General features: G+C 66.4%; 31 protein-coding genes and 2 pseudogenes. 20 read left to right on the forward strand and 13 right to left on the reverse strand.

The window, feature by feature from the left end; translation table 11 throughout:
* Positions 1-260 (forward strand): annotated as a pseudogene (locus Q322_RS24560) (IS4 family transposase); the annotation flags it as partial.
* A 53-nt stretch (positions 261-313) separates the two neighbouring features.
* On the opposite strand, the pseudogene Q322_RS20970 reads toward Q322_RS24560, so the two are convergent.
* The 3 genes and pseudogenes from Q322_RS20970 to Q322_RS22490 form a co-directional block, all read right to left on the reverse strand.
* Positions 314-967 (reverse strand): annotated as a pseudogene (locus Q322_RS20970) (HAD family hydrolase).
* A gap of 81 nt (positions 968-1,048) precedes the next feature.
* Entirely contained in the window at positions 1,049-1,570 is a 522-nt protein-coding gene (locus Q322_RS22485) for an FAD-binding protein (protein ID WP_245593243.1), read from the reverse strand.
* A gap of 183 nt (positions 1,571-1,753) precedes the next feature.
* Complete coding sequence (locus Q322_RS22490) at positions 1,754-2,860, reverse strand: FAD-binding dehydrogenase (protein ID WP_084147968.1); 1,107 nt, start codon at positions 2,858-2,860, stop codon at positions 1,754-1,756.
* A 147-nt stretch (positions 2,861-3,007) separates the two neighbouring features.
* Here Q322_RS22490 and Q322_RS21780 point away from each other — a divergent pair, with 147 nt between their 5' ends.
* The 6 genes from Q322_RS21780 (at position 3,008) to Q322_RS0112140 (ending at position 11,218) form a co-directional block, all read left to right on the forward strand.
* Positions 3,008-3,367 (forward strand): hypothetical protein, encoded by a 360-nt coding sequence (locus tag Q322_RS21780; protein ID WP_029478175.1) that lies wholly within the window; start codon positions 3,008-3,010, stop codon positions 3,365-3,367.
* Positions 3,368-3,596: 229 nt separating this feature from the next.
* A complete protein-coding gene (locus tag Q322_RS0112120) occupies positions 3,597-5,018 on the forward strand; it encodes a xanthine dehydrogenase small subunit (RefSeq protein ID WP_029478176.1) in 1,422 nt (473 codons plus the stop codon).
* A gap of 63 nt (positions 5,019-5,081) precedes the next feature.
* A complete protein-coding gene (gene xdhB / locus Q322_RS0112125) occupies positions 5,082-7,439 on the forward strand; it encodes a xanthine dehydrogenase molybdopterin binding subunit (RefSeq protein ID WP_029478177.1) in 2,358 nt (785 codons plus the stop codon).
* A 93-nt stretch (positions 7,440-7,532) separates the two neighbouring features.
* Positions 7,533-8,375, forward strand: a complete 843-nt coding sequence (gene xdhC / locus Q322_RS0112130) for a xanthine dehydrogenase accessory protein XdhC (RefSeq protein WP_034418486.1) — start codon at positions 7,533-7,535, stop codon at positions 8,373-8,375.
* Positions 8,372-9,724, forward strand: a complete 1,353-nt coding sequence (gene guaD / locus Q322_RS0112135; protein WP_034418488.1) for a guanine deaminase — start codon at positions 8,372-8,374, stop codon at positions 9,722-9,724. The genes xdhC and guaD overlap by 4 nt, the downstream gene beginning before the upstream one ends.
* Positions 9,725-9,808: 84 nt before the next feature.
* Positions 9,809-11,218, forward strand: a complete 1,410-nt coding sequence (locus Q322_RS0112140) for an NCS2 family permease (protein WP_029478180.1) — start codon at positions 9,809-9,811, stop codon at positions 11,216-11,218.
* A 319-nt stretch (positions 11,219-11,537) separates the two neighbouring features.
* Here Q322_RS0112140 and Q322_RS0112150 read toward each other — a convergent pair whose 3' ends face one another.
* Entirely contained in the window at positions 11,538-12,590 is a 1,053-nt protein-coding gene (locus Q322_RS0112150; RefSeq protein WP_051668495.1) for an LLM class flavin-dependent oxidoreductase, read from the reverse strand.
* A gap of 365 nt (positions 12,591-12,955) precedes the next feature.
* On the opposite strand from Q322_RS0112150, the gene Q322_RS0112155 reads away from it, so the two are divergent.
* Positions 12,956-15,085, forward strand: coding sequence for a molybdopterin-dependent oxidoreductase (locus Q322_RS0112155; protein WP_029478183.1), 2,130 nt, complete (start codon positions 12,956-12,958; stop codon positions 15,083-15,085).
* A gap of 283 nt (positions 15,086-15,368) precedes the next feature.
* Here the strand turns inward: Q322_RS0112155 and Q322_RS0112160 are convergent, their stop codons facing one another.
* From Q322_RS0112160 to Q322_RS0112170, 3 genes are all read right to left on the reverse strand, one after another.
* Complete coding sequence (locus Q322_RS0112160) at positions 15,369-16,877, reverse strand: CoA-acylating methylmalonate-semialdehyde dehydrogenase (RefSeq protein ID WP_029478184.1); 1,509 nt, start codon at positions 16,875-16,877, stop codon at positions 15,369-15,371.
* 179 nt (positions 16,878-17,056) lie between these two features.
* Positions 17,057-18,433: an aminotransferase class III-fold pyridoxal phosphate-dependent enzyme gene (locus Q322_RS0112165; RefSeq protein ID WP_051668496.1), complete on the reverse strand. Its 1,377-nt coding sequence runs from the start codon at positions 18,431-18,433 to the stop codon at positions 17,057-17,059.
* Between the two features lie 98 nt (positions 18,434-18,531).
* The gene (locus Q322_RS0112170) at positions 18,532-19,242 is read right to left on the reverse strand and encodes a PucR family transcriptional regulator (protein WP_029478186.1); all 711 of its coding nucleotides are present in this window, start codon (positions 19,240-19,242) and stop codon (positions 18,532-18,534) included.
* Positions 19,243-19,337: 95 nt separating this feature from the next.
* Here Q322_RS0112170 and Q322_RS0112175 point away from each other — a divergent pair, with 95 nt between their 5' ends.
* Genes Q322_RS0112175 through Q322_RS0112195 form a run of 5 tightly spaced genes read left to right on the forward strand, consistent with a single transcriptional unit; the run spans position 19,338 to position 24,898 of the window.
* Positions 19,338-20,534 carry a trans-sulfuration enzyme family protein gene (locus Q322_RS0112175; protein ID WP_029478187.1) on the forward strand — a complete coding sequence of 399 codons (1,197 nt, stop codon included), beginning with the start codon at positions 19,338-19,340 and terminating at the stop codon, positions 20,532-20,534.
* Positions 20,535-20,572: 38 nt separating this feature from the next.
* Complete coding sequence (locus Q322_RS0112180; protein WP_029478188.1) at positions 20,573-21,352, forward strand: LamB/YcsF family protein; 780 nt, start codon at positions 20,573-20,575, stop codon at positions 21,350-21,352.
* On the forward strand, positions 21,353-22,930 hold the full coding sequence (gene pxpB / locus Q322_RS0112185) for a 5-oxoprolinase subunit PxpB (RefSeq protein ID WP_029478189.1): 1,578 nt from the start codon (positions 21,353-21,355) through the stop codon (positions 22,928-22,930).
* Positions 22,931-22,967: 37 nt separating this feature from the next.
* Complete coding sequence (locus Q322_RS0112190) at positions 22,968-23,783, forward strand: SDR family NAD(P)-dependent oxidoreductase (protein ID WP_029478190.1); 816 nt, start codon at positions 22,968-22,970, stop codon at positions 23,781-23,783.
* Entirely contained in the window at positions 23,780-24,898 is a 1,119-nt protein-coding gene (locus Q322_RS0112195; RefSeq protein WP_029478191.1) for an NAD(P)/FAD-dependent oxidoreductase, read from the forward strand. Before Q322_RS0112190 ends, Q322_RS0112195 begins: the two co-directional genes overlap by 4 nt.
* A 12-nt stretch (positions 24,899-24,910) precedes the next feature.
* On the opposite strand, the gene Q322_RS0112200 is transcribed toward Q322_RS0112195, so the two are convergent.
* A complete protein-coding gene (locus Q322_RS0112200; protein ID WP_029478192.1) occupies positions 24,911-25,453 on the reverse strand; it encodes a hypothetical protein in 543 nt (180 codons plus the stop codon).
* A 125-nt stretch (positions 25,454-25,578) separates the two neighbouring features.
* On the opposite strand from Q322_RS0112200, the gene Q322_RS22495 reads away from it, so the two are divergent.
* Positions 25,579-26,646: an IS4 family transposase gene (locus Q322_RS22495; protein WP_084147970.1), complete on the forward strand. Its 1,068-nt coding sequence runs from the start codon at positions 25,579-25,581 to the stop codon at positions 26,644-26,646.
* On the opposite strand, the gene Q322_RS23385 is transcribed toward Q322_RS22495, so the two are convergent.
* Together Q322_RS23385 and Q322_RS0112215 are read right to left on the reverse strand one after the other, a co-directional pair.
* On the reverse strand, positions 26,560-27,162 hold the full coding sequence (locus Q322_RS23385) for a permease prefix domain 1-containing protein (protein ID WP_029478194.1): 603 nt from the start codon (positions 27,160-27,162) through the stop codon (positions 26,560-26,562). The genes Q322_RS22495 and Q322_RS23385 overlap by 87 nt on opposite strands.
* Complete coding sequence (locus Q322_RS0112215; protein ID WP_029478195.1) at positions 27,159-27,515, reverse strand: PadR family transcriptional regulator; 357 nt, start codon at positions 27,513-27,515, stop codon at positions 27,159-27,161. Before Q322_RS0112215 ends, Q322_RS23385 begins: the two co-directional genes overlap by 4 nt.
* A gap of 144 nt (positions 27,516-27,659) precedes the next feature.
* On the opposite strand from Q322_RS0112215, the gene Q322_RS0112220 reads away from it, so the two are divergent.
* The 5 genes from Q322_RS0112220 (at position 27,660) to Q322_RS0112240 (ending at position 35,805) form a co-directional block, all read left to right on the forward strand.
* Positions 27,660-28,253: a TetR/AcrR family transcriptional regulator gene (locus Q322_RS0112220; protein WP_029478196.1), complete on the forward strand. Its 594-nt coding sequence runs from the start codon at positions 27,660-27,662 to the stop codon at positions 28,251-28,253.
* A 163-nt stretch (positions 28,254-28,416) separates the two neighbouring features.
* Complete coding sequence (locus Q322_RS0112225) at positions 28,417-30,003, forward strand: TolC family protein (protein ID WP_156953028.1); 1,587 nt, start codon at positions 28,417-28,419, stop codon at positions 30,001-30,003.
* A complete protein-coding gene (locus Q322_RS0112230) occupies positions 30,000-31,076 on the forward strand; it encodes a TolC family protein (protein ID WP_051668497.1) in 1,077 nt (358 codons plus the stop codon). The genes Q322_RS0112225 and Q322_RS0112230 overlap by 4 nt, the downstream gene beginning before the upstream one ends.
* 14 nt (positions 31,077-31,090) lie before the next feature.
* Positions 31,091-32,389, forward strand: coding sequence for an efflux RND transporter periplasmic adaptor subunit (locus Q322_RS0112235; RefSeq protein ID WP_245593244.1), 1,299 nt, complete (start codon positions 31,091-31,093; stop codon positions 32,387-32,389).
* A complete protein-coding gene (locus Q322_RS0112240) occupies positions 32,386-35,805 on the forward strand; it encodes an efflux RND transporter permease subunit (protein WP_029478200.1) in 3,420 nt (1,139 codons plus the stop codon). Before Q322_RS0112235 ends, Q322_RS0112240 begins: the two co-directional genes overlap by 4 nt.
* A gap of 60 nt (positions 35,806-35,865) precedes the next feature.
* Here the strand turns inward: Q322_RS0112240 and Q322_RS0112245 are convergent, their stop codons facing one another.
* Genes Q322_RS0112245 through Q322_RS0112255 form a run of 3 tightly spaced genes read right to left on the reverse strand, consistent with a single transcriptional unit; the run spans position 35,866 to position 39,424 of the window.
* Positions 35,866-36,576: an ABC transporter ATP-binding protein gene (locus Q322_RS0112245; RefSeq protein ID WP_029478201.1), complete on the reverse strand. Its 711-nt coding sequence runs from the start codon at positions 36,574-36,576 to the stop codon at positions 35,866-35,868.
* A complete protein-coding gene (locus Q322_RS0112250; RefSeq protein WP_029478202.1) occupies positions 36,573-38,378 on the reverse strand; it encodes a branched-chain amino acid ABC transporter ATP-binding protein/permease in 1,806 nt (601 codons plus the stop codon). Before Q322_RS0112250 ends, Q322_RS0112245 begins: the two co-directional genes overlap by 4 nt.
* Positions 38,375-39,424: a branched-chain amino acid ABC transporter permease gene (locus tag Q322_RS0112255; protein ID WP_029478203.1), complete on the reverse strand. Its 1,050-nt coding sequence runs from the start codon at positions 39,422-39,424 to the stop codon at positions 38,375-38,377. Before Q322_RS0112255 ends, Q322_RS0112250 begins: the two co-directional genes overlap by 4 nt.
* Positions 39,425-39,624: 200 nt before the next feature.
* Between Q322_RS0112255 and Q322_RS0112260 the strand changes: the two genes are divergently transcribed.
* Complete coding sequence (locus tag Q322_RS0112260; RefSeq protein ID WP_245593245.1) at positions 39,625-40,263, forward strand: NAD(P)-dependent oxidoreductase; 639 nt, start codon at positions 39,625-39,627, stop codon at positions 40,261-40,263.
* Positions 40,264-40,820 lie beyond the last annotated feature (557 nt).

A 40,820-nucleotide genomic window follows, 5' to 3' on the forward strand; every position in this document is an offset into this window, starting at 1 on the left:
CTACGGTGGCACTGGAGAACCACTGGAATGCCTCATCCTTTGCGCTGAGCCTGGGACGGGCAGAGGTTTTGCTGGAGGCCAACGGCCTCCAGCAACGTCCCGCCACTTCACGAGTGTTTTCCTATGAGGACATCAAACGACGGGCCTACAACCGACTCCTGGCCTGGCGAATTTTGAGCAATCTGGGTCTTCAGTCGCGATTTACTGAATTAGAAAAACACCCGTCTAGGCCGCTGGATTTGGGGGTTAAGGCAGCCTGAATCCGGCTAAAAGTGTCCGAACCATTGATGGGCCGTCCAGCCTCAGCTCAACCCTAACCCAGCGGCAACTCGTCCAGGTGGGCCAGCCAGTCCAGCGGATCGTTATAAATCTTGATGGCCCCGTCCAGCCGCTCATCGCCGCCGCAGCGCAGGGCCACGGTATCCACGCCGCTGCTGCCCGCACTTTCGATGTCGTAGGGCGTGTCGCCCAGCATCAGGACCTCACCGGCCTTGCGGCCCAGCTTCTTCAGCGCCGCCTTCACGATGTCCGGGGCGGGCTTGGAGTCCTCCACATCCGAGGCGGTCGTGCGCTGCGGCACCAGATCGGCCACGTCCGCGCGCATCAGCAGGGCCTCCACCACCTCCGCGTCGCCCGAGGTCCCGATGATCAGATCCAGACCGCGCCGCCGCAGTTCCTCCACCAGCTTGCGCACGCCCGGCTGCGCGCGGACGGTGGGCAGCTCGCCGCGCTGAAAGTGATCCTTCTAGGCGCGGGAGAGCTGCTCGTACTGTTCGCCCTCCGGCTGCACCCCGGTCAGGCGCGGCACCAGTTGATCGCCGCCCATGCCGATCAGGGGCCGCACGTCAGCAAAAGATACCGAAAACCCGCCGTCTGAAAAAGCGTGAACCCAGGCACGAGCGTGGGCGTCGTTGCTGTCCACCAGCGTGCCGTCCAGATCGAGGATGATGGCGTGGTAAGGGGTCATGGCCGCCAGGGTAACGGCGGCGCGGGGGCGGCAGATGGGCGGCGCTTGGCCGGGGCTTTATGGCGAGGTCTGGCCCGGCCTTCAATCCAGCGCCGCCGCCGCGCAGCGCCCCGCCACCCGTCCGCTGAACAGGCAGCCGCCTAGAAAGGTGCCTTCCAGCGAGCGGTAGCCGTGCATCCCGCCGCCGTCGAAACCCGCGACCTCCCCTGCCGCGTACAGCCCCGGCATCGGCTGACCGTCTGGCCGGAGCACGCGCGCCTGCAAATCGGTTTCCAGGCCGCCCAGCGTTTTGCGGGTGAGGATGTTCAGCCTGACGGCGATCAGCGGCCCCGCAGCCGGGTCCAGCAGCGGCGCGGGCTTGACGATGCGGATCAATCTCTCGTTGATCAGGGCACGCGCGCCGCGCACCATCGCCAGTTGCGGGTCCTTGCCGAACACGTTGGCCATCTGGAGGTCCCGGTCCGCCACCTCCCGCGCCACCGTCCCGAACTCCACCGCGTCATGGCCAGTCAGCTCGTTCATGCCGCGCACCAGGTCAGGCAGGCTGTCCCGCACGACAAAATCCGCGCCCTGGTCCATAAATGCCTGTACCGAGGGCGACACCTTTTTGCCCAGCCGCCCGGCCACCTTGCGCCAGTCGCGGTCCGTCAGATCGAGGTTCTGTTCACTGCCTTTTAGGATGACGGAATACGGAGTCAGTAGGCTCTCAGATTTGAGACGTGGTGGACACGCAAAAACGCCCGGTGAGGGCGATTGGGGCAGGCTAGCCGGGATACGGTGAGCCGTCTAAATCTTCTTGCTTGCCCCTGAAAGAGTGAACTCCTTCTTGATGATCGCCCGGTTCAGCACGAACCAGGTGTACGGGTAACCGTGCGTGGTGATGTGTTGCAGCGTGCCCAGGGTATCGAAGCCGGGGTAGTTGGGGTAGGGCAGGCGGGTGCCGTCCGGCGCGAGCCACAGGCTGCTGGGGCCAGGCAGGATACGGATGCCGTGCATGGGCCAGACCGGGTTCCAGTTGCGAATGCCCTCGGTGTAGTGCCACATGCGGTCCCGGTTGATCAGGTGCGCGCCCGCCGCCTCGGCCATCTGTTGCGCCGCGCCGTCCACATGCTTCGGCACGCCGGAAATCATGACCTCGGGCGCGGGGCCGAGGCGCTGTGTGGGCCAGTTCTTCCGCACCAGTTCCTGATTGCCGCCGATGCCGCCGGCAGTGAGAATGACGGCCCCCGCGTTCAGATCAAAGCCGTCCACCACCACCCTTGAACTCTGCTCGCCGCGCAACACGTCCGACACTTCCAGCACGTCGCCGTGAACGCCATGCACCACGCCGCCTGAGATATTCAGGCCACGGACGCGGTGGCGGAACTTGAAGGCGATGCGCCCCGCCGCCACATGCTCCCGCACCCGGCGCTCGAACGGTTCCACCACCCCTGGCCCGGTGCCCCAGGTGATGTGAAAACGCGGCACGCTGTTGCCGGGGCCAGATGCGCCCTGCCCGCCGCGCTCGGCCCAGCCCACGCCGGGAAAGAAGCGCACGCCCTGCGACGCCAGCCAGCCGTACTTTTCCCCAGCGGCAAAGTCCACGTAGGCTTCGGCCCATTTGCGGGGCCAGTAATCCTCCGGGCGGTCAAATCCTGCGGTACTCTGCCAGTCGCGCCAGGCCAGCTCATGGCTGTCACGGATGCCTAAACGCCGTTGCTCAGGCGTATTGATCGCGAAAAGCCCCCCGAAGGACCAGAACGCCTGCCCGCCCAGGTTCTGCTCGCCCTCCTGGTCCAGCAGCAGCACGCGCTTTCCCGCGTCGGCGGCCTCGGCGGCGGCCACCAGCCCGGCCAGGCCCGCGCCGATCACGATGATGTCGGTGTATTGGGTCGTCACGCTTTGAGTGGTCATGGGGTCTCCTCCAGGCCGGTGGTCCGCCTGACGGTGAAAAATTGAGATGGGCCATTGTGCCGCACCGCCGCACCCGTTTGAAGCGAGGCTCAACGCTTTTTGAGACAACCCGGAGGGGAACAGCCGCCGCGCCCGCTAAGGTCAGGCATGGCATACCAGGCAAAATTGAAGGGCGGGCAGACCGTCGTGCTGGAGAATCAGGGCGACCAGACTGTGATTCGCGTCAGCAGCGGCGGCCAGCGCCAGAGCAGCAGCGCCACCACAGGCGCGTGGAAGGAGTCCCCCACCCTGTTTCAGACGGATGACGGCGCGGTGGTGGAGGTTCACACCGGAGACGGTTCAGTCTATTTCCAGCTTGGGCAGGGGCAGTTGCATTCGCTGGATCAGGCCCCCCCGCTGGAAGGGGCCAGACACCTGGAGCTGGAGGATGTGGCAGATGGCACCGGCCAGAGCGAGATGAAACCGATGACGCCCATGAAACCCCTCAAACCGATGCAGCCGATGTGACGGTCCTTTCACTGTCTTTTTAGACCGGGTCCAGCCCTGTGCCAGGGGTCTTGGCAAACCAGATACTTAGGCGTAGAATCAAATCACATCAAACTAGGTTGCTGTTCTGCATGGATAACCAGCGACCCGCCCTGTTCATCACCGGCGTGAACCATGCACCTGATTTCCTATGGAAATCTGGGTGCAATGGAACGCCGGTTTTGTCGTGTTACGAGGAAAGGAGGAGGGCATGGAAAGTCTGACGGTCACGGTGAATGGTCAACCCAGAGAACTCCAGGGCGTGCGGCCCCACACCACGCTGCTGAACTGGCTGCGGGACGGCGGCCTGACCGGCTGCAAGGAAGGCTGCGCCGAGGGCGAGTGCGGGGCCTGCGCGGTGCTGGTCTCGCGCCCCGACGGGCAGGGCGGCACGCGGCTGGAAAGCGTCAACGCCTGCCTGGTGATGCTTGCGGCCATGAACGGCCAGGAGGTCATCACCGCCGAGGGCATCGGCTCCCCTGACCACCTGCACCCTGTTCAGGGAGAAATGGCGGTGCGGGGCGGCTCGCAGTGCGGGTACTGCACCCCCGGCTTCGTGGTCAGCATGGCCGCCGAGTACTACCGGCCCGAGCGCCAGGACGGCGAACACCACGCGCCCAATGGTTTTGACATCCACTCGCTGAGCGGCAACCTGTGCCGCTGCACCGGCTACCGCCCCATTCAGGACGCCGCGCACGCGCTGGGCACGCCGCCCGAAGGCGACACGATGGCCGCGCTGCGGACCCGCCCGGCCCCCGCCGCGCCGCCCACGCACCTGTCCACCCCCGACGGCGACTTTCACCGCCCCGCCGACTTGCCGGAGGCGCTGGAGCTGCTGGCCGAACACCCCGACGCCACCCTGCTGGCGGGCGGCACCGACTGGGGCGTGGAAGTCAATATCCGTCACGCGCGGGCCGGGGTCACGATTGCGGTGGACGGGCTGGCCGAACTGCGCGAGCTGGAGTGGCACGAGGATCACGTCCGCATCGGCGCGGGCCTGAATCTGTCGGACATTGAGCGCCGCCTGAACGGGCATATTCCGTTGATGGCCGAGTGGTTCCCGCAGTTCGCCAGCCGCCTGATCCGCAACAGCGCCACGCTGGGCGGCAACATCGGCACCGCCTCCCCCATCGGCGACAGCCCACCCACGCTGCTGGCGCTGGACGCCTCGCTGCTGCTGGCCTCGCGGGGGGGCGAGCGTGAGGTGCCGCTCTCGGAGTTCTTCAGGGGCTACCGCCAGACTGAGTTGCGGGACGGTGAGCTGATTCGCGCGGTCAAAATTCCGCTGCCCCTCGCGCCCGTCAGCGGCTTTTACAAGTACGCCAAGCGGCGCTTCGACGACATTTCCAGCGTGGCCGTGGGCATCGCCCTGGAACTAGACGGCAACAACGTGAGGCGCATCCGCATCGGACTGGGCGGCGTGGCCGCCACGCCTCTGCGCGCTCTGAAGGCAGAGGAAGCCCTGACCGGCAAGCCCTGGACCGAACGCAACGTCCGCGAGGCCGCCCGCCTGATGGGCCAGGAAGGCACGCCGCTGAGCGATCACCGCGCCAGCGCCAAGTACCGCGCCGCCATGCTGGAACAGGCGCTGCTGAAGTTCTTTTACGAGAAACAGGAAGTGGTCCGTGGGTAATTCTGATTGGTTCAGACCTCTCTGCGACATCCAACGCCCAGACCCTTCACCGGAGGTGACCCCATGACCAGCCTGCATGAACGCCCGCTTGGCGGCGCAGTCGGTGACGCCGTGCCGCACGAGAGTGCCTCGGCGCACGTCACTGGACACGCGCTGTACACCGATGACCTGAGGGTGCGCCTGTCAGGGTTGCTTCACGCCTGGCCGGTGCAGGCCCCGCACGCCCACGCCCGCGTGACGCGCCTGGACTGTTCGCAGGCCCTCAACGTGGGCGGCGTGGTGCGTGTGCTGACCGCCGATGACGTTCCTGGCGCGAACGACGCGGGGGTCAAGGGCGACGAACCCCTCTTCCCCACCGAGGTCATGTACCACGGACATGCGGTGGCCTGGGTGCTGGGCGACAGCATCGATGCGGCGCGGCTGGGGGCGCAGGCGGTGGAAGTCGAGTACGAACAGCTTCCTTCGCTGATCAGCATTCACGACGCCATCGCCGCCGACTCCTTCCAGGGCGCGCAGTCCACCCTGCGGCGCGGGGATATCGCGCTGGGCTTTGAGGGCGCGGCCCACACCTTCGAGGGCGAGTTCGAGTTTGGCGGCCAGGAACACTTCTATCTGGAAACCAACGCCGCGCTGGCCTACGTCGATGAGGGCGGGCAGATCTTCATCCAGTCCAGCACCCAGCACCCCAGCGAGACGCAGGAAATCACGGCGCATGTGCTGGGCCTGGAGGCCGCGCAGGTCACGGTGCAGTGCCTGCGGATGGGCGGCGGCTTCGGCGGCAAGGAGATGCAGCCGCACGGGTACGCCGCCATCGCCGCGCTGGGCAGCGTCCTGACGGGCCGCCCGGTCCGGTTGCGCCTGAACCGCACCCAGGACATGACCATGACCGGCAAGAGGCATCCCTTTCACGCCCGCTGGAGAGTGGCCTTCGACGAGGGCGGCACATTGCGCGCCCTGCAAGCCACTTTAACCAGCGACGGCGGCTGGAGCCTGGACCTGTCCGAGCCCGTGATGGCGCGGGCGCTGTGCCACATCGACAACGCGTATTACATCCCGCATGTGGAGGTGCAGGGGCGGATCGCCCGGACCAATAAGACCTCCCAGACCGCCTTCCGGGGTTTCGGCGGGCCACAGGGCATGCTGGTGATCGAGGACATCCTGGGCCGCTGCGCGCCGCTGCTGGGCACCGAAGCGCACGACCTGCGCCGCCTGAACTTCTACCAGCCCGGCGAGGCCACCCCCTACGGTCAGCCGGTGCGCCACGCCGAACGCCTCGAAGACCTGTGGGCACAGTTGCTGGTCAGCGGCGACTTTGGGGCCAGGCAGCAAGAGGTCCGCACCTTCAACGACGCGCACCCGCACACCAAGCGCGGCCTGGCGATCACGCCCGTAAAATTCGGCATCTCCTTCAACTTCACCGCCTACAACCAGGCGGGGGCACTGGTCCACGTCTACAAGGACGGCAGCGTGCTGATCAACCACGGCGGCACCGAGATGGGCCAGGGCCTGCACACCAAGATGATCCAGGTGGCCGCCACCGCGCTGGGCGTGCCGGTAGGCTGGGTGCGCCTGGCCCCCACCCGCACCGACAAGGTGCCCAACACCAGCGCCACCGCCGCCAGCAGCGGGGCGGACCTCAACGGCGGCGCGATCAAGAACGCCTGCGAGCAGATCAAGGAACGGCTGTCGGATGTCGCTGCTGGCGCGCTGGGCGTGCACCCGAACGACGTGCGCTTCGAGCAGGGTCTGGTCTATCCGCTGGGCCACCCCGACAAGGGCATGGACTTCAAGCAACTGGTCAAGGACGCCTACTACCTCCGCACGCACTTGTGGGCGGCAGGCTTTTACCGCACACCGGGCCTGCACTGGGACCGCGTGGCAATGCAGGGCGAACCTTTCAAGTACTTCGCGTATGGCGCGGCCATCACAGAGGTGGAGGTGGACGGCTTTTCCGGCCTGTACCGCACGCGCCGGGTGGACATCTTGCAGGACGTGGGCGACAGCCTCTCGCCGCTGATCGACATCGGGCAGGTAGAGGGCGGCTACGTGCAGGGCGCGGGCTGGCTGACGCTGGAAGAGCTGCGCTGGGACGAGTCCGATGGCCCCAACCGGGGTCGCCTGTCCACCCAGGCTGCCAGCACCTACAAACTGCCCAGCTTCAGCGAGATGCCGGAGGTGTTCAACGTGGCATTGATGGAACGTGCCACCGAGGACGGCGTGGTGTACGGCAGCAAGGCCGTGGGTGAACCGCCGTTGATGCTGGGCATCAGCGCCCGCGAAGCACTGCGCCAGGCGGCTGCCGCCTTCGGTCCCGCTGGACGGGCGCAGGAACTCGCCTCTCCGGCCACACCCGAAGCCGTCTTCTGGGCGCTGGAAGAGGCGCGGCAGGCCCAGGGCGAGCCGGTGGCGGCGGATGACTGAGCCGTTGATGGTGGCTCCCCCTCCCCAGCCCTCTGCCACGGGGAGGGAGGGCGTTGAAGGCCCTGTTGCAGTCCTCTCCCGCCACCCAGTCTCATGAACTGGCTCTCTGCCGTTCAACACCTCACCGAGACTTCCACGCCCGGCGTGCTGGTCACCGTCGCCGCCGTGCGGGGCCATGCGCCGCGCGAGGCGGGGGCCAAGATGGTGGTCAGCGCGGACGCGAGCTGGGACAGCGTGGGTGGCGGCAACCTGGAGGCCACCGCCGCCGAGCGGGCGCGGGCCATGTTAAACGTGTCGGCCACCACGCCAGAACTGCTGACCCTGCGCCTGACCGATGGGGCCAGCAACGAACACGGACGCCAGTGCTGCGGCGGCGAGGTCACGCTGCTGCTGGAACCCCTCCAGACAGTACGCCCGCACATCGCCATCTTCGGCGTCGGGCATGTGGGGCTGGAGCTGGGGCGCATCCTGTCGCGGCTGCCGCTGAACCTGCATCTGGTGGATTCGCGCGCGGCGCAACTGACCTCGGAACGGCTGGCCCCGCTGATGGACGGCGCGGCGCGGGTGGAAGTTCACCACTCCCCCATCCCTGAAATGACGCTGCACGAGCTTTCGCCGGGCGCTCACATCCTGATCCTGACGCATGACCACGCCGAGGACGCCGCCCTGTGCGACGCGGCGCTGAGGCGGCCCGATCTGGGTTTTATCGGGCTGATCGGCTCCAGCGTCAAGTGGCTCCGCTTTCAGGACCAACTGCGGCGCGAGGGGCACGGCGACGTGGACCTGGCGCGCATCACCACCCCCATCGGCCTGCCGGGCATGGCGGGCAAGACGCCTGCCGTGATCGCCCTCAGCGTGGCCGCGCAACTCGTGCAGCGGCTGGAAGCCGATCAGGCCGCCGCCCTCCCCGCTCCCCTGATTCAGAGGCAACCATGACCCCCACCCTGTACCGCGCCGCCTTCATGCACACGCCCTCCAGCCCCTTCACGGACGCCGACGCCCTGCACGTCGAGGAGGACGGCGGACTGCTGGTAAACGGCGGCGTGATCGTCCAGAGCGGTGATTTTGCCGGGCTGCGCGCCGCACACCCGGAAGCAGCAGTCCACGATCTGCACGGCGGGGTGTTGCTGCCGGGTTTTATCGACACCCACGTTCATTACCCACAGGTCCGCGTGATCGGCGGGCTGGGCCGCCCGCTGCTGGACTGGCTGGAACACGTCACCCTGCCCGAGGAGGCGCGGCTGGCTGACCCGGCCTACGCCCGCGCCGTCGCAAAGGATTTCCTGCACGGCCTGCGCTGCAACGGCACCACCACCGCGCTGGTCTTCGGCTCGCACTTTAAAGGGGCGATGGACCTGTTCTTTGAGGAAGCCGCGCAGACGGGCCTGCGAACGGTGGCGGGGCTGGTGGTCAGTGACCGCATGTTGCGCCCCGAACTGCACACCACCCCCGATCTGGCCTACAGCGAGGGCCGGGCGCTGATCGAGCGCTGGCACGGTGTGGGCCGCGCGCGTTACGCCGTCACGCCGCGGTTTAGCCTGTCGGCCAGCGAGGGCATTCTGGACGCCTGCGCCGCGCTGGTCAGCGAGTACCCGGACGTGCATTTCACCTCCCACATCAACGAAAACGTGCGCGAGGTCCAGACCGTCAGGGAACTGTTTCCGGGCCGCCTGGACTACCTGGACACCTATGACCGTGCCGGGCTGCTGGGACGGCGCAGCGTGCTGGCTCACAACATCCACACCACCGACCGCGAGCTGGGCCAGATGGCCGCGCACCACTGCACCGCCGCGCATTGCCCGTGCAGCAACTCGGCGCTGGGCAGCGGCCCCTTTCCCCTGAAGCGCCACTTAGCGGCGGGCGTGCATGTCGCCCTGGGCACCGACGTGGGCGGCGGCACCGGCTTCTCGCTGCTCAAGGAGGGCTTGCAGGCGTACTTCATGCAGCAGCTTCTGGGCGAGGACGGCCTGCCCCTCACGCCCGCGCACCTGCTGTACCTGTGTACGCGGGCCGGGGCCGAGGCGCTGGACATGCACGGTCAGATCGGGGATTTCAGCGCGGGCAAGGCGTTTGATGCCGTGTGGCTGTGTCCGCCGCAGGGCAGCACATTAGAGGCCATTCTGGACCACGCCAGCAGCCCTTCCGAGACCCTGGCCGCGCTGTTCGCGGGCGGCACGCAGGCCGATGTGGCGCAGGTCTGGGTGGGCGGGGGCGAGGTCTACGCCCGGCCCGGCCTCAGCAGTTCCGAATCCGTTCCAAAACAATCGCCTGTCCTGGCGTCGTAACGCTGGTCTGTCCCCTCCCGATTCACTGAAAACATCTTCACGCACAGCTCTTGAGGCAATGCCACAACGAGCCAAGGAGAACCCATGTCTGATCCTGCCGCTCCCCGCCCCACCACCCTCGCCCCGCTGTCGGGTCTGGACCGCTATTTCGGCCTGACGGCCCAGAACTCCAACGTCAAGCAGGAGATGCGCGCGGGCCTGACCACCTTCCTGACCATGAGTTACATCCTGTTCGTCAACCCGCAGGTGCTGTCCACAGCCATTGATGTCCCCAACGCCTTCGTGCAACTGCTGATGACCACCGCCATCGCGGCGGCTTTTGGCTCGCTGGCGATGGGGCTGGTGGCCAGGTATCCCTTCGCCCAGGCACCGGGCATGGGCCTGAATGCGTTTTTTGCCTTCACGGTGGTCCAGGGCATGGGCATCGCGTGGCAAACGGCGCTAGGCGCGGTGTTCATCAGCGGCGTGCTGTTCGTGGTCCTCAGCGTGCTGGGGGCGCGGCAGGCCATCGTGCAGGCCATTCCCAATTCGCTGAAATACGCCATCACCGGGGGCATCGGGGCGTTTCTGGCGTTCCTGGGCCTCAAGAACGCGGGCATCGTGATCGCCAACCCGGCCACGCTGGTGGGCATGGGTTCGCTGGCCTCGCCCACCGTGTGGCTGGCCAGTCTCGGCGTGATCCTGACCGCCGCGCTGATGGCCCGCCGGGTCACCGGGGCCATCCTGTACGGCATCCTGGCCACCACCCTGCTGGGCATCGTGACCGGGGCCGCCGTGTACGCGGGCGGGCCGGAGGGTGCGCTGCGCTCGTTTCCCGGCTTCGACGGCCCCTTCCTGGGCATCTTCGGCACGCCGGTGTGGCCGGGCGCGCTGGTGGGTCAGATGGACATTGCAGGTGCGCTGGGACTGGGCCTGCTGAGCGTGGTCTTCACCTTCTTCTTCGTGGACTTCTTCGACGCCACCGGCACCCTGACCGGACTGTCGCAGCGCGCAGGCTTTATTGACGCGCAGGGCAACATGCCGCGCGCCCGCCGCCTGTTCTCGATGGACGGCCTGGCCGCCATGTTCGGCGCGTTCATGGGCACCTCCACCACCACCGCCTATGTGGAGTCCGCCGCCGGCATCGGTGAGGGTGGACGCACCGGATTGACCGCCGTGACGGTGGCGGTGCTGTTCCTGCTGAGCATGTTCCTGTGGCCGCTGGCCGCCGCCATTCCCGGCGCGGCCACCGCCCCCGCGCTGATCCTGGTGGGCGCGCTGATGATGGACGGCGTGCGCCACATCGACTGGGATGACATCGCCGACAGCCTTCCGGCCTTTCTGACCATCATCACCATGCCGCTGACCTTTTCCATCGCCAACGGCGTCAGCCTGGGCGTGATCAGCTACTGCGCCATCAAGCTGCTGAGCGGCAGGGCCAGACAGGTCAGCCCCATCCTGTACGGGGTCGCGGCCCTGCTGCTGGCCCGCTACATCTGGCTGACCGAGGGCTAGGGGTTCAGAAAGTCCAACATCACACACACTCGCCGATAAGCGGGGCCGGGGATGCACCGTGGTCCCGCCCTCTCTTGCCGTATTCGCGGGCGTTTCAGGGCGGGCATCTGGAACATGCCATCGGACCGGATCATCAGCGCAGCCAACTGGGCTGTCTTGGAAAGGAGATAGAGCCGCGCCGCAGAGGCGTAGAACATTGATCCGAATGACAGCATCAGAGAAAAGACAACTGGAAGCTTCCGTTCCCCCAGATGCTCGGCAAAATTCACCCACTCGGTTCGGTCAACAGCAAGCCGCTCTTTTGACAAATGCTCTCAATTCAAGACCGCCCACCCGCCACCGCCTGCCCCCCGTGGACCAGCGGCGCGACCTGCGTTCCCAGCCGTTCTATGCCGCGCAGCATTTCGGCGTGGGGCAGCAGCACATTGGTCATCTGGAAGGTCAGGCGCGACACGCCGCCCAGCACACTGTCGATGTACCGCACCTTCTCGGCCACCGCCTGCGGATCGCCGATCAGATAGGGGCCAGTTGGCCCACAGGCCGCGTCGAACTGCTCGCGCGTGGGGGGCTGCCACCCGCGCTCCCGCCCGATGGTGGTAAACAGGCGTTGATAGCCCGGCCAGAAGGCGTCGGCGGCGGCCCCGTTCGTTTCACCCACGAAGCCGAAGGCATGGACGCCCACCTGGAGCTGCTCCGGGGCAAAACCGGCCCGCGCCCCCGCCTGACGGTACAGGTCCACCAGGGGCCGGAACTGCCGGAAATCGCCGCCGATCACGGCCACCATGAGGGGTAGCCCCAGCATCCCGGCCCGGACAAACGATTGCGGCGTGCCGCCCACGCCCAGCCAGATCGGCAGCTTTTGCTGTAGGGGGCGTGGGTAGATGCCCTGCCCGGTCAGCGCAGCGCGGTGTTGCCCGGACCAGTGGACGTGCGTTTCATCCCGAATTTTCAGCAGCAGCTCCAGCTTCTCGGCAAACAGCGAGTCGTAGTCGTGAAGGTCCAGGCCGAACAGCGGATACGCCTCCACGAACGATCCCCGGCCCACCACCAGTTCCGCCCGCCCGCGCGACAGCAGGTCCAGCGTGGCGAAATCCTGGAAGACCCGCACCGGATCGTCGGCGCTCAGGACCGTCACGGCGCTGGTCAGGCGAATACGCTGCGTGCGGGCCGCCGCCGCCGCCAGAATCAGCGTGGGCGCAGAGTCCAGATACTCCGGACGGTGGTGTTCGCCGATGCCGAAGACGTCGATTCCAGCGCGGTCCGCCGCCTCGATCTCTTCCAGCAGGTGGCTCAGCCGGTCTGCGGGCGGAAGCATCTCGCCGGTCTGGGGGTCCGCAACCACGGCGGCAAAGCTGTCGATTCCTATTTGCATGGGCGTTCTCCCTGGGCGGTCTGGCGGATCACCTCTGTCAAAATCTACTCTGTTTTTCAAAGTGATTTGTATTATGAACAGTATTGCTCCGCGCCCGCTCGTCACGGTGTTGTCGTTGGCCCCTGTCCACCGCCCGTTCCCGGCTGGCCTTCGACATCGGCGGCACTCCGTATGGGCCGCGCTGAGGCTGAACAGGCGGCTCCATCTGGCTGATCAGGAGTTAAACGCGCCAGCGGGAAACAGCGGTGGGGCCGGAGTTGGATTCCCGGCCTACCCACCGCTCCCTTCTGGGCGGGGCCGCCCTCCGTCCGCACACGCCCCATGTGCCAGACTGGCGGCACTTTATAACCTCTGGAGGTTCGCCCATGACCCACCCCACCCCTGCCCATGCCGCCGCCCCCCTGCCTGCCGACGGCGTGTATTTCCGCGCCTGCAACCTGTGCGAGGCCATCTGCGGCCTGCAAATCACCGTGCAGGGCGGCAAGGTGACCGATCTGCGCGGCGATCCCCTTGACCCGCTGAGCCAGGGCCACATCTGCCCCAAGGGAACGGCCTTGCCCGACCTGCACGCGGACCCGGACCGCCTCAAACGGCCCATACGGCGCGACGGCGACACCTGGGTTGAGATGGACTGGGACGAGGCGCTGGATTACGTGGCGGTGCGGCTGGGGGCGATACGCGAGAAATACGGCGCGGACGCAGTCGCCACCTTTCAGGGCAATCCCAGCGTTCACAACAGCGGCACGCTGCTCTCGGCGGGCGGACTGGTGCGGGCCATCGGCAGCCGCAACCGTTTCACGGCCACCAGCATCGACCAGTTGCCCCACCACTTTGCGGGCGCGGAGATGTTTGGGCACCCCTTTTTACTGCCCATTCCCGACATCGACCGCACCGATTTTATGCTGATGATGGGCGCAAACCCCCTGGCCAGCAACGGCAGCATCATGACCGCGCCGGACGTGCGGGGCCGCCTGAGGGCCATCCGCGAGCGCGGTGGGCGCGTGGTGCTGCTGGACCCCCGCCGCACCGAGAGCGCCGATCATGCCACCGATTTCCATTTCATCCGCCCCGGCACCGATGCTTACCTGCTGCTGGCGCTGCTGAACGTGATTTTTGCCGAGGGGCTGGAAAGGCTGGGACATCTGGCCGAATTCAGCGATGGATTGGAGGCCGTACAGGACGCGGCCCAGTCCTTCGCGCCGGAGCGGGTAGCAGGCTTGACCGGAGTCAGCGCCGACACCATCCGCACGCTGGCCCGCGACTTTGCCGCCGCCGAACGCGCCGTGGCCTACGGGCGCATCGGCCTGAGCATTCAAGAGTTCGGCGGGCTGTCTCAGTGGCTGGTCAACGTCCTGAACGCCGTGACCGGCCACCTGGATTCAGAGGGCGGCGCGATGTTCACCCGGCCCGCCTATGACCTGCTTCAGCGGGCGAGGAAGGGCGCGGTCTACCACGGGCGCTTCATGTCCCGCGTACGTGGCCTGCCTGAATTTGACGGCGAGCTGCCCAACGTGACCATGACTGAGGAAATGACAGTCCCCGGCGACGGCCAGATTCGTGCCCTGGTCACGGTGGCGGGCAACCCGGTGCTGTCCACCGCAGACGGCGCGGCGCTGGACACGGCGCTGGACGGGCTGGAATTCATGGTCAGCATCGACCCGTACCTGAACGAGACCACCCGCCACGCCCACGTCATCCTGCCCCCTGCCTTCGGGCTGGAAGTGGCCCACTACGACGTGACCTTTCACCTGCTGGCGGTGCAGAACACGGCGCGGTACTCGCTGCCCGTCTTCCCGATTGCCGACGATCAGCGCTTTGATTACCAGATTTTCATGGGCCTGACCGAGCGACTGACGGGCAAGGCGGGCAGCACACCGGAGGAAAAGCTGAATATGGGCTTGCAGGCTGGCCCATACAGCACCAGTCTGGACGAGCTGAAGGCCCATCCGCACGGCGTGGATTACGGCCCGCTGCAACCGTGTTTTCCTGAACGCCTGCTGACCGCTGAGGGCCGCGTCAACCTCGCCCCCGCGCCGATGCTGGCAGACCTGCCACGGCTGGAGACGGCGCTGGAAGTCACGCCGCCCCCGCTGGTGCTGATCGGGCGGCGGCAGCTTCGCAGCAACAATTCGTGGATGCACAACACGCCCCGCCTGATGCGCGGGCCGGGGCGCTGCACATTGCAACTCAACCCCGCCGACGCCGCCGGATTCGCGGACGGGCAGGATGTGGAAGTTCGTTCCCGCGTGGGCGCGGTAACCGTGCCGCTGGAACTGACCGATACGCTGATGCCCGGCGTGGCCTGTCTGCCGCACGGCTTCGGCCACTCGCGGGCGGGCGTGCGCCTGAGCGTGGCAACGGAACACGCCGGGGTCAGCCTGAATGACCTGACCGATTCCCGTCGGGTAGACGCCCTGACGGGGAATGCGGCGGTGAACGGCACGCCGATCACGCTGCACGCGGCGGCCGATGTTGCGGAAAGCGCGGCGGACTGAAGGGACCCCCTCATACGGATTCCGCTTAATTCCTTACCACTCCGGGAAAGCGCCGGAGTGTTAATCCATACGCGAAACCCGTATTTTTTTCTACTCGCTCCGTTCGGATTTCACCGTTTTTGCAAACGATTCAATCGGAATCCGTATCACCCGCCGCTGGCGCGGCACCCTCTCCCCTGCGGAGAGGGTCGAAAGATGACAGATTCCACGGTTCCGCCCTCGCCAGGGCAGGCAACAGAAAGCCCCTCTCCGTGGGGAAAGGGGTTGGGGGTAAGGGGTCTCGTCACCGGGTCTGTGGGAACCCCAGATCCACCTTGCTTCCCGCCGGATCGGGCCAGCGCGAGGTGATCACCTTGCTGCGGGTAAAGAACTTGATGCCTTCCGGGCCGTACATGTGCGTGTCGCCGAACAGGCTGGCCTTCCAGCCGCCGAAGCTGTAGTACGCGACGGGAACAGGCACAGGAACATTGACACCCACCATTCCAACTTCCACATCGAACTGGAACTGGCGGGCCGCACCGCCGTCGCGGGTGAAGATGGCGGTGCCGTTGCCGTACTCGTTGTCGTTGATGAGTTTCAGGCCTTCCGCGTAGCTGTCGGCCCGCACCACGCACAGCACCGGGCCGAAGATTTCATCGTCGTAGGCGTCCATACCGGGTTTCACGTCGTCCAGCAGCGAGACGCCAAGGAAGAAGCCATCGTTGTCAAACTTGGCGTCACGCCCGTCCACCACGACTTTTGCGCCCTGCTCCTGTGCGGACGCGATGTATCCGGCCACCCTGTCCCGGTGTTCGCGGGTAATCAGCGGCCCCATCTCGTTGCCTTCCACGTCGCCGGGGCCGATCTTGAGGGCAGGGAGGCGCTCCTGAATGGCGTCGATCAGCTTATCGCCCGAGTCCCCCACCGCCACCACCACGCTGATCGCCATACAGCGCTCGCCCGCCGAGCCGTAAGCGGCAGACACGGCAGCGTCGGCGGCCATGCCGATATCGGCATCGGGCAGCACCAGCATGTGGTTTTTCGCGCCGCCCAGCGCCTGCACGCGTTTGCCAGCGGCGGTTCCCTTCTCGTAGATGTACCTGGCAATCGGCGTGGATCCCACGAAACTGACGGCGGCAATTCCGGGGTGTTCCAGAATGGCGTCCACCGCCTCCTTGTCGCCGTGGACGACGCTCAGCACGCCGTCGGGCAGCCCGGCCTCCTTGAGCAGTTCGGCCATGAAGTTGGCGGCAGAGGGGTCTTTCTCGCTGGGTTTAAGAATAAAGGCGTTGCCGCAGGCCAGCGCGTTGCCCAGCATCCACAGCGGCACCATCGCCGGAAAGTTGAACGGCGTGATGCCCGCCACCACGCCCAGCGGTTGCTGGATGCTGTACACGTCCACTCCCATGCTGACCTGTTCGGAGTAGCCGCCGCGCAGCAGATTGGGAATGCCGCAGGCGTATTCCACGTTCTCCAGTCCGCGCGCGATCTCGCCCAGCGCGTCACTGTGCACCTTGCCGTGTTCGCGGGTGATGATGCGGGCCAGGTCATCCCGCCGCGCCGAGAGCAGCTCCCGGAACCTGAACATCACGCCGGAGCGCACGCTGAGAGAACTGGAACGCCACTTCTGGGCGGCGGCGGTGGCAACCCCCACCACGGCGTCAATTTCAGCGGCGCTGGCGAGCGGCACCTGCGCCTGAACCTGCCCGGTGGCCGGGTTGTAAACGGGAGCGGTGCGGCCCGACTTTCCCTCGGCGGGAGCGTTGCTCAGCCAGTGGGTGAGGGTCTGGGTTTTTTCGGTTACTGCGGTCATGGGTGTACCTCCGTGTCATTCAGGGAACGCTGAGCGGGCGTCTGCGGTTTACCTCCTCCCCAACCCTCCCCTAGAAAGAGGGAGGGAGCCGAACGATCAGGCGCTTTTGTCCTTTCCAGCCCCTCTTTATGGGGGGCCGCCGCGTAGCGGCTGGGGGGGGGTGAGCAAAGCGAACCTTTCTAGTCCGCTGCCACCCCGCCCGCAATCGCCGCGTCTACCAGCGCCAGCGCCTCCTCATACACGTCTAGCCCGGCGTCCAATTCCTCCTTCGTGATCAACAGCGGTGGGCAGACCCACACGAAATTGAAGCGGCTGTAGGCGTACACCTGCTTGCTTCGCAGGTGCGCGGCCAGTTGGCCCATCTCCGGCGAGGTGCCACCAAAAGGGGCCAGCGGTTCCTTCGTCGCCTTGTCCTTTACCAGCTCCAGCACGCTGAACAGGCCCTTGTAACGCACGTCGCCCACGCAGGCGTACCTCGCTTTCATGGCCTCCAGCCGCCCCCCCAGGTACGCGCCCAGCTCCAGCGCGTTCTCGAACAGGCCCTCGTCCTCGTAGATCGCCAGGTTTTCCACGGCGGCGGCGCAGCAGACCGGGTGGCCGCTGTAGGTCAGGCCGCCCCACAGCATGTGAGTGTCGAAGTAATCGGCAATCGGCTGGCTGACGATGCACGCGCCCAGCGGCATGTAGCCGCTGGTGAGGCCCTTGGCGCAGGTCACGATGTCGGGTTTGATGCCGTAGTGCTGCGTCGCCAGCCACTTGCCGGTGCGCCCGAAGCCGCTCATCACTTCATCGGTAATGAGAAGGATACCGTACCTGTCGCACAACGCCCGCAGTTTGGGGTAATAGTCGTCGGGCGGCACCAGCAGGCCATTGCTGCCCGTGATGCCCTCCACCAGAATGGCGGCGATGCTGTCCGGCCCCTCCATCTGAATGATTTCGTCAATGTGGGACACGCATTCGCGGCCACACGAATCTGGCGTCTTGCCGAAGGGGCAGCGGTAGCAGTAAGGGTCAAAGGCGCGTACCACGCCCGGCACCCCCGGCTCCACCGGCCAGCGGCGCGGGTCACCGGAGGCGGTCATGCTGCCCATCGTCGCGCCGTGGTAGCTGCGATACCGGGTGATGATCTTGTCGCGGCCCGTGACCAGGCGGGCAATTTTGATGGCGTTCTCGTTGGCCTCGCTGCCGCCCAGCGTGAAGAAGGTCTTGGCCAGCCCGGTGACCTCGGCCAGCTTCTGCCCCAACTCGCCGCGCGGTTCAGTGGCAAAGGACGGCCCGGCAAAGCACATGGTGTCCACCTGTTTCTTGATGGCCTCCAGCATGCGCGGGTGCTGGTGGCCGACGTTCAGGTTGATCAGTTGGCTGGAAAAATCGAGCCAGGTGTGGCCGTCGCCGTCGTAAAAGTGGCTGCCCTTCCCGCCAGTCATCACGGGGGGCAGCGGCCCACCCTGCACGGACCACGAGAACATGGTGTAGTCGCGGTTCTGCTGCGCGATGTCGTGGGCAGACGCGACGGTTCCAGAGCTGACGGCGGGGCGCTCTTCGGTGCTGGTCATGGACGAACCTCCGGGCGAGAGAATTGAAGCAGGATGCTGCCTGCTATTGTCCTCCTTTCAGCGCGCCGGACTCAAGAGACAGGGTGTCCAAAACGCGCTCAGCTCTCCGACTCCGAACCCCTGGACAGTTCCAGCGCCAGCAGCAGGCCCAGTTGCCGCCGGGGATCGTCCAGATCGCCCAGCATGGCGCGGAGCTGTTCCAGGCGGTAATACACCGTCTGACGGCGCACGCCCAGACCACGGGCGGATTCGGCGACATTGAAATTGCAAGCCAGCAATGCGCTCAGGGTGTTTAGCAGGGTCTGGCGCGGGCGCGGCGGCAGGGCCAGCACCGTCCCCAGGTGCGAGGCCACGAAGTCGGCGGCGCGGCCCGTCTCGTTCAGGGCGTCGGTCAGGGGGGCCAGCGAGGGCGGGCTGACGGCGGCGGGCGGCCTGAGAATCCGGGCGTGGGCCGCGCGGGTCAGCTCCGCGAAGTTCACCTCCTGGCGGAAGACGATCAGCGGAAAGCCAGACTCGCGGGCCGCGTCCAGCGTCGCCGGGGGCAATTCGCGCACCTCGCGGACCAGCTCCAGCGCCAGTCCGTGCGCCCCGCCGCCCACCAGCGAGCGGAGATACGCCCCCCCGTCTCCCCCGGCCAGCGGCGTCCCCGTGCTGAGCAGCAGTTCGCCGCCGCTGAGAAAGCGGGCGGCGTCGCTGATCTCGGAGACGTGAACCCAGGTGATCGGCTGCCCCAGTCGGGCGTGGCCGCTCCTGACCTCCGCACCCGCAAAGGCCGGGAGGGTCAGCAACTCGGCCAGGGTGGGCAGCATGGCCCCCAGCTTAGCCGCAGCCCAGTCCTGATGGGAGTCCTGGCCCGTCCGCCTCTAACGAACGCCCGTTAGGCAGCCTGGCCTAAGATGAAGGCATGTCCGACTCAGACCCACGCGGCTTTCGCACGCGCGCCGTCCACGCGGGGCAGGGGATTGACCCGGCCACGGGCGCGCACGCCACGCCGATCTATGCCACCAGCACCTTTGCTTACGGCAGCGCCGCACGCGGTCAACGGTTGTTCGCAGGCGAGGAGAGCGGCTATTTCTACTCGCGCGTGACCAATCCCACCGTGCGCGCCTTCGAGGAAAAACTGGCCGATCTGGAGGGCGCACAGGACGCGGTGGCCTTCGCCAGCGGCATGGGCGCGGTGTCGGCCATCGCCCTGACCCTGCTGAAGCCGGGCGACGAGGTGGTGTTTCTGGCCCCACTTTACGGCGGCACCGAAGGTTTTTTGCTGGAGGTGGCCGCCAAATTCGGCGTGACCGTTCACGAGGCCCACGACGAGGCCGATCTGGAGGGCAAGCTGACCCCAAAGACGCGGCTGGTCTGGCTGGAAACGCCCACCAATCCGCGTCTGGGCATACTGGATCTGGCGCGGGTGGCGCGGGCCGCAAAGGCGGTGGGGGCGCTGACGGTGGCCGACAGCACCTTCAGCACGCCGTACCTGACCCGGCCCCTGGAACACGGCTTTGATCTGGTGATGCACAGCGCCACCAAGTACCTGGGCGGGCATGGCGACGCGATCGGCGGCGTCGTGGCCGGTCCGGCGGACGTGCTGGCCGAGCTGCGCGGCGTCGGGCTGCGGCATGTGGGCGCGTCACTGGGGCCGTTCGAGGGCTACCTGTTCCTGCGCGGCATGAAAACCCTGCCGCTGCGAATGGACGCCCACTGCGCCGGAGCGGCTGCGCTGGCGGACGCCTTGCAGGGTCATCCAGCGACCCAGGCGCTGTATTACCCCGGTTTGAAAGACCACCCCGGCCATGAGGTTGCCGCCAGGCAGATGCGCGCCTTCGGCGGTCTGGTCAGCCTGGACCTGGGCAGCATGGGGGCCGCCATGACCTTTCTGGACAGCCTGAAACTGTTTACGCAGGCGGTCAGCCTGGGCGACGTGGAGAGCCTGACCTGCCACCCCGCCAGCACCACCCACGCGCTGCTGGGCGAGGAAACGCTGCTGCGTCAGGGGGTGACGCCTGGCCTGGTGCGCCTGAGCGTGGGCATCGAGGACCCGGACGATCTGGTGCAGGACATGCTGGCGGCGCTGGAAACAGTCCGGGTGGGCGAACCGGCATAAATGAGCCGCCTCCCGGACTTTTCCGCTAGCCTGACCGCATGACCCGCAGCACCATTGACCTTAACGCCGACGCGGGCGAGTCCTACGGGGCCTGGACGCTGGGCGACGACGCCAACCTTTTTCCCCTGCTGAGCAGCGTGAATGTCGCCTGCGGCTTCCACGCGGGCGATCCATTGACCATGCAGCGCACGGTGGCGCTGGCGGCAAAGCACGGCCTGGGCATCGGCGCGCATCCCAGCTATCCCGATCTGCCGGGCTTCGGGCGGCGGATCATGGAGGCCGCTCCCGATCAGGTCTACGCCGACACGCTGTATCAGATCTCGGCGCTGGCGGGGATGGCCGGTGCGGCGGGAACGCGGCTGCAACACGTCAAGGCGCACGGCGCACTCTCCACCCGCGCCTGGACGCACGCTCCGACGGCTGAGGCGATTGCCCAGGCCACCCACGATTTCGATCCAGCGTTGCCGTTGATGGTCCTGCCCGCCACGCTGCTGGAGGTAGAGGCACGCAGACTCGGCGTTCCGGTGGTGCTGGAAACCTTCCCCGAACGCGCGTATTTGCAGGGTGGCCGCCTGGCCCCGCGCTCCATGCCCGGCTCCAGCATCCACGATCCCGCCGAGGCCGCCCGCCGCGCGCTGATGATGGCGACGCAGGGGCGGGTTGAAGCGATTGACGGGGGCTTTTTTGAATTCGAGGTGGATTCGCTGTGCATCCACGGCGACAATCCCAACGCCGTGCAAATTGCCCGCGCGGTGCGTGAGGCGCTGGAGGCGGCAGGTGTGAAAGTGCGCTCATTTGCCCACCCAGAGTCTTTCTGAATGCAGCGGCCCGCCCACGCCACCGGCCTTTATGTCCAGTTCTCGCAGGAGCTTGATCTGCGCCAGAACGCCCGCCTGCACGCCTTTCACCGGGCGCTCCGGGCTGACTGGCTGACGGGCGTCACGGACCTCGGCCCCGCCTATGTCAATCTGTTTGTCGAGTACGACGAGGCGCTGGTGTCCGGCGCGGCGGTGCGCGAATGGGTGGCGCGGCACCTGGCAAGTTTCGACGACTCTGCGGGCGCTGAGGGCAGGCTGATCGAACTCCCGGTGCGCTACGACGGCCCCGACTTGCCCGATGTGGCCGCGCGCACGGGCCTAAGCGAGGCCGGGGTAATCGGCCTGCATTCGGGGTCCGATTATCACGTTTACGCGGTGGGCTTCACCCCCGGATTCCCCTTTCTGGGCGAGGTTCCCGAACCCCTTCGCCTGCCCCGCCGCTCCACCCCGCGCCCGGACGTCCCGTTTAACGCTGTTGCCGTCGCCAATGCCCAGACCTGCGTGTATCCGCTGCCGTCGCCAGGAGGTTGGAATTTGCTGGGCACGGCGCTGGACACCATCTATGACCCCAACCGCGCCGCGCCGTTCTTGATTGCGCCAGGGGACCGGGTGCGCTTCCGGCCCACGGAGGGTGAGACGCCGCCCCTTCCCGCCGTGCGCGAGACGTGGCCCGCCGAAGCCCGCCTGCCGGCCTTGCGGGTGGAAAGGCCCGGCCTGCTGGACCTGCTGATGGACGGCGGGCGGCTGGGGCAGGCGCATGTCGGGCTGGCCCGCAGCGGCCCGCTGGATACACGTTCGGCCCACTTCGCCAACGGGCTGGTGGGCAACGCGCCCGACGCGCCGCTGCTGGAACTCACGCTAAAGGGTCCGGTTCTGACCGCCCTGCGCGACGTAGTGGTGGGCGTGGCCGGATTTGGAATGCGCCCAGTGGGCCAGCCGATGCAACGGGGGTTCCGGCTGCGGGCAGGTGAGACGTTGCGCTTTAGCTCTGGCCAGACGGGCGCAAGGGCGTATCTGGCGGTGGCGGGCGGCTTTGCGGGTACGCCGTTCCTGGGCAGCAGCAGCACGGACCTGATTGGCCGGGTGGGGCGGCCCCTGCGGGCAGGCGACGTGCTGGGACTGGCCCGCGTGCAAAACGCCCTCCCCGGTTTCGCCAGTCTGCCGCTGAGTCTGCCCGCGCACATCACCCTGCGCCTGCTGCCGGGGCCACAAGCCTCGCGCGAAGCCCTGGAAGCGCTGGGCAGCGGCCCCTTCCGCGTGGCTGGCAGTGACCGCATGGGCCTGCGCCTGAGCGGCACCCACAGCAGCCAGCAGGTGCCGGGCGGTCAGGTCATCAGCGAGGCCACCCCGCCCGGCGCGGTGCAGGTCACGCCCGCCGGGGAGCCGATCCTCCTGCTGGCAGACCGGGGAAGGATCGGCGGCTACCACAAACCGGCAGTGGTCCACCCCCAGGATTTGCCGCTGGCGGCACAGTTGCGGCCCGGTCAGCTCGTTTCATTGCAACCTGATCTGTCCGGCACGCCGGAAGACTGGGCGCGTCGCTGGACTATGTCGGCTGATCTTGACTGCACAAACTGACTCTCAAACCCACTCAAACGCCCACAGGAGAAAAAGCATGACCAACCCCCAGCGTTTTACAAACAAGACCGTCCTCATCACCGGCGCGGGCGGCGGCATCGGGCGGGCGGTGGCCCTGCGCTTCGCTGCCGAGGGCGCAAAGGTGGCCGTCAACGACATCAAAACCGACATGGTGCAGGCGGTGGTGGACGAGATCACGGCGGCGGGCGGCGCTGCCCTGGCGGTGAGCGCCGACGTGTCCGACGCCGCGCAGGTGGACGCCATGTTCGCCCGTGTGGAGGCCGAATCCGGTTACGTAGACGTGCTGTACAACAACGCCGCTTTAATCGACACCACCCGGCACTTTCTGGAGGCGGACGAGGCATGGTGGGACCGCATCCAGAAGGTCAACCTGAAAAGTGTGTTTCTGTGTTCCCACCGGGCGGCCCGCATCATGGCGCGGCGGCGCAGGGGCGTGATTCTGACCACCTCTTCCGGCGGGGCCACACGCGCCCACCGGGGCAACGTGGCCTACGACGCCACGAAAGGCGGCATCGAGGCCATGACCCGCTCGATGGCGCTGGACCTCGCGCCCTATGGCGTGCGCGTGTGCGGCGTGGTGCCCGGTTTCATCAACACCTATGGCCTGACCGACAAGGAATTGCGCGAGCGCGAGAAGATCGTGCCGCTGGGCCGCTACGGCGTGGCCGAGGACATGACCGGGGCGGCGCTGTTCCTGGCCTCCGACGACGCCTCGTACATTACCGGGCAATTCATCAGCGTGGACGGCGGCGTGCTGGTGCAGCAGCGCAGCGCCAACGTGGACACCTATCCGGTGGCGGGGTTTCCCGTGATCGAGGCGGACCTGAAATGACGCAAACCGCCGACATCATCGTGATCGGGGCCGGGATCATCGGTGCGGCGAGTGCCTACCGGCTGGCGGGGCGCGGCCTGAATGTGGTGGTGCTGGACAGGGACCGCCCCGCCAGCGGCTCCACGGGCCGGAGCGTGGCCGGGGTGCGGGCGCAGTTCCACAACGAGACCAACATTTTGCTGTCGCGCGAGAGCATCGCCGAATACGCCGCCATGCCGCAGTCGGGGTACTGCGCCGAGGGCTACCTGATGCTGATTCCCGAATCTGGCTGGGCCGCACACCGGGAGGCGGTGACCCTGCAACAGAGCCTGGGCATCCCCTCCGTTGTCCTGACACCTACCGAGGCGCAGCGGTACGCCGATTTCGACAGCGCTGGCCTGGGCGGGTGCAGCTACTGTCCCACCGACGGCAAGGTGGATGCCCACAGCCTCAACCACGAATACGTGCGCCTGGCGCGGGAAGCCGGGGCGCGGGTGGTGGTAGATACGCCCGTGACCGCCATCGAGAAAAGGGGCGAGGTCTGGCGGGTGAACACGCCTGGCGGCACATTCGAGGCCCCGCAACTCCTGAACGCTGCCGGGGCATGGTCCGGCGAGGTGGGGAGGCTGGCGGGTCTACAAATCCCCGTTCAGCCCGCCCGCCGCATGGTCTTCAGCACCGGGCCGCTGAATCTGCCCCGCCCCGTCCCCATGACCTTTGACCTGACCAGCGGCGTCTACCTGCGCTCGGAGGGTCAGCGCCTGATCTTCGGGCGGGCCGATCCCAGCGACACCGGCTGGAAGGAGGGCCTCAACTGGGACTGGCTGGAACCCACCCTGACCCTGGCGCTGGAGCGCTGGCCGTGGCTAGAAACGGCCTCTTTGGACCGCAAGGCCAGTTGGTGGGGCTACTACGAACTCACCCCGGACGGCTTTCCGGTGGTGGGCCGCATGCCGGGCGTGGGCGGCTGGCTCAACGCCTGCGGCTTTTCCGGCCACGGCGTGATGCAGGCCGCCGCCACGGGCCGCGTGATGGCGCAGATCGCCGTGGGCGAGACACCCTTTATTGATGTCTCGCCGCTGAGCATTGAGCGTTTTGCCGGGTCAGAGGTCAGGCGGCTGGATTTGCAGGTGTGACACTCGGCTGGCTCAGGGCTGCCTCGTGACCGTCTTAGGTGAAACGACGGTGTAGGCGTCCGGCCCAAAATGCCCACTGAGCTTGAGGATGAGCGCAGGAGTGAGGTGCTGCGCGTCCCATTTCTGAGTCTTGAACATACCTCGGTAAGGATCGAGGGCGAGTTGGAAATCATCGATGCTGGAGAAAAACTTGAAATTGCCATCGTCGTTGTACGATCTAAATTCGACCCGCCCTGGCCTTGCCTGATTGATATTGCTTGTCAAAATGATGTTGCCGCTGTTCAGGAATTCGCCTCCTTGAGTCTTGGTGGACCAATATCCAAAAGTAGGAGTGATGAGGGCATAGATGCCGCCTGACTCGAATATGCCAGTGAATGCGATCTTTTCGGTGGCCCTATCTGGATTCAGGGAATTCAGAATGGCTCCAGCATTGAGCTGCGGTCCAGAAAATCGGAGCGTGTATGAGTACAGGTCGTCGAGTACCCGCCAGTCGTTAGTTTCAATGGCAATGCGAGTTTGCCCAGCGTAGATGGTGGGATTGTTCCAGCCACTCACACGGAGGTCAGCACCTGTGTTGAGGAGGCCACCGATCAGGCTGTCCGTTCGTAGGAACGTCTTCTCTAGGGTACAAAAGTCGGGAGTAGACAGGAAAAGTCGGCTCCAGTACGGTGTTTTCTGCAATGAAAGACACCCAGAGCCGACGCCCCCAGGATAACCTGTTTGACCTTCTGCACCCACACTTCGGTCTTGATCCCCGCAGGCTGGCCGTCCTCAGCGCACTGATCCTCGCCCTCATTGAGGCTCGAACCGTCGTCCTGTGGCAACTGCTGCCGATCATTCATCTGGATGGCAGCGAAAATACCGTCTACAAGAGGCTGAAACGCTTTCTTCAATTTGAGCTGGATCAGCTCTTGATCGCTCGCTTCGTCTTGTCCTTTCTCCAGGATCAGAAGCAGTTGCTTCTGATCCTGGATCGCACGAATTGGAAATGGGGCAAGCAACACCTCAATATTCTGATTTTGAGCGTCTCCTGGCGCACGTTTGCGCTTCCTATCGCGTGGGTGTTGCTGCCGCATGGTGGCAACAGCAACACGGCCACCCGAATTGCATTGGTCAAAAGTGTTCTTCCGCTTCTGGACGGCAAAAAGCTGTCCTTGCTGGCAGACCGTGAATTCATCGGGCAGGATTGGTTTCAGACTTTGAAGCGCTTCAAGATTGCGCCGTGTATCCGCTTGAAAGCGGATACGAGGGTGGGTGGCATGGAAGTGTGGGCCATCTTCAAAAAGCTTGAACTTGGCGAATACCGCTGCTGGCATCAACGCATGAAGATTTACGGCGTGAAATTGCGCGTGCTGGCTTGCAAAAACCATAAGGGTGACACGCTGTATCTGGCGTATCACGGACGGGCAGAGCAGGCGATTAAGCGCTATGCCCTCAGGTGGGGGTGCGAAACGATGCATCAGGCGATGAAATCCAGAGGATTTCATTTGGAAGATAGCCGTGTGACCGACACTGGGCGGATGACTACCCTGTTCGGTGTGGTGGTTCTGGCCTTTGTGTGGTGCTGCCTGATTGGAGAGCAGGAGGAGAGCCGCGAACCGACAGAAAAGTTGGCGCACGGCTATCCGCCCAAGAGCCTGTTCCGTCGAGGCTTAGATGCGTTACAGCGGGCATTGCGGGATTTGGGGTTTGGAAAAAGAACGTCTGGGCCGAGCTTTATCCAGCTTCTTGCTGCTTTTGTACCCTAGAGAAAGGAACGTCTTCCCGTCCTGAATCAAAGTGGTCCCCGGCCACTGGGCGGTACTGAGCGGGAAGCTTGCCCTCGGCGCACCCGGAACGGTGACGGTGGCCTCGCTCGCCGGGCCGCTGATCTTGCCGCCCGCCTTCTGAACCGCTTCCTTCAACTGCTGGAAATCCAGATAGCTGGACGCCCCGGCATTCTCTGTATGTCCGTAAATGCTCCGCACCTGCGCCAGCCCCTGCGGCAGCGCCGAGAAGAGGGCGGTGGCCAGCAGCGCGCTCAGCACGCCCGCCTTGCCCAGCGCCGGAACCGTATGTACGTCCAGCATGCCCGCGCGAACCTGCACGGGTGCGCCGAGTTCGCGCAGCGTCTGACGCTCGGCCTCCTGCGGGTTCAGGCCCGCCAGCCGGAATTCCTGGCAGCGTTCGGCAATGTGGCCTTCCAACTCGGCCTGCAACTCGCGCCGCGCCCGGCCCCACAAGCCGCGCGTGGCCTGCCGCACGTACCGTTCTGTCCCTTTCACTTCATGCCTCCGGCCCGGGTCCACAGCCTGCCCAACTGCTGCGTGAAGGTCTCGAATTCGGCGCGGCGGACGGCCAGCTCGCGTCCGCCACTCTCAGTCAGAGTGTAGGCCTTGACTGGGCTGCCGCTGCGTGGGCCACTTCTGAATTCGCCCTGCACGAAACCCGCCTTCTCCAGCCGGTGCAGCGCCGGGTACAGGCTGCCCACCTTCAGGTCAAAATAGCCGTCGGTGGCGTCCTGGGCCAGTTTGCTGATCTCCAGGCCGTACTTGGGCGGTCCCTGGATGATGCTCAGCAGGATCAGGTCGAGGTGACCGCGCAGCAGATTGGCGTCGGGCGGGGTGGGTGGGGGCATAAACATGGGTGGACCTCCTATGTATTGGATTCCTCTATCGCGTTCCTATACATTGCTCCGGGAAGGTCTGGAATGTCAAGTCCCGTGCCTATGCGTAACCCTCTTCACGGTGCCGCCCCGAGTTCGTATAGTACAAACTCACTTATGGCCCGTCCCCGCACCATTACCGACGAACAGATCGTGGAGGCGGCCCGCGAGGTTTTTCTGGAACAGGGCTTCGCTGCCACCACCGCCGAGATCGCGCGCCGCGCTGGAATCTCGGAGGGCACGCTGTTCAAGCGCTACGCCAGCAAGGAGGACCTGTTCGAGGCGGCGGTGGGCCTGCACGATTACGCCCACTGGCGCGCGGCCCTGCTGGCACGGCTGGGCCACGGCGAGGTCCGGCTGAATCTGGAACTGGCCTTTATGGAATTTCTGAAGGAGGCCGCCGCCATCATTCCCAACCTGATGACGGTCCTGTCACGCGGGCACGATCCCGAGCACAACCGCATCCTGGAGCGGCTGGGCAACCCGGTGCGCCAGGACGCGGAGGTGCTGGCCCGCTACCTGCGCGCCGAACTGGGCCTGGGCCGGGTGCGCCCGCTGGACGCCGAGGTCACGGCCCTGACCATCCTGGGCGCACTGACCACCTACGTCCATCAGGAACACATGATGATTCAGACCGGGCGCGAACCGATGGACGCCGGGCGCTTCGTGCGCGGGCTGCTGGACCTGCTGTGGCCGGGGCTGGCCCCGTGATTGGCCCCGTGACCGCCGCGCGCCAAAGTTCCGGATCGCCCTCACCTTTGCAAGATGACCTGAACGGCGCCGAGGGTGTACCATCTTGCCCGAAAGTAAGTGGTCACTCTACAAACTCCCTTTCGACGCTGACGCACTTCTCCCTTCTTCCGAGGTTCATTCCATGACGCAACGTTTCCCCACGCTTTTTCTCTCGGCGCTGCTGGGCCTGGGGCTACTGGGCCAGGGCCACGCGCAGACCGCGCCGCCCGCGCCCACACCGCCCGCCCTGCAACAGACCTCCGCCGCCCCGGCCCAATTTCAGACCGCGCCACTGACGTTAAGTGATGTGCTGGCGCTGCTGCGGCAGTCGCCGGGCTGGCAGTCGGCGGACCTGAGCTACCGCGCCGCACAGCTTGCGCTTGCCAGCGCCCGCACCCGCGCGGGCCTGTCATTAACTGTGGGAGCCGACAGCAACCTGAGCCGGGTGCCCTGGGACACCGGCGAGTGGAAGGGCAGCGCCACCGTGAACATCGGGGCGTCCCTGAACGTGCTGCCGTGGTCCCCCGCGCGGGAGGCGGTCCGCAGCGCCGAGCGAGCGCTGGCGGCGGCGGCGGTGGACCTCCGCAACAGCCGCGCCACGCTGACCATCCAGGCCGCGCAGGCCTTTGCCGGGGCGCGCAGCGCCGTGACCGGGGTGGCCCTGGCCGACGCGCAACTGGCCCTGAGTACCCGGCTGCGGGCGGTAGCCGACGAGCAGCGCGCCCAGAACCTGATTACAGAAGAAGCGGTGCTGGAGCGGCAATCGGCGCTGGAATCGGCGGGGGCGGCGCGGGACAGGGCGGCGCGCGGCGTGAATCTGGCGGCGGCGCAACTGACCCGCGTACTGGGGCAGCCGCTGACCCTACCCACGGATCTGGGCGGTTTCGGCCCACTGCCCAACCTGACTCCCTCGGGGGATCTGAACACGCTGCTGTCGCGCGCCCTGAGCGCCCGCCCGGAAATCGCCAGGGCCGAGGTCTCGCTGGCCGACGCGCAGGCTGCTCTGGCCACCGCGCAGCGCAACGCCCGCCTGCCGGATCTGAGCGCCAGCGTGCGCGCCGGGCAGCTCAGCGACGGCCAGGGCGGCTCCGGCAAGATCGTCAGCGCCAGCCTGAACTCTGGAACCGGCGTGCTGGGCGTGCAGGCCAGCCTTCCCCTGAAGGACACCGGCGAGATTCCCAGTGGGATCAGCCTGTCCCTGAGCGGCAGCTACACCCTGCTGGGCGGCGCGGCAGCCGGGGAACTGGCGCAGGCGGGTCAGGGGGTGCGACAGGCGGAACTGGGCCTGAGCAGCGCGCGGCAGGGCGTGGACCTCGATGTCCGCACCCGCCTGTCGGACTATCAGGATCAGGTGGGCGGGCTGACCAGCCTGGGGACCGCGCTGACCCGTGCCCAGACCGCCCTGGCGAGCGCCCGCGCCCGCGTGGACGCCGGACTGGCCACACCGCTGGACGTCGATCAGGCCGCGCTGGGCGTGACGCAGGCGCAGAACGCCGTGGACGCGCAACAGGCGGCGGTAGAACTGGCCGCGCTGCAACTGCTCCAGGCCACCGGCGAGCTGGACCCAGTGTTGCTGGGTCAGCTTCCGGCCCTGCCCGCACCGCTCTCCCCCACTCCTGTCCAAACTCCCGTCGGGGCACCGGCCCCCCCTGCTTCCACCCCCGAACCCACCCCACCCACCCCTGAATCCACCCCTGAACCCACCACCGTCCCCGGAGGCCAGCCATGACCACCCCCCACACCACTTCCCAGACCACCCGCATCCTGACCGTTCTCCTGGCCCTGGGGCTGGGGCTGGGGCTGGGGCACGCTGCCGCGCAGGACACAGGCAAACTGACCCTGGCCAGCGCCGTGTCCCGCGCCCTGGCGGGGGGGCCGGACGTGACCACTGCCCGCGCCAACCTGCAAAAAGCGCAGGCCAACCTGCGGGCGGTGCGCGCCGATCCCACCAGCATCATCACCACGCTGACGCAGGCCGAGCAGGACAACGCGGCGGCGGCGGTCACGCTGGACGGCACCAAGCTGAACGTGGCCCAGACCGTGATCTCGCAGTATCTCGCCGCCTCCGAGGCGAACGGACGGATTGATCTGAACAGCGCACAGGTGGCGCTGGACAAACGCAATCTGCAAATCGCGCAGGCACGTCTGGCCGCAAAAGTCGCCACCCAGTTGGATGTGAACCGCACTTCCACCAGCCTGAACAGCAACACCCAGGAACTGGCCGACGCGCAGGCGCAGTTGCCGGTGCTGAAGTCACAACTGGCCCGCACCCTGGGCCTGCCCACAGGAACGGCGCTGACCCTGGCCGATCCGCCCGCGCCGCCCAAAATGGACGCCAGCCTCGCCACCTTGCAGGCCGGGCTGGACAAGCGCCTGCCCTCGCTGAGTCAGGCGACCAACGGCCTGAGCCTTGCGGCCTTGCAGGTCAAACTGGCCGACAACGACTACACGCCCGCCCGCACCCTGGAAGACGCCCGCACCGCTCAGGCCAACGCCCGGCGCAGCCTGGACGACGCGGTGAAGGCCGCCGGAATTGGTGTGCGCGACGCCTACCGCGCGGTGCAGAACGCCCAGGAAGGGGTAGACATCGCCCGCCAGCAGCGCAGCAATGCCCAGACCACCCTGAGCCAGGCCCGCGCCCGCCTGAAGGCCGGGACCGCCGCCGCCGTGGAAGTCCAGCAGGCCGAGGTCCAGGCCCAGCAGGCCGACTTTGCCGTGACCCAGGCGCAGGGCGGCCTGTGGAAGGCGCTCGCGGCGCTGGGGGCGGCCTCCGGTGTGGACGTGACCGGACTGGCAAAATGAGCTGGACTGGAAAGATGAGCTGGACCAGAAACATGACACGCCTGATTCCTGTGGTGGCCCTGACCGCGCTGCTGGTGGGCTGTTCGCGGCCCGGACAGGACGCCAAACCTGCGGGCAACGACCTGAACACCGCTCCTGCCAAGACCACGGTCCTGCGGGTGCAGGTGGTCACCGCCAGGCAGGGCACCCTGACCGTGCAGCGCAGTTCCAGCGCCATCATCGCGGCCCAGAAGGACTCGCAGGTCGCCACCCAGAGCGGCGGCACGGTCACGCGCGTGCTGGTGGGCGAGGGCGAGCAGGTGGGCGCAGGGGCGGTGGTGGTGCAGCTCGACGACACCCAGCAGCGGCAGGCGCTGGAAAACGCGAAGTTGCAGGTCCAGCAGGCCCAGATCAACTTGCAGCAGACCCGGAACACAGCCGCCAACGCGGGCGCGTCGCTGACCTCCGCCGTGTCCTCCGCCGAGGCGACGCTGGCCCAGGCGCGGCAGAACGCCGGAAGCGCCGAGACGCTGTATGGGCTGGGTGGCATCAGCCTGGCGGACCTTCAGGCGGCGCGGGCCACGCTGGCACAGGCGCAGTCGGGGCTGTCGGCGGCCAGAAACAATCTGGCACAGAACGGGCGCAGCGCGCAGGGCAGCGTGCCCCTGCAACAGGTGGCCCTGGAAACCGCCCAGGCAGGCGTGGGGCAGGCCGAGGAAAACCTGGCGCGCACAGGGGTCAGGGCACCCTTTGCCGGGATCGTGGCCAGCATCGCCGCAAAGGCGGGCGAATTCGCCGGACAGGGCGCCCCGGTCTTCCGGCTGGTGGACCCCGGCAGCATTCGCGCCAAGTTCAGCGTTCCCAGCAGCGACGCCTTCGCCCTGGCCGACGGGACCAGACTGAACCTGGGCTACGGCGGCGTCAATTACGTGGCCGTGGTGCAGGGCAGCCCCGGCATTGCGGGCGCGGACCGGCTGGTGCCCATCACCGCTCGCGTGCAGGGCGGCGAAAACCTGCCGGTGGGCGCGGCGGCCCAGGTGCGTTACCGTGCCGAGCTGGGCAGCGGCGTGCTGATCCCCAGCAGCGCGGTGCAGGTGGACGGCGGAGAGAACGCCGTGTACGTGGCGGCGGATGGCAGGGCCGAACGCCGGGTGGTCACAGTGATCGCCGAGTCCGGCGGCAAACTGGCCGTCAGCGGCGTGGACCCCGGCCAGTCGGTGATCGACCCGCTGCCCGGCAGCCTTCAGGACGGCGCGGCCATTGCCGTGGATTCCGGGGCGACGTCTGAACCCGGTGGGGCGGACGCCGCTGAACCCGTGGAGAGTGCGCCGTGAGCACCCACGAGTCCGGGGAGCTGAACGCCGTGCGCGGCACGCTGCCCGACGGCACGCCCGAGCCGCTGATCAATCCCTTCGTGCGCTTCAGCGTCCGCAACTACGTCTTTTCCATCGGCATTTTTGTGCTGGTGGCGCTGCTGGGGCTGGTCTCGGTGTTCCGGCTGGGCGTGGAACTGCTGCCCAATTTCGAGGTGCCGGTGCTGGCGGTCAGCACGTCCTACCCCGGCGCGAACCCCGATCAGGTGGACCGCGAGGTCAGCCGCCGCATCGAGGACGCGGTCAGCACCCTGGCCGGGGTGGTGGACATCAACACCACGTCCGTGAGCAACCAGTCGGCGGTGGTGATCACCTTTGCCGACAGCACCGACATCGACTCGGCGGCCAACAGTGTGTCGCAGGCGGTGGCGGCCATCCGGGGAGCGCTGCCGAACGGAGCGAACGCCCCGGTGGTGCAGAAGTTCGACCCCAATGCCACCCCGATCCTGTCGCTGGCCCTGCTGGGCGGCAGCGCCAAACCCGACGACGTGACCTCGTTTGCCGAGGACACGCTGGTGCCCCGATTGGAACGCGTCGAGGGCGTGGCGGACGTGAACCTGTCGGGCGGCCCGGAGCGCAAGATCCAGGTGCTGCTCGATCCGGCCCGCCTCCAGAGTTACAACCTGACGCCCGCGCGCATCACCGGGGCCATCGGCGGCTCGGCGCTGGATCTGCCCGCCGGGACCGTCACGCAGGGCGGCAGCACCACAGGATTTAGCACCCGCAACACCCCGCGCAGCGCCGCCGACGTGGGCCGCATCATCGTCGATCCGGCCACCGGACTGCGGGTGGCTGACGTGGCCAGCGTGCGCGACGGCAGCGCCTCGGCCACCTCGTTCGCGCGGGTCAACGGTCAACCCGCCGTGCTGCTCTCGGTCCGCAAGGCGTCCGGGACCAACTCGGTGGCCGTGACCGACAACGTGCTGGCCGCCATGAAGGCCCAGCGGCTGCCTGCCGGCTATAGCCTGAAGCTGGCCAGCGACACCACCCGCGAGACGCGCGCCACCGTCTCGGACACCTTCAAGGAATTTCTGATCGCGGTGGCCGCCGTGGGCCTGATCTGCCTGCTGTTCCTGGGCCGCCTGAACACAGTGTTTTCTGTGATCCTGGCCATTCCCATCTCGATCAGCGCCGCGCCCCTGCTGTTTGGGCTGCTGGGCTTCACCTTCAACATCATCTCGTTGCTGGCGATCATCGTGGCCATCGGCATTGTGGTGGACGATTCCATCGTGGTGGCCGAGAACGTGCAGCGCTACCGCGACATGGGCTATGGCCAGGTCCGCAGCGTGCTGCTGGGAGCCAGCGAGGTCTTCTCGGCAGTGACCGCCGCGTCGTTCTCGCTGCTGGCGGTCCTGATCCCGCTGAGCTTCTTTCCCGGCATCCTGGGCCAGTTCTTCAGTCAGTTCGGGCTGGGCATCGCCGCTGCGATCACACTGTCGTGGCTGGAAAGCCTGCTGTTCCTGACCGTGCGCCTGGCGTACACCGCCGAGGCCAGGAGCGTGACCTGGGCGGACCTGCCCGGCATCTTCGCCCGCCTGCCGGGGCTGTTCCGGCGTTCGCTGGTGGGCGTGAAGACCCTGCCCGGCCTGCTGGGCCTGGCACTGGGCGGCGCGATTGGTGCCGTGGCGCTGTCCCGTGCGGGCCTGCCCCTGCCAGTCACGCTGGCCCTGGCTGCACTGCTGGCCCCCGCCGTGTGGACGCTGATCCGCTACCTGCTGACCGTGCTGTACGCCGTGCTGGAAGCACTGACCGGCACACTGCACGGCATGACCATCAAGGCGGTCATGGGCGTCGCCCGCGCCTATGCCCGCAGCCTGGGCAGCGCCCTCAAGCGCCCCTGGATCGTGATGGCGGTGGCCCTGGCCTTTCTGTCCAGCGCCGTGCTGGTGGGGCCACGGCTGGGCTTTGCCTTCACGCCCAATTCGGACGGCGGGCTACTGAAGGTGGACCTGACCCTGCCGGTGGGCACCGATCTGAGCACCACCAACGCCGTCACCCGGCAGATCGAGGCCCAACTGCTGGCCAAGCAGGACGTGCGCCTGGTGCAGACCGCCGTAGGCAGCGGCAGCCTGACCGGCGGCAACAGCGCCAACGCGGCTAGCCTGACCGTCACCCTGGTGCCCAAGGAGGAGCGCGCGGGCATCGACAGCGTGAGCGCCGAGTACCGTCAGGAGCTGGAACCCCTGGTGGCGGGCCGGCCTGGCGCGGAACTGACCGTGGCAGCGCAGCAGGGCGGCCCGGGCGGCAGCGCCGACATCACGCTGGCGCTGACGGCCCCCAACCAGGCTCTCCTGCTGGAGCGTAACCGTGAAGTGGCGCGCCTGCTGCGGGCTGATCCCAACATTCGCTCCCTGAAAAGCAGCCTGAGCGCCACCACCCAGGAACGGACCTTTATCCCCGACGCTACCCGCCTGTCCGGCACCGGCCTGAGCGCCAGCGACGTGGCCCAGGCCCTGCGGACCTACAACGACGGCAGCACCGCAGGCAGCGTGCGAGACGGCGATCAGAGCGTGGACATCGTGGTGCGCCTGAATCCCTCACTGATCCGCGACGAGCAGAGCCTGCTCTCCCAGACAGTCTATTCGCCCGCGCTGGCTGCCAACTTGCCCCTCAGCGGGCTGGGCACCTTCCAGGTGGCGCAGGCTCCGGCCACCCTGAGCCGACTGAACAAGGCCTATACCTCCACGCTGGACATCAATCTGATCCAGGGCGGCCCCAATCCGTTCGCGTATCAGGCCGAGCTGGAAAAGCGGGTGGGCGACGCTGGCCTCCTGAAAGACGGCGTGACCCTGGGCAACGCCAGCGCTTTTGGCAGCGCGGGGCTGACCAAGGATCTGGTGTTCTTCGGCCCGATCATCCTGATCACCTCGATTCTGCTGACCTATCTGGTGCTGGGCAGCCAGTTCAATTCGTTCCGCTATCCCATCTACCTGCTGCTGCCGGTGCCCATTGCCGTGGTGGGCGCGCTGTGGACGCTGGGGCTGTTCGGCGTGAATCTGGACGTGATCACGGTGCTGGGCATGGTGATCCTGCTGGGGCTGTCCACCAAGAATTCCATCCTGTACCTGGAATTTGTGACCGAACGCGCCCGCAGCCTGCCGCTGCGCGAGGCGCTGATCGAGGCCGCCGAGCTGCGCTTCCGCCCCATTCTCATGACCACCCTGACTGTACTGGTGATCAGTATTCCGCTGATCCTGGGCCAGGGCGACGGCGCAGAGTTCCGCCGGGGCCTAGGCATCGTGATCCTGGGCGGCGTGGTGACCTCCACCCTGCTGACCTTCTACGTGGTGCCCACAGTCTTCTGGCAGTTCGAGCGCCGCCGCCTGAAGCCCGACGCGCCCGCACCGGTGGGCGGCACGCTGGCACCGGGCGACTGAGCGCCGACTCGTAAAGCGAAAGCCCCCTCCATTGACCGGAGGAGGCTTTCGGTTGGATGCCTAGCCGCCCAGATAACTCGCGGTCAGCTCCGGGTTCTGCGCCAGTTCGCGCGCCGGGCCGCTCAGCTTGACCTCGCCGGTTTCCAGCACGTAGCCGCTGTCGCTGATCGCCAGACTGGCCCGCGCGTTCTGCTCCACCAGCAGCACGGTCACGCCCTCGGCCTGCAACTGCTTGACGATCCGCAGGATGTCGCGCACGATCAACGGCGCGAGGCCCAGCGAGGGTTCGTCCAGCAGCAGCAGGCGGGGCTTGCCCATCAATGCCCGGCCAATCGCCAGCATCTGCTGTTCGCCGCCCGACAGCGTGCCTGCCAGTTGCTTGCGCCGCTCCAGCAGACGCGAAAAGCGCTCGTAGACGTGGTCCAGATCGCCGCGCCACTTTTGCTGGCGGCGGCTGTACGCGCCCAGGGTCAGGTTGTCGGCCACGCTCATGGAGGCGAACAGGTCCCGCCGCTCTGGCACTAAGCTGATGCCGCGCGCCACGCGGGTCTCCAGCGGGATGCCACGCAGCGGCTGGCCCTCGTAGATCAGCTCGCCGGTGCTGGGCAAAATTCCCATCACCGAGTTCATCAGCGTGGTCTTCCCCGCCCCGTTCGCCCCGATCACGCTGACGATGTGCCCGGCGGGAACCTCCAGCGACACGCCGCTCAGCGCCTCCACGCGGCCATAACGGGTATGCAGATCACGCACTTCAAGAAGATTGGAGGTCACGCCGCGCCCTCTTCTTCCATGTCCACACCCAGGTAAGCCTCGCGCACATCCGCATTGTCACGCACCTGTTGCGGCGAGCCCTCGGCCAGCTTCTCGCCGTAGTTCATGACCACCAGCCGGTCAACCAGACCCATCACCAGGTCCATGTCGTGTTCGACGAGCAGGATGGTGATACCCTCCTCACGCAGTTTTCTGAGCAGCGCCACCAGCTCTGCCTTCTCGCCGTAGCGCAGCCCGGCGGCGGGTTCGTCCAGCAGCAGCAGCGTCGGATCGGCCACCAGCGCGCGGGCGATTTCCAGCACCCGTTGCTGACCCAGCGCCAGATTCCCGGCAAGCGTGAACGCCTGCGCGCCCAGCCCGACGCGTTCCAGTTGGCGCAGCGCCTCGTGTTGCAGAGCCGCCTCCTCCCCGCGTTCCAGGTGCAGCAGACTGCGGACGATGCCCGCCCTTCCCCGCGCGTAGCCGCCCATCATGGTGTTCTCCAGCAACGTCAGGTCCGGCAGCAGGTGAACGTGCTGGAAGGTGCGGCTCAGGCCCAGGCGGTGAATCTGCCCTGCGCTGCGGCGGCTGATGTCCTGGCCCATGAACGAGATCTGTCCGGACGTGGCCGGGTTGACCCCCGTGATCAGGTTGAACATGGTGCTTTTTCCCGCACCATTGGGGCCGATCAGCCCCAGGATTTCCCCGGCCTGAAGGTCAAACGACACGTCGCCCACCGCACGCAGCCCACCGAACTGCTTGACGGCGTGCTGGACACTCAGAAGCGGCGTGCCGGGCGCGGGTCTGGCCCGTTGCGAGAGCTTTTCTCTCTGCGGCAGAATGCGAATGCCCTCCTGGGGCAACAAGCGTTCCAGCAGCGGCCACAGCCCCTGCCGCGCGAATTGCAGCACTAGGATGACCAGCGCCCCGAACACGATTACCTCGAAATTGCCCTGCTGGCCCAGTAAGCCGGGCAGGATGTCGCGCAGTTGCTCCCTGATCTGCGTGATCAGGCCCGCGCCCATCACGCCGCCCCAGACGTGCTGCGAGCCGCCCACCACCGCCATGAACAGGTATTCGATGCCTGCTTGCAAACCAAACGGCGTGGGATTTACGAAGCGCTGGCTGTGCGCGTAGAGCCAGCCCGCCAGCGCGGCCATCAGCGCCGCGAGGATGAACACCTGCACCCGCAGGCCGAAGGCGGACACCCCGAACGCCTCGGCCACCAGCGGCCCGCCGCGCAGCGCCCGCATGGCCCGGCCTGTGCGGCTGGACAGCAGAAACTGTGCGCCCAGCGCCACGAGTCCCAGGCAGATCAAGGCCAGATACGCGAAGTTACGCGGCGAGGTCAACTCCAGACCGAAGACGGAAATCGGCGGAATGTCGGTCAGGCCAGTGAAACCGCCCAGCGCCGGGGTATTGCCGAACACGTAGAACAGACTGATGCCCCAGGCAATCGTGGCCAGCGGCAGGTAATGGCCCTGCATCCTCAGCGTCAGCAGGCCGAGGAACCACGCGATCAGGCCCGTGACCAGCAGCGAAACGGGCAGCGACAGCCATGGATTCCAGCCCATCTGCGCGGTCAGCACGGCAGTGGTGTACGCGCCCACGCCCATGAACGCCGCCTGCCCGAAACTGGTCAGCCCCAGAATCCCCGTCAGCAGCACCAGCCCAGTCACGACGATGGAAAAGATCAGGATGTTGGTCAGCAGCGTGACCTGAAACAGCGGCAACAGCAGCGGCAGCGACAGCGCGATCAGCACGGCGGCCACGCTCAGGCCCAGGCGAAAGGAAGATTTCGGAACTGTTTGAGACGGGATCATTCCTCGTCCTCCGGGATATGGCGTGTGGTCAATGAGCGCCACAGCAACACGGGCAGGATCAGTGTGAACACAATCACTTCCTTCCAGGCCGAGAGGCTAAACGATGCGAAGCTCTCGATCAATCCCACCAGAATGGCTCCTGCCGCTGCCAGCGGGTAACTGACCAGCCCACCGATAATTGCGCCCACGAAACCCTTGAGGCCGATCAGGAAGCCGCTGTCATAGGTGACGGCCACGCTGGGGCCGATCAGCACGCCGCCCAGCGCCCCAATCAGGGCGGCCAGCGTGAAGGTCAGCATCCCCGCCGAGGACGGACTGATGCCCACCAGCCGCGCGCCCAGCCGGTTGACGGCGGTGGCCCGCAGCGCCTTGCCGGGCATGGTGCGCTCGAAAAACAGGTACAGCCCCAGCATCAGCGCCGCCGAAGCCACGATTACCAGCAGGCTCTGCCAGCTCAGCGTGACCTGTCCCAGCGTCAAATTGCCCTCGAAAAAGGCCGGGGTGCGCGAACCTTCCGGGCCGAAGAAGACGAGTGCAAGGCCAGTCAGCACCAGATGGAGTGCGACGGAGGCGATCAGCAGGACCAGAACCGTGGCGTTCTGGAGCGGCTGGTAGACGACGCGGTAAAGAAGCGGTCCGAGTGGGGCCACCAGTCCCAGAGTCAGGATCACCTGCACCCACAGCGGAGCCTTGAGCGGGGCCAGCCAGTCGGTCACCGCCCAGGTGCCCACGCCCAGCAGCGCCGCGACTCCCACCGTCACCAATCCCCTTCGTGCCTGCCCGTTCCTTGCCAGTGAGAAGGCCTCCATCAGCGCGGCAATGCCCAGCAGCGCCAGCACCAGCCACAGCGTTCCCGGCGTGCGGCCCAGTTGCAACGTGGCCAGCGTGAGCGTGCCGAAGACCACAAATTCGCCCTGTGGAATAAAAATCACGCGCGTGACGGCGAAAACCAGCACCAGCGCCAGCGCCAGCAGCGCGTAGACCGCCCCGTTGGTCAGTCCGTCTGCTGCCAGAATCGGGAAGATGGTGGGGTCAAAGATCTGCATCTGACTCCAGATCAGCCCATGCAAACTTGCCCAACACTCGTTTGGTTGTCATTGCCTGCCACCATACGGAGTTTCTGGCGGCTGGACAAGCTGGAGAGGAAGCGCGGCGATGCTGAGCGATCTCACTTCACCTCTTGAAAGTCGCTTCCATTCTGGAAACATTTTATTGATGGGGTCAAAGAGCCGTTAAGCTGAGAATTATGACCCAGACAACATTGACGCTCGCCATTTTGGGAGGGACAGGCCGCACCGGACGCCTGCTGATTGATCAGGCACTGGATCAGAACTATTCCCTGCGCGTGCTGGCGCGTGATCCCAGCAAACTGCACCGTCAAGATGAACGGCTAGAGTTGGTACAGGGCGACGCCATGAATGCGGCAGACATTGAGCGCTTACTCACGGGCAGCGACGTCGTGCTGAGCGCCCTGGGGCAGACCAAGGGTGGCCCGAACGAGTTGCTGACCCGCGCCGCCGAGCTGCTGACCCAGCAAATGCCCCAGCACGGGGTCAGGCGACTAATCACCCTTGTCGGTGCGGGCGTACCGTTCCCCGGCGACACCCCAAAACTGGTGGATAAGGTGTTCCGCACCCTGCTGAAAGTGCTGCAACCCGCCGTCCTGAACGACGCCGAGGCCCACGCCGAACTGATTCGGGCCTCCTCCCTGGACTGGACCATCGTGCGGGGGCCGATGCTCACGGAAGGCTCCGCCGTGCCGCTGCTGGTGGGACGGGTGGGCGAAATCCGGCCCCGTGTGACCCGCGCCAGCGTCGCCCAGTTCATGCTGGCCCAGGTGAGCAGTGACCAGCACGTGGGTCAGGCTCCGGCCATCAGCAATTGAGGGGCGAGGAGTGTCATGGGTTTTTTGAAAGCCCCTTTTGACCCCCAGTTGACCTCCTGCCAACCCTGATTTTCAAAAGCACGGACATCACAGGCGACTTGCCCGGCCCGGAAGGTCCAAAATGGGGCTAAAATGGCATTAAATGCTGTCTCAGACGGCGTTTCTTCATTATACATAAAAATGCATAAAACTTGATGTCCAGAAATGGCAGCAGGAAGGCCGTGAAGGCTCTAGCAGAAGGCTGATCGGACAGAGAGGCGTGAATTTTCTATCATGACGCTCCATGGCGCTCTGGTGAGCGTACAGAGGGTTTGGCGGGGCGGGCCGGGACCGATTGGCCCCCGAAAGTTCGTTTTTTGACAATTTTGGGACGACTGGGAAAATGGGGCAGCCGGAAAGTTCTCAGCAGCGCCCTGATGATGATCTTTTAGAGCTTTTAAAAGCTTTTAAAAAGATTTGATGATCATCATCAGGGGCGGCGAGCGAAAGCCCAGAAACACGGCGTTTTTCGGTTTTTTCGCCTGAGTTGTCCGGTACTTGTAAGACCCAATCGCCTG

The sequence above is a fragment of the Deinococcus frigens DSM 12807 genome, from assembly GCF_000701425.1.
Classification (GTDB): Bacteria; Deinococcota; Deinococci; order Deinococcales; family Deinococcaceae; genus Deinococcus; species Deinococcus frigens.

Coding starts and splice junctions, on each gene's coding strand:
- xdhB (WP_029478177.1), top strand. CDS start 5,082: ATGACCAGCCTGCATGAACGCCCGCTTGGCGGCGCAGTCGGTGACGCC.
- Q322_RS0112155 (WP_029478183.1), top strand. CDS start 12,956: ATGACCCACCCCACCCCTGCCCATGCCGCCGCCCCCCTGCCTGCCGAC.
- Q322_RS0112255 (WP_029478203.1), bottom strand. CDS start 39,424: ATGCAGATCTTTGACCCCACCATCTTCCCGATTCTGGCAGCAGACGGA.
- Q322_RS0112160 (WP_029478184.1), bottom strand. CDS start 16,877: ATGACCGCAGTAACCGAAAAAACCCAGACCCTCACCCACTGGCTGAGC.
- Q322_RS0112120 (WP_029478176.1), top strand. CDS start 3,597: ATGGAAAGTCTGACGGTCACGGTGAATGGTCAACCCAGAGAACTCCAG.
- Q322_RS0112225 (WP_156953028.1), top strand. CDS start 28,417: ATGACGCAACGTTTCCCCACGCTTTTTCTCTCGGCGCTGCTGGGCCTG.
- xdhC (WP_034418486.1), top strand. CDS start 7,533: ATGAACTGGCTCTCTGCCGTTCAACACCTCACCGAGACTTCCACGCCC.
- guaD (WP_034418488.1), top strand. CDS start 8,372: ATGACCCCCACCCTGTACCGCGCCGCCTTCATGCACACGCCCTCCAGC.
- Q322_RS0112175 (WP_029478187.1), top strand. CDS start 19,338: ATGTCCGACTCAGACCCACGCGGCTTTCGCACGCGCGCCGTCCACGCG.
- Q322_RS0112230 (WP_051668497.1), top strand. CDS start 30,000: ATGACCACCCCCCACACCACTTCCCAGACCACCCGCATCCTGACCGTT.
- Q322_RS0112260 (WP_245593245.1), top strand. CDS start 39,625: ATGACCCAGACAACATTGACGCTCGCCATTTTGGGAGGGACAGGCCGC.
- Q322_RS0112180 (WP_029478188.1), top strand. CDS start 20,573: ATGACCCGCAGCACCATTGACCTTAACGCCGACGCGGGCGAGTCCTAC.
- Q322_RS0112215 (WP_029478195.1), bottom strand. CDS start 27,515: ATGCCCCCACCCACCCCGCCCGACGCCAATCTGCTGCGCGGTCACCTC.
- Q322_RS0112220 (WP_029478196.1), top strand. CDS start 27,660: ATGGCCCGTCCCCGCACCATTACCGACGAACAGATCGTGGAGGCGGCC.
- Q322_RS0112165 (WP_051668496.1), bottom strand. CDS start 18,433: ATGACCAGCACCGAAGAGCGCCCCGCCGTCAGCTCTGGAACCGTCGCG.
- Q322_RS0112190 (WP_029478190.1), top strand. CDS start 22,968: ATGACCAACCCCCAGCGTTTTACAAACAAGACCGTCCTCATCACCGGC.
- Q322_RS0112195 (WP_029478191.1), top strand. CDS start 23,780: ATGACGCAAACCGCCGACATCATCGTGATCGGGGCCGGGATCATCGGT.
- Q322_RS0112250 (WP_029478202.1), bottom strand. CDS start 38,378: ATGATCCCGTCTCAAACAGTTCCGAAATCTTCCTTTCGCCTGGGCCTG.
- Q322_RS0112170 (WP_029478186.1), bottom strand. CDS start 19,242: ATGCTGCCCACCCTGGCCGAGTTGCTGACCCTCCCGGCCTTTGCGGGT.
- pxpB (WP_029478189.1), top strand. CDS start 21,353: ATGCAGCGGCCCGCCCACGCCACCGGCCTTTATGTCCAGTTCTCGCAG.
- Q322_RS22490 (WP_084147968.1), bottom strand. CDS start 2,860: ATGACCACTCAAAGCGTGACGACCCAATACACCGACATCATCGTGATC.
- Q322_RS22495 (WP_084147970.1), top strand. CDS start 25,579: ATGAAAGACACCCAGAGCCGACGCCCCCAGGATAACCTGTTTGACCTT.
- Q322_RS21780 (WP_029478175.1), top strand. CDS start 3,008: ATGGCATACCAGGCAAAATTGAAGGGCGGGCAGACCGTCGTGCTGGAG.
- Q322_RS0112140 (WP_029478180.1), top strand. CDS start 9,809: ATGTCTGATCCTGCCGCTCCCCGCCCCACCACCCTCGCCCCGCTGTCG.
- Q322_RS0112150 (WP_051668495.1), bottom strand. CDS start 12,590: ATGCAAATAGGAATCGACAGCTTTGCCGCCGTGGTTGCGGACCCCCAG.
- Q322_RS0112235 (WP_245593244.1), top strand. CDS start 31,091: ATGAGCTGGACCAGAAACATGACACGCCTGATTCCTGTGGTGGCCCTG.